We start from the raw sequence: 57671 nt of genomic DNA, 5'->3' as shown, positions 1-57671 counted from the left end.
TACCACTAAAGATACGCGAGTTGATACCGATGACTTCGCCGCGCTGGTTAAATAGTGGGCCACCTGAGTTTCCTGGGTTGAGTGCCACGTCGGTTTGGATAAACGGCACACTGGTATCGCGTGAAAAATTGCGCGATTTGGCGCTGACGATACCAGCCGAGGCCGAATAATCAAAACCAAAGGGCGAGCCAATCGCCAGTACAGGCTCCCCAACTTTTAAACCATTTGAATCACCGATCGGTAACGCGGGAAACTGCTTACCACTGACCTTTAGTACCGCCACATCCGAGCGCTCATCGCTACCGACCAAGGTGGCATCCAGCTCTGTCCTATCGTTAAGCGTGACGGTGATTTTGTCCGCGCCTTCGACCACATGATGGTTGGTCAACATATAGCCATTTGTAGTGACAAAAAACGCGGTGCCGTAGGCATGCTCAATCGCTGGGGTCGCGGCTTGATCCGGAATACGCAGACGATCGCCAAAAAACTGCCTGAGCAGCTCTGCCGTTTGGGCCTTAGCAAGCTCTGCCTCACTGACGGTTTTGGTGACATTGACACGCGCCACCGCTGGGGTGACCTGCTGTACCAAATCCGAAAAATCCGCCGTGGTGACGGCAGCGTGTGCGCTTGGTATCGCCGTGGTATATACCCCTGCCAGCATCGCTGTGCTCATGGCAAGCGCTAAAGTGCTGCGATGTAGCCAATGGCGCATACGAGGTTTGGCTGGCGCTGTAGACATATTGATAGGCATCGTGTCCTCCATATGAGTGATCATTATTATTGTCAGTGGCCGTTCTGCATCTCAAAGACGATGCTATGTACAGTTAGGTAAGTGCTGCTGGAATACGTTTTGCACAGTCTGTATGACACCTGATAGCACGCAATAAAACCTATTCGGACAGGACGAGACAAACAATGTAGCAGCACAGCCGCGTGATGCAAAGGTGGCCATGGCCATGTCTTATCGTTTTATCCGTACTGTTGTCCCTGATTTCAATCCCTTTTTGTTATGCAATAGGTTACTGGTTTTTTTGCTGCAATACCATTGGCCGTCAGTATTTTTGTATCAGTATCTTTATATCAATATCTTTATAGTAGCGACAGGCCATCGGTACGACAAAGATGGCGACAAAAAGACAGCTACTGTATGATAAATCAAAGCGCTGGCCTATATTATCTGAATGAGACCAGTATCTTTTAGCGTCACATCATGATCTGCTGCGGCGCTAACGTTGCCAAATATGGCCGGTTATCACGCAATAGTCAGTCACACGGCAACTAGCAGCGATGAAATAAAATCATGTTATGATAGCAAGCCAAATAACTTTATAAACAAACAAAAGTCAATCAAAAAAAACCGATTGGATTGACCTTGCGTTTATCAACTTGGCTCGTATTAGTATCGCCCTTATTTTCCATCTTTTGCATGACTAGAGGCGTTTATACCTTATCTCAACCTTGTCAATAACTCAAAACTGCCTATCAGCTACTAAGTAGGCCATACGGGTCATATAAACCCGCCAACCGAGTCCATGATTGGCGTAGGTTTGATGACACGGATTGACTGTTGGATTTGGTGTTTTTATCTAGGCATGCTTTTGTCTTTATTACTTTATAGTATATATCACATCTGGCTCATGTTTGGATGCATGATGGCTATCTGCTGATGGCCTTGCTACTAAAAAGCTTGCGACCGTTTGCGACATCGATACACACTGCCGATAGCAGGCAGCGCGGTCGCCCAAGCAATGGATAGATATAACATATGACAAGATTACAAAAGGATTAATGTATGGATACCGCCCTATTACTATCTGGCGTGGTTGGGATTGGCATCGCCGCCCAATGGCTGGCTTGGTATTTAAAGCAACCGTCCATTTTATTTTTATTATTGATAGGTATCATCGTCGGGCCGGTTTTGGGTATTTTTGACCCTGATTTGGTGCTCGGTGAGCTGATGTTCCCCTTCATATCTTTGGGGGTGGCGATTATTCTATTTGAAGGCTCGCTGACGCTAGAGTTTGATGAAATCAAGCAACACGGCACTGTCGTACAAATGCTGGTCTCGGTCGGCGTACTGATCACCATTGCTATCGTGGCGTTATCGACGTATTTATTATTTGATGTCGATCCACTGATTGCCCTGTTATTCGGGGCCTTGGTCTGTGTGACAGGCCCGACAGTCATCATGCCGCTACTGCGTAGTGTACGCCCCAATAAGACCATCTCCAATATCCTCAAATGGGAAGGCATCATCATCGACCCGATCGGTGCCATCGCTGTGGTATTGGTCTATGAGTACATCATCTCAGGCGGCGAAGCCAGCAGTATCTTATTGTTTGCCAAAATTGTGGTACTAGCGACAGCGCTTGGGATGGCAGGCGCTTGGCTGCTTGCATTCCTCATGCGTCGTCATATGATTCCTGAGTTTTTGCGCAATGTCTTTACCCTAGCCTTTGTGCTGGTGCTGTTTTCGGTATCGAACCATTTAGAGCACGAGTCCGGTCTATTGACGGTGACGGTATTGGGCGTGGCGCTGGCCAACTGGCCAAAATTCCCGCGCGAGACGATTTTGGAGTTTAATGAATCCTTAACCATCTTGCTCATCTCTGTGCTCTTTATCATCCTTGCTGCCCGTGTTGAGCTGGCAAGCTTGCTAAGTGTTGGGTTTGCAGGATTGGTGCTGCTGGCTATCGTCATGTTTGTGGCGCGGCCTTTGTCTGTCTGGGCATCGGCCATCGGCTCAAACCTTAAGACCAATGAAAAGCTGATGATCAGCTGGATTGGGCCGCGTGGTATCGTCGCTGCTGCTATCTCATCTTTGTTTGCTATCCGCTTACAAGAGTATGATATCCAAGGCGTCGAGCTGCTAGTGCCACTGGTGTTTATGGTCATCATCGGTACGGTCTTGATCCAAGGCTTGGGTGCCAAAATGGTCGGCAACTTGCTGGGCGTGCGTGAGCCTGAAACCAATGGCATATTGGTGGTCGGCTCAAACCCTGTCGCGCTTCTTATCGCCACCTCACTCAAGGACCAAGGTTTTGATGTCATCGTCGCTCACAACAACTACACCAATATTGCTCGCGCCCGCATGAGTGGCCTACGTACTTATTTTGGCAACCCCATCTCAGACCATGCCGACCATCATCTGGATTTGATCGGTATCGGCCGTCTGTTTGCCATGAGTATGGATAAGGAGATGAACACCTTATCTGAGATACATTATCGTCACGAGTTCGGTGAGCGTAAGCTGTATCGTCTTAAGTTTAGTGACGAAAAAGTCAAAAGCGAGCGCGACGATAAGCAGTCAAACTTCCATTCACAATGGCTGTTTGGCAAAGACGTCACCTATACCAAGCTTGCCAGTATGCTGTCCAAAAAGGCACGTATCAAAATCACCAACATCACTGACAGCTATAGTTTTGAGCAGTATAAGGCCGATAATAAACAATTTGTGCCGCTCTATACCGTCGACAAAGAAGGCAAGCTCCACGTCATCACCGACAAGTTTGATGGGACGGTGCCGCGCGATCGCAAGCTTATCTCCTTGGTAGTGGACGATGAGGTGCAACCAAAGCCAGTCGATGTAACGCCAAAGCAAGAGCAAGCGCGTATGGCGGCGGATGCCAACTTTGAATCCAGCTCCAAAGCGCCTGAAAAACGTAAAGAAAAAGAGCTGAACGAAGAAAGTACTGACGCTACCGAGCCTGTGAGCGTAACGGGCGCAGACAAAGTCGCTGGCGATACAACTGCCGAGCAAAATCCTGAGCAAAATGCGCCAACGCACATGCCAAAAGACGCAAGCAGCAGCTTGGCTACAGCCGCAAACGCCGCCGCGACGTTGGATGCCGCGACGCCAGACCGCTCAGCAGCTCAAGTACAAAACGCTGATATTGCCAGCTCCGCTACAGTCGCCAAAACCAAGGCAGCTAATAGCAGCAATACCAATGGCAATGGTCATGCGCCTAAGACCAAAAAAGGCTCGCTGGATCCCAATCGCTTCCCTGATGCCGGTCAAGATACTGCAACCGACATGGACAGCCACAAAGACCCAGACGCATAACTGAGCCATAACTGACGCATCACCAGACAAGTAACCATAGAGAAACCCCCAACCGACGTTGGGGGTTTTTTCTACGCCGCCGCTTTTATATTAGCTCCAGCCTCTCTTGTACCGCCTGCCAGATGCGCGCACCAACCTCCTCGGCGCTGCCCGACGCCTCGATGCGCTGTATGCGCTCAGGATACTGGCGCGCAAGCGTGTCAAACCCCTCATACACCCGCGTAAAAAACGCATCCGCTTGCTGCTCAAAGCGATCGGCGGCGCTGCGCTTGCCAGCACGCCGCATCCCCTCAGCGACTGGTAAATCTAACCACAACGTCAGCTCAGGCAACTGCGGTACAAACTGGGCAATCAGCATATCAATCTTTGCGCGCACTGCCTCATCACCATGGGCGCGGCCAAACCCTTGATAAGCCACGGTTGAGTCGGTAAAACGATCACATATCACCCACCTGCCAGCTTGTAGCGCGGGCAAAATCACTTGCTGCATATGATCGCAGCGCGCAGCAAACATCAATAGTAGCTCAGTGTCGTCATTTATGTCGGTCGCAGGGTCTAGGAGTATCTGGCGCAGATGCTCAGCAAATGGGCTGCCACCAGGCTCGCGGGTACGCAGATAGTCGATACCACGGCTATCTAAACGTGTGCATAGCTGCTCGATCGCTGTGGTTTTACCCACGCCCTCAGTGCCTTCAAAACTGATAAAGCGACCTTGTATTATCTGATTATCAGTAGTGTCTTGCGCCAGATTGGTATCGGTATTGGCAGGTATAGATACAGACATGAGATGACCTTGTGTCATGATTAAGCGCTATGAGGTGACATAGCGCTTGATAAATAGGTGTATGGTTTCAAAAAGAGCATCACGTAACGGAAATTATCGCTAACGGGTATTACTGCGGCGGTGTTTGTGCTTTCTTTTCGCGCATGATGCTTAGGTAATCTTTTACCGCTTGATTGTGCTCAGCCAAGCTATTGGTAAATTTGTGCCCGCCATTGCCTGTTGCCACAAAATATAGCGCCTCGCTATCTGCTGGATGCAAGGTCGCCTCGATAGAAGCGGCCGACGGCAGGGCGATGGGCGTTGGCGGCAACCCATCGATTTGATAGGTGTTATATGACGTTTTTTCATCGATGTCTTTACGGCGAATATTACCATCATAACGGCTGCCCATACCATAGATGATGGTTGGGTCTGTTTGCAGGCGCATGCCCTTATCCAAACGGTTTTTAAACACTGCCGACACCAATGGACGCTCATCAGCGATGCTGGTTTCTTTTTCGATAATAGAGGCCATGACCAGTGCCTGATAAGGCGTCTGATACGGCAGGTTCGGCGCACGGCTTTCCCAAGCATCAAACAGCGCTTGCTGCTGACGCTTATACAGATCTGTTAGTACCTGCTTATCGGTTGAGCCTTCACCATAATAGTAAGTGTCTGGCGCAAACCAGCCCTCAAGGTTGTGATTGACGATGGGGTCGTTGCTACTGATTACCGCCTCTGGCAAGATACCGACCAAGTCAAGCCCCTGAGCGATGCTGGCATTACTCGCGGGAGTGGTGCTGTCGTCACTATCTTGCAATACTTCTTTTTTGATGCCTGGGTTGTCACGTAAAGTCTGATAAAGGTCGCTTGCAGTCTTGCCTTCGATGATCTGTATCTTGACCATGGCAGCTTTTGCGCCTTGCTCTAGTATCTGTAGTGCCTCAGCGATGGTTGGATTTTCAGGCAGCTGATAGATACCAGCGTGCAGCGGCGCATCGACTTGCGACTTGATATAGAGCTTGGCCACACTGGCAGAAAACAGCGGAATCTGCTGTTGCCACTGCGGCAATAGCCCATAGTAAGTCTGACCCTGCTCAATCGTCACCATCTGCGCTGGCTGCTCGATACGGCCAAACAGCGTCTGATAAACCATCACCAAAAAAAACGCGGCGATCAGCCCCAGTACCAGTAACACCTGATAGCCCCGCTGCATAAAAAACGACGGATTGTCGACTTTGTAAGTGCGCGGTTTACCCTCGCCGCTGATGAGCGATACATCTGTCGCAGGCGCTTCTGCTACGTTGGTGGCTGACGGCTCTACAGGCGTGTCATCCGTACGCGGCTTTTTAGCATTCGACGATGCAGCATGGTCTTGCTGGTTTTCTGGTGTATCATTGGGGCGTTCGGGCGGCGACTCAGGGGTTGGTGTGCTCATGACAACTCACGGGGCAGAAGTTTGCTAGAATTTAGCACTGAACCGTGTGATTTTCAATGGGATTTGTTTAGCTTGTTACTTTTACTGCAGCGCTTACACCTACTTACTGGGCACAAAAACGCATCATGAACTTATATTTTAATCAAAGTCTGGCCAAAAACTACAACTCCAAACCACAGATTATTCGTGTGCTTAGTGAAGCATGGGTAAAAGACAACGGTTACTGTCCCAACTGTGGCATTCAACCATTAGCTGAGTTTGGCAATAATAAACCTGTGGCTGATTTTTATTGTGCAACTTGTGCCGAGCAATACGAGCTAAAAAGCAAACAATCAAAATTAAGCAATATTATCAATGATGGCGCTTATGCCACTATGCTTGCGCGTATCAATAGCGACGACAATCCAAGCTTCTTCTTTTTGACCTACTCCCAAGAGTATCGCGTTAATAATTTTCTGATTATTCCCAAGCAGTTTTTTAAGCCCGATATTATTATCAAACGTAAACCATTGGCAGCCTCTGCCAGACGTGCAGGTTGGGTCGGCTGCAATATTGACCTGCGCCGAGTACCAGAAACGGGAAAGGTGTTTTTGGTCAAAGACCAGCAAGTGATACCGCGCGACAGTGTCACGCAGCAGTTTCAAAAGACGTTGTTTTTACGTAAGCAATCCATCACGTCACGAGGTTGGACGCTAGATGTTTGGCAGTGCATTGATAGATTGGGTGATAAATTTAGCCTGCAACAAGTTTATGCTTTTGCTGATGAATTACAACTCAAGCATCCTGACAACAACCATGTGAAAGATAAAATTCGCCAGCAACTACAAGTGCTACGAGATAAAGGCATTATTGAGTTTGTGGGCCGTGGTTATTATCAGAAACTGAGCTAAGCTTACTATAGGCGATCACTTCTCTAAAGTCTTTTTGCTAGGATCAGCAGCACCAACCCTAGCAACAGTGAGAATGATTATGAAAAATGACACAGGCTTAAAAACTTATCAAATAGAAATAGTTGAAACGATGAGCGCTATTATAGACATAAAGGCTGAAGACGATTCTTCAGCGATTATGCAAGCGCAAGAAAAGTATAGAAATGAAGATGTTGAGTTAAATTATGATGATTTAATCGAGACTAAATTTAATATCTTTGATGTGAAATAAGCGACTAGTTAAACTCAACTGCCTCACCTGATAGCAAAGTAAGCGAGCTCATCGGCATCACCCCGCGCAGCGCATTACAAAAGAATAGCCGCGTTAACCGTGGCAACTCCTCATCATGTAATGAACGCATGACTACTGGTCGTTCTGTATTCGCAAGCGCATCGATGATTACTTGTCGCATGACCCCAGCGACACCCGACTGCGCCATCGACGGCGTATACCATTGGCCAGTGGTCAGATAGTTGGCCTGAGTTTGGTCGTGATCGCTGCTGATTGACACAGGTGGCGGCGACTCTGCTAGTTGATAAAACACATTGCTCATCGTGCCCTCTACCCAGTGTCCGCTCATATCGCGTAGCAGACCTTCGGCGATCTCTGGCTGTGCAGGGTTTGGCACCGGCTGAGCATTTAACCACTGCGCTTTGTACCGTTGCAGCTCACCGCTCGCGAGGACATTGTCCAAGCGGTTGAGGCTTTTGAGTCCAGCCAATGGCGGCGGTAGGCAAGCAATCTTCGCCGATAGGCAAACGGCGGCACAATTAGGCTGCCTAGGTATCATGCGTCCATCAGGTAGCGTGATTTGCTCTGCTGTCTTGACAGGCATAGCGGCCACTTTTAGCCAGACATCACAGGCGCGACCAGCTGCATCAGGCGCATAGCCATAGCCGCGTACCGCCTGCGTACTACGCGTGACGATCAGCTTTAGCATGCCTTGTTGCAGCTGCTTGCCATAGACGGACAGTTGGCTCATGAGTGCTGGGCAGTCTATATCCAGCTGCAGTGCTTTTGCATGGCTAAGCAGTCGCTGTCGATGCTGCTGCTGCCACAGTATCTGCCCATCGACGACGCCCATGGTGGTAAAAAAACCATCAGCGTATGCCAGTCCGCGATTGTCTAGGGCGACTGCAGATGCCGCTGATTGTTGTTTTGCAGCATCTAAGTCTAGCGCCTCTAGGTGCTGGCCGGCCAATTGTAGACAGTGCCAAGCACTGCTCGGTAGGGAGGCAGCGTTAGCAAGTGGTAGTGCTATATCAGATGTCGGCATTGAATCGCTTAGCCGTCATCTGTTTGGGTGGCTGATTTATTGATGATCAGCATACAGCTATAAAACTCACACTTGGCCAGCTCGACTTTTTGACCACCGATGACTTTGTTTTTGACGACTTGGCCCGCCAGCATATCGGCGATGACTTTACCGCCATCGTCGCCCATTAGTTGCCGTGCCAGCTTGTAGGCTTTTTTGGCATGGTTTTGACTGTGCTCTTTTTCTTTATCTGAGTCGGTGGGATTGGCATAGTACCAGCCAAGCTCGAGATATTTTTCGGAGTCGATAATATCTAGATACGGCGCGTCGGTCTTCATAAAACGATATTTGGATGCTGGATTGCTGGCATAGTCGAGACTGTTTTCGTCTGTACTAAGCACCTTGCCAAATGTGGTTTTGATGCCGTCCAGCTCGGTGACCTTTAGGGGCTCTACTTTTTCATTGCTCCATGCCGAGACATCGTATTTGACAGGCGTGCCCTGCTCAGCCACCGCGCCGTCGAGGTCTGAGTTTGAAGCCGCATTGTCTTGGGTTTGCGGTTCAGTGACGGTCTGCGCACTGCTATCGGTGGCCGCATCTGAGGTTTCGGGATCGTTTTTGTTGCTATCACAGCCGCTCAATGACAGAGCCGTCGCCATTATTGTACCGACTAGAAGGGTCTGTAGGTTATTATTCCACATGGGCAATTTACTCACACTTTTAGATGGGTCTCAACGTAGTATTAACGAGCTGGCAGCGATGCCGCTGATAACGATGAATGATTGGGTAACAGCTTATGCTTTATTCACTTGTACTTTATATTCACTGGTACTTTATAAAATAGTGATGCTCTACTCTATATAGTCAGTTGAAAATAAAACTGTTATATAAATTTAAACGCGCTACTGGTATAAATTTTACTTGCGTGCTGCGTTCCCAGAGGCTGCGCAACCTACGTTTAAAAATAGCATCCCAGTAGCGCTATGCGCTTTTTAGAGGGCATCGACTATATAGCTCATACGTGCCTCATACGCTTGTTAGTTTACCCAACTGCATAACACTTGACTACCCTTTACGTTACGCATCCCCCTCCCAGAAAGTACAGATTTGTTAAAAACCTAACCCAGCAAAGCCTTTTTCAGCAAAACCGTTGTCAAAAAAACGCATAGTGTACTTCCGCTTCCGCATAGCCATGACCTATATCAATCTGCTCAAGCGTAGGGTTTGTCAATACCCGCGTTATCCCTTATGATGATTGGCCTCTAGCAGCGATTTATCGATTATCTTTTGCCCATTATTTATTCGTGGACTCTCTATGACCCAACACTTTATCGTCATCGGCAATCCCATTGCCCACAGTAAATCTCCTGAGATTCATGCCCAGTTTGCCGCTCAGACGGGGATGGATATCAGCTATCAGCGCCAATACTGTCCTGATGATGCTGCCAGCTTTACCGCGCTGCTCGAAGCATTTTTTCATGATGGCGGCGTGGGTGCCAATGTCACTGTGCCGTTTAAACAAGTCGCCTATGCATGCTGCGCGGCGCGTGGCGGCTTGTCTGAGCATGCCAAAGTAGCAGGCGCGGTCAATACTTTATGGTTAAATACAGCATTGTTAAAAAACGGTGCATCCATCTCTGAGGCCATTTATGGCGATAACACAGACGGTCAAGGTTTGGTCAATCATATACTGAGCTTGGGCTGGCCACTCGCAGGCGCGCGCGTGGCACTGATCGGCGCTGGCGGCGCAGCTCGTGGGGTGATTTTGCCACTGATTCAGGCAGGTATCGGTGATTTGAGCATTGCCAATCGCACAGTGAGCAAGGCGGAGGAGTTGGCTTGTGAGCTGAGCGCTGCAAGCGACGTGATTGACGCACATGCTATCTCGACCTGCGCGACAAGCGAGCTGACAGGAGCCTTTGACATTATTATCAATGCCACCTCTATTGGGCTATCTGGTGAGACGTTGCCACTGGCAGATACGCTAACGGCTCATTATGCCTATGACATGATGTACGGACGCACGCTGCCGTTTTTGCAGCATTTTGCCACTCGCGGCGCGCAGACATCAGACGGTTACGGCATGCTCATCGGCCAAGCGGCACTGAGCTTTGAGCGCTGGACGACGCAAAAGGTAGATGTCGCCATAGCGACTGCGGCGTTACATGATAAATAGCGCTTAACCAACACGCGCCAGCAGCCAGTTTTCTATACGCCTCAATGGGCGACGTAGGCGCATCGAATGCATGGCCAGCCCGCCACCTAGGCCAACCACGCAGCCGAGCGCTGTATCAAGCATCCGCGCGCGCATGACTTCCTCGGCTATCGGTGCCACCATCGAGGCACTGCCGTACTCTGCGATAAAGATAGTCAGCGGCGTGATAAAGATCACGGCTAGACCATAATGCCGATCGACCAATGACTCGATCAACAGCATCATCACGAGTATCGAGGCGGCCACGCCCCACTGCGACAGCCCCCACGACAGCATCCAGCCAGCGACCGCCATGCCAGCGATGGTGCCGAGTAGTCGGTGTAGCTGCTTGATCCACATCGTGCGTAGCTGCATGCCCTGAATGATGATAAAACAGCTCATCGCCGCCCAGTAAGGATAGGGCATCTCAAAAAACATGGCGAGCGCTAAGGTTAAGCTGACAAAGCCCGCCACAATCGCACTATCACCGACCGTATCTGCTTCATAATGATAGACAGGCGCAGGCGCGACCGTACGCGTCATCAACAAAAACAGCGTATACAGCGCCGCCAATAACATCGACGCCCCGCTGCCCAATACCACCAGCCCCATCGCCGCTGGCACCTGCGCCAGTGGTGTCGGCATAAACAGTGCTATCGCGCCTGCCATCATCACAAACAACCCTGCAGGTGGCGGCTGACGATAGTAACGCCCCAGCACCACGACCCCAAAGGCCATCAGCACAAACACCGGCAACCTAAGCCATGGCAACTGCTGGGCAATCAGCCCCAAAGCAAAGCTCATCGCCATCGCAAACCCCCATGCCATGACCGTCACCAACCGATACGGCAAAGTACCCACCAGCGGTAGGTTTAAGATAATCATCGCCCCCAGCGACGCCTTAATACCTGAAGGCAGCGCATCAAAATATGCCCCGACAAACACCGGAAAACTAATAGCAAGCGCGGCGATAATGGGCATGTGCCACGGTCTTTTGCTGCGATTGACCTTAAGCAGATGATCCAGCTCGCCATCGATGAGCGACTTGATACGAGTCCACAAGGCGGTGCGCCAAACGACATGCTGGTTGCGTAGTTTTTTGCCCATAATTGGCCTACTGTCTCCTAGATATAGGTGTATTTGCTCGGTGGCCTACCCTGCTCTTTAGGTAATGCTTGCTTAGGTAGTGCCTGTTGATTATTGTCACGCTGCTCTTGCTCCCAAACCGCTGTGATAACGGTGGCCACAAAAGCAGAGCACTGATATAAAAACACTGATATAAAGGTGTTGATATAAAAGTGCTAAGATAAAACTGCTAAAAGAAAAGTGATAAAAGTAACAGACTAAAAAAACCTCATCATTCGTATTTCAACGAAACTAAAAGTAATAAACTTCAATTAAAAACATGAATATTAGTTATCTATTGTATATTTGTATGCATAGAAGATTTATACTCATACAAACGCCATAGCAGCTAACTTTTACTAAGGACGTTTGTAGGGCTTTCATGGAAGACATCGACTGGCTGCTCTTATCACACTCCATGACCACTGACAGACGACCAACAGACCATTGGTTATCAAATAGATACAGTGTCTACCTCTATCCCAAATAAGTAAAGATCGCTTACATAAACACTGGCTCAACGACTGCGCCACAAGCCTATGAGAGCGAACCAACCAAAGAGAGCGATTATGTTAACTTACAAAGCACCCTTACGTGATATCAAATTTTTGATCAACGATGTGTTTGATTATCAGACGCATTACAAAAGCTTAGACAACGGCGAAAACGCTGATCCCGAAACCGTTGATATGATTTTGCAAGGCATGGCGGATTTTGCCGAAAACGTCCTATCACCACTTTACCAGCCTGCTGACGAAGAAGGCTGTCATTTTGAAAACGGTGAAGTCACTACCCCAAAAGGCTTTAAAGAAGCCTATCAGCAGTTCGTCGAGGGCGGCTGGCAAGGCATCTCATACCCTGAAGAGTACGGCGGTATGAACTTGCCAATGTCCATCAACCTCATCAAAGCTGAGATGATCGGCACGGCCAACTGGCCATGGGCGATGTATCCAGGCCTATCTACTGGCTGTATCAATACTTTATTACAGTACGGCTCAGATGAGCAAAAAGCCATCTATCTACCAAAGCTGGTCGAAGGCTCATGGTCAGGTACCATGTGTCTGACTGAGCCGCAGTGTGGTACCGATTTGGGTCAAGTAAAATCAAAAGCCATTCCGCAAGAAGACGGTACGTATAAAATCAGCGGCACCAAAATCTTTATCTCAAGCGGTGAGCACGACCTAACCGACAACATCATTCACATTACTTTAGCACGCCTACCCGATGCCCCAGAAGGCACGCGCGGTATCTCGCTGTTTATCGTACCGAAGTTTTTGCCAAATAGCGATGGCGAGTCGGGCGAGCGCAATGCGGTGGTTTGTGGCTCTATCGAACACAAAATGGGCATCAGCTCATCATCAACTTGTGTCCTTAACTACGATGGCGCGACAGGCTACCTAATCGGCGAGCCAAACAAAGGCCTAAAAGCGATGTTCACCTTTATGAACACCGCGCGTATCGGTACGGGTATCCAAGGTCTGGCGCACACTGAGCTGTCTTTCCAAAACGCCTTGCCATATGCCAAAGAGCGTCGCTCGATGCGCACCTTATCAGGCACCAAAGATCCTAAAAAAGTGGCAGATGCCATCATTCATCATGCTGATGTTCGTCGTATGCTCTTGACCCAAAAAGCCTTTGCTGAAGGTGGTCGTTCGATGATCTATCACTCAGCGCGCTATGCGGACAAAATGTCACAAGGCGTGGCCAATGGCGATGAAGCAGAGTTTGAAAAATGGGATGACAAGCTTGGTTTTTATACCCCTATCCTAAAAGGCTTTTTAACTGAGCTGGGTATCGAAGCGGCCAAACACGGTCAGCAAGTCTATGGCGGCCATGGCTATATCAAAGAATGGGGCATGGAGCTGATCGCTCGTGATGCTCGTATCGCGACCATGTACGAAGGAACCACGGGCGTACAGGCGCTAGATTTGCTCGGTCGTAAGGTCATCTTGCAATCTAAAGGCAAGATCATCCGTGACTATACCTCAAGCATCATGAAATGGTGCGGCGAGTATGCGCTGGATAAAGACATGCGCAAGTTCGTTTGGGCATTGACCAAGCTATGTGCTGAGTGGAACACCTTGACCGTTCGTCTGATGCTGATGGCACGTAAAGACCGCGAAATCATCTCTGCGGCCTCTGATGACTTCTTAATGTACTCAGGCTATGTGATGATGGGCTATCACTGGGCGCGTATGGCAGCGGTCGCGTATGACAAGCTCGAAAACGGCGGTACAGAAGCGCCAGAGTTCTACAAAGCCAAGATCCAAACCGCTGAGTTTTATTTTGATAAAATCTTACCGCGCACCTCAGGTCATGCTGAAAGTATGGTTGCCCCAAGCGAGAGCATGACAGCGATGGATATCGACAGCTTTGCTTTCTTAGACTAAGACTGCCCACGCACTCATTTATAACGATGAAAAAGCGCCTATGATTTAGGCGCTTTTTTTATGTGTTTTAGAACATCAAAAAGCGAGAAAAATATCTGTGACAAGATAAAAATGTGGTTGAGTTATATAGAGTGAGTTCAGTATAAAAACGATAGTCACAAATACCAACAGCCATCAGCCTATCGATACCATGTCGATACCATGCTGCTAGTCATCGGTGATCGCAGCAAAATGCGCATTTAGCGTCGTGGCCAATTGATGCGGCGGCAACTCTATCTCTAAGCCGCGACGGCCACCGCTGACGTAGATGGTAGACTGCGTTTGAGCCGAGCAATCTATCATCGTCGGTAAGCACTTTTTTTGTCCAAGCGGGCTGACGCCGCCCAGTACGTAGCCGGTTGTGCGCTCAACCAGTTTGCTATCTGCCATTTGTACTTTTTTGCAAGACAAGACTTTGGTAGCAGACAACGCTTTGGCCATCTTTTTGAAGTTTAAGGTCTTATCAACGGGCAATATGGCCACGGCAAGCGCGCCTGCATCGCTCGATACCACTAAGGTCTTAAAGACTTGAGCGGCATCCACGCTCAGCTTTTCTACCGCCTCCAGACCAAAAGAGGCTGCTTGTGCATCGTGAGTGTATTCGTGTAATTGATAATCCAGACGGTGTTTTTTGGCAAGATTGATAGCAGGCGTCATAGGGGGTTCACTTACCTTTTTTAATAGATGTATTTTAATAGATATCAGAACAGAGCGGCTTTCATCAGTCAATGCGTCCATTATTGCGCTAAACGGGTCAACTTTCAAACGATTGTACCGCCAGCTGCGCGCGCCTAGCCTTGTTTTTAAATACTGTCTCTCTCTGCTGTCCTTAAGCACTGTCTTGAAGCGCTGTTCTCTCTTACTGCCTGATGATTGATAGATAAGCGATGACCGCTGACATATGAATATTGGTAGTATATACAGACAGCATATATCGCTTTGCTGGCTTTTATGGCATCATAAGCGCACTATATTTGATGACTTTTGATACTGATTATGATACCGAAGTTCCTAAAAAAACGGATTTTTAAAGCGCCCGTCACCACGGACAATACCGCAACTGACGGCCAACCAATCACGCCTAAGCCTTATGCAAATGCTCCGATCAATCAGCTCTACCGCAAGCTATCGGGTCAAATGCTGGACGTCGCGGTCAAACCCAAATTACTAGGAGAGCTACCTGAATTTGACAGCGACGATCAGACGCTCAGGTTTTATGTGCTGCAAGATTACTCGCGCTCCAATAGTATTTTGATTGACCTACAGACCCAAGAGCACAACCTGCCGCCTGCGTTGGTCGGCGTCCAAGATAGCGCTCATAACATCAAAGAAAACGCCGCTATTATTTTTTTAAAGCACCCAAGTGCCAAAGACAGCCAACTCTCGCCGCGACTATCGCGTTTGGTCTCTGCGGTGTTGCAGTATCCGGAGCTGAAGGTTCGGTTGGTACCGGTGTCTATTTTGTGGGGACGTGCGCCAGAAAAAGAGGACTCGTTATTTAAGCTGTTGACCGCCGATAACTGGGAAGACCCTAGTATCACCAAGCAATTATTTAATATCGGAGTGATGGGGCGCGATACCTTTGTGCAGTTTCATCCGCCGCAGGACTTGCGCGCGCTGATCCACGAGCAGTTACATACCACGCCCGTAGAAGACGACCATACTCAACCTATCAGCGATGAGACGTCCGCTTATACCATGACCACTGGCGCGGATGGCAATCGCGAGCTGGTGCGGATGTTGCAGCAGCAGCTCACCATCTATCTGGACAAGCAGCGCGCCAGTATGCTGGGCCCTGATTTATCAGACCGCCGCAACCTTGTAGACAAGCTCGTGTACTCGCCTGCCATCAAGCACGCGATAGAAGCCGAGGCCAAAGCTACGGGTACCAGCGTACGCGAAGCGCGCAGTGTCGCCAAAGGCTATGCCAATGAGATGGTCAACGACTACTCGCACTCGATCATTCGTGGTTTTTACAAGTTTTTGACGTGGCTATGGACACAGCTATATGATGGCGTCGAGGTCCATCATTTCGAACGTGTGCGCGAGCTGGCGGCAGACTACGAGCTTGTCTATGTGCCGTGTCATCGTAGCCATGTCGACTATCTGCTATTGTCTTATGTCATCTACAAGCGCGGTCTGAGCATCCCTTATGTCGCCGCTGGTGACAATTTAGACGTACCAGTATTAGGGCCGCTACTACGCGGCGCGGTGGCGTTTTATATTCGCCGTAGTTTCCGTGGTAACGCGCTTTATACCGCGGTGTTGCGTGAGTATATGCATACTCTCATCACCCGCAACACGCCGATTGAGTACTTTATCGAAGGAGGCCGCTCTCGCTCAGGGCGATTGCTACCGCCGAAGATGGGCATGCTGGCGATGACGGTTCATAGCCAGCTGCGCCGTACCAACAAGCCTGTGGTGTTTATTCCGACCTATATCGGTTATGAGCGCATCATGGAGGGCGGCACCTACGTCGGCGAGCTAAAGGGCAAGCCAAAAGAGTCCGAATCCCTTATTGGCTTACTCAAAGTCGGGCGCAAGATCGAGCGTATCTTTGGTAATGTCCATTTGAGCTTTGGTACGCCGTTGCACCTAAGCGATTTTATGACCAAGTTTGATGTGCCAGCAGACAGCCTGCCTGCCGATCGCACCGATACCCCGCTTGACGAAAAAACCAGCGCCATGGTGGACAATATCGGCGTCAAAATCATGCAGCATATCAATAAAGCCGCTGTCATCACGCCAGTATCATTATTGTCACTGGTATTGCTATCAGCCCCAAAAGCGGCGCTTGATGAAGACATTTGCCGCGAGCAAATCGCCTTGTATCAGGGGCTCGCCCAGCAGCTGCCTTATGCCGATGATACTTTTATCACCGATATGAGCCCGCAGCAAATCATTGATTATGGTATCAAGCTCAAGCTCATCGAGCGCACGCCGCATATCTTAGGCGACATCATTCAGATTGCTGGCAAGCAGGCAGCGTTGCTCAGCTACTTCCGTAACAATATATTGCACGTCTTTATTTTGCTATCGTTCTTATCGGCCTTGGTCGCTCGTAATGGCCGCATCGAGCGCAGCCGTTTGGACAATATTGCCACACAGATGTATCCATTTTTACAAAGCGAGCTGTTTTTGTACTATCCGGCGCACAGCCTAAACGATACCCTCAACAAAAAAGTCGATAGCCTGCTCGCTCATAGTCTTATCGTCGAGCTTGGCGATGGTATCTTGAGCGTCCCTGAGTCCAATAGTAAAGGCTATCAGCAGCTACAAGTACTGGCCACGCCTGTCGGGCAGAGTCTCGAGCGTTACTTTATGACCCTTGCCCTACTCGCGCAGCAAGGCTCGGGCAATCTGACTGAAAAGGAGGTCGTGGATTTGTGTCACTTGCTCGGTCAGCGCTTGTCGGTGCTATATGCCGACGACATTCCGGATTTCTTTGATCGGGCGTTGTTTACCAGCTTTATCAGTGCCTTGACGCGCCTTGACTACTTACAAAAAGATGAAGAAACTGGGGTGCTGACCTTTGATCATCGTATCAATGACATCGCTCACCATGCCAAGTACGTCCTGACGCCTGATATGATGCAAATCTTGCAGCAAGTCGCAAGCTTAGACGAAGAAGAGATTACCCACGCGATTACTGAGATTAGCAATAAAAAGCAGCGTAAATTTGGTCGTAAGCGTTAATTGATACCGTTATATTAAGCTGCTCAAGATATTGAGCAGCATAAAAAAAGACCTCTAACTGATTAGAGGTCTTTTTTTATTGAGCACTATATTTTATTGAGTACCATAAGCACCGCTCTTAGGTAGAAATCTTTTTATACTTCATACGCTTAGGAGTAGCATCATCACCCATGGTCTTTTTGCGATAGGCTTCAAACTCAGAGTAGTTACCATCGAACCATACAGGGCCTTCTTCTTCGAACGCCAAGATGTGGGTGGCGATACGGTCAAGGAACCAGCGATCATGCGAGACCACCATGACGGTACCAGGGAATACTTGAATCGCATCCTCTAGCGCACGCAAAGTTTCGATATCCAAGTCGTTTGACGGCTCATCAAGTAGCAAGACGTTAGCGCCCTGCTTTAGTGTCTTAGCCAATTGCAAGCGGTTACGCTCACCACCTGATAGCTGGCCGACATGCTTTTGCTGGTCTGAGCCTTTGAAGTTAAAGCGGCCAATATAGGCGCGACTTGGGGTCTCATAGTCGCCTACCTTGATGATATCAAGGCCGTCTGATACTTCTTCCCAGACGGTTTTGTTATCGTCCAAGTTGTCACGTACCTGACCAACATAGGCAACCTTGACACTCTCACCCAACTCGACTGAGCCAGTATCTGGCGTATCACGCTCAGTAATCATGTTAAATAGCGTGGTTTTACCCGCACCGTTTGGCCCGATGATACCGACGATGGCGCCTGCTGGAACGTTAAAGCTGAGGTCTTCATAAAGCAAACGATCGCCAAAAGACTTGGAGATATTGTTGACTTCGATGACCTTGTTACCTAGACGTGGACCAGGTGGAATATAAATCTCAGCGGTTTCGTTACGTTTTTGGAACTCAGTTGAGTTTAGCTCCTCAAAACGCTGCACACGAGATTTGGACTTGGCTTGTTGGCCTTTTTGATTTTTACGAATCCACTCAAGCTCTTTTTTCAGTGCTTTGGCAAAAGACTCTTCTTGCTTTTGCTGCTGCTCAAGACGGTTGTTCTTTTGCTCGAGCCACTCAGTATAGTTACCCTCATAAGGATAGCCATGGCCACGGTCCAGCTCCAAAATCCACTGCGCGACATTGTCTAAGAAATAACGGTCGTGAGTAATAGCGACGATGGTACCACTGTAGTTTTGCAAGAACTGCTCAAGCCACGCGACCGATTCGGCATCCAAGTGGTTGGTCGGTTCGTCAAGTAGTAGCATATCAGGACGTGACAATAGCAGACGGCATAGCGCCACACGGCGTTTTTCACCACCAGATAATTTGCTGACATCTGCATCCCATGGCGGCAGACGTAGCGCATCAGCGGCTTTTTCCAGCTGGGTATTTAGGTTATGAGCGTCCCACGCTTGGATGATGTCTTCCATCTTGCCTTGCTCTTCGGCCAGCTTATCAAAGTCGGCATCGGGCTCTGCGTATTCGGCATAAATCTCATCCAGACGCGCGAGCGCATCTAACGCCTCACGCATACCGTCTTCGACGTTACCACGGACGTCTTTGCTGTCATCAAGCTGTGGCTCCTGCGGTAGGTAACCGACTTTGGTACCTGTTTGCGCGCGCGCCTCACCACTAAACTCAGTATCGACACCTGCCATGATACGTAGCAAGGTAGACTTACCCGCACCGTTGATACCTAGCACACCAATTTTGGCACCAGGGAAAAATGATAGGTTGATGTTTTTTAGAATCTCACGCTTAGGCGGAACAAGTTTTGACACGTTGTTCATCGTGTAAATATATTGAGCCATTAACACTCCGATAGACTGCATAGACAAGGCGTGACAGTCGCACTTTGCACGGATGCTCAGTGGGCTGCGCCTCAAAAATCAGGGTTGTAAATTGTCTGCCATTATCGCATTGTGGCGCATACCCTGCAAGCGAGTAGACGGCTTTCGTGCCTTTTCTGCTAAAGTATTGGATTAATTGGTGAAATATGCCAACCTTATCGAGTTTTTTGTCGGCCGCAACGAGCCTTAATGATTTTGATAAGGGTAGGCTATCGTAACATTTACCCTATCCACGATTACCCGAAAGGGCTATAAATCTCCTCGCAGGCAGCGCATAATAAGGCATAACGTATTTGGGCAGATAATAGATAGACAATGATGCCACCTATCATCGATCGAGAGCCTTTTTATAAGATTCATTGATCGAGAGTTTTCGTATAAAAGCTACTGTCTAAATACCCCCGACCTAAAACAATCTAATAAAACCAATAACGGAGCATATGATGAGTACACAGGATTTTACCGCAGATAACGCCCCAACCATCACCCACAACGAGTCCGCAAACCGCTTTGAGACCACCATCGACGGTCATACAGGCTATATCAGCTATCAGGAGCGCGGCGACAAACTGGTGTATGAACATACCATCGTACCAAAAGAGCTGGGCGGCCGTGGTCTTGGTACAGCGCTGGTCAAGCATGCTCTCGACTATGCCCGCGCTCATGATAAAAAGGTGGTTCCGCAATGCTCATTTGTCGCCTCATACATCAATAGACGACCTGAGTATCAAGATTTAGTATAAAAAATTGATATAAAACACTTGATATAAAAGACTGTTCGCCAGTCAGCTGACGTCATCGTTATTTTTAATAAACCAAACCACATAACAATAAAGGTTATTAATATGAGTAGTTTATCTGACAAACAAATCAACCTACAGTTAGAAGAGCTGGCAGGATGGCAACGTGACGGCAATAGTATCGTCAAGACCTATCACTTTAGCGACTTTGTCGAAGCCATGAGCTTTATGAATCAAGCCGCTTTTCATGCGGAGGCGCTCGAACATCATCCTGAATGGCGTAATATCTACAATGTGGTAGAAGTACGCTTGACCAACCACGATACAGGTGGCATCTCAAGCTTGGATATCCGTTTGGCCAGACGCATGGAGCACATCATTCAGCCCAAACGCTTATAAGCGCTATCTGACAGACAACAACAGCAGCCACAAAAAAGTCCTCGATTCAAATCGAGGACTTTTTTTACCAAGTATACTTAGGCATCTTGCCTGTATATTTAAACTTGCCTGCATATTCAAAATAGTTAAACCTCTTAGCTGCTCACCTCCCGACTACATACGGCGGCTCACAAATGCGACGATAAACAAAATCACCGCCAATGCCAATAAAATATACGCAAAGTTTGCTGATAAACCTGCGACACCGCCGAAGCCCAAGAAACTTGCTAACAATGCGATAACGGCAAAAATAATAGCCCAGCGAAACATAATCTTCTCCTTGAATGATAATCGAAACCAGATCGCAGATCTGTCTGCTATCCCTTATTTTCATACTCATTAATTGTTGTTTTTTTATACCTATTACAACGGCTTACGACCATAGATTAGCAACATTTGTCGCCAGACAACGTTCATTTTGGTAATAATATCGGTGGATTATGTAACCTTTGTAGCAAATCTTAATACTCGCCAAACCTTGTTTGTGTTTATAAAGATTGTGTGTAGCGACAGTTGGTGTTTTATAAGTCACGCTTTTTTTGTCCATTAAATCTGTTATAACCCCTCATAGTGACCCATTAAAAAAGTGACCCACTAAAAAGCAGCTAGGCACAGTATGGAGGACACGCCCTAATCATCAGCCTTGCTCTCACATTTTTATAGAGAACTGACTGTCGCAACCCAACCATAAAATGACTGTTAGTACTGCACTTGACCAGATGATCATTGAGCAAAAGTTGCTATGATGATGGTAGCTACGATAATGAACGAGCCGCTACAAACAACCATTCATATAAGGAAGAGAATTATGGATACCAATACGGATACGACCAATCACACCGCTACAAACAACACTGAAAAACGACCTTATGCGGTCGTGCTCTATGGGGCGACCAGTTTTGTCGGGCAAATCACCGCTCATTATTTGACCCATTTTTTGTCAAATGCCAAAAACAAAGACGGCTCTAATGTCACATGGGCCATCGCCGGCCGTGATGAAGCAAAGCTAAACGACTTGCAGTCCAAACTTGCCAGCAAAGTCGACACCATCATTGCCAATAGTAACGACGCCGCTAGCCTCGATGCGATGACCAAACAAACCCAAGTCATCATCTCAACCGTCGGCCCCTACCTCAAGTACGGCGAGCCATTGATCAAGTCTTGTGCAGAAAATGGCACCGATTACGTCGATTTGACCGGTGAGGCCATCTTTATCAAAGACATGATGGATAAATATCAGGAGACGGCAAAACAAAATGGCGCTCGTATTGTCAACTCCTGTGGGTTTGATTCCATTCCTTCAGATTTGGGGGTTTATTTTACCCAAAAGCAAGCCGAAGAGAGATTTGGTGAGACATGTGATGTCATTCATATGCGCGTCAAGGCGGCAAAGGGTGGACTGTCTGGCGGCACTATTGCCTCAATGGCAACGATATTTGAAGAAGTCGGAGAAGACAAATCGCGCCGCAAGCAGGTGGCCAACCCTTATTTGCTAAACGATGATAAAGACGCGCCAAGCGTACGCCAAGACAACATCAGCAAACCAAAATACGACAGCGAACACAAACGCTGGCTTGCGCCTTTTGTCATGGCCAGTATCAACACCCGTATCGTCCATCGCACCAACCAACTGCTCGGCTATGAGTATGGACGTCAGTTTAAATACGATGAAGCGATGTGGATGAAGGATGGCGTCAAAGGTCAACTATCGAGCTATGCGATGAGCGCAGGCTTATTTGGATTTGCCACAGCGATGATGATCAAACCCAGCCGTGAGCTACTATCTAAGCATGTGCTGCCCAAGTCAGGCTCTGGCCCTTCTAAAGAAGAGCAAGAAAACGGCTACTTCGATATTCGCCTGTTTGGTCAAACCACTGACAACCAGACCATCAATACCAAAGTCACCGGCGATAGAGACCCAGGTTATGGCAGCACTTCACGTATGTTGGCACAGGCCGCTCTTTGCTTGGCACAAGATATCAGCAAAGACGATGTGGCTGGCGGATTTTGGACGCCAGCGGCCGCGATGGGCGATACCTTACTGTCGCGCTTAGAGGAGCATGCCGGCCTTCATTTTGAAGTAGTCGATGCCTAACATTATTATCATGGGTAGATGAGGGGCTGCATCACATGCATCCCAGCCGTATTGTACTTATTTTATAGCAGATCGACTATAGTCTCTGACCGTGTCTTATTTATAAGGTGCGGTTTTTTTATGGCAAAAACTTTAGAAAATGTAGTGAAACATCAAATGACAAATCTGAGCGGCTGTTAATAAATACAACTCGTCAGTGAAGCCCCTGCCCCAGAGGCACAAATTGCGGTCACTGAAGCGCGCAGCGTAGAGCCTGTCGTCGTTGAGACAACGCGCGTGATACGTCCAGCCAAGTACAGCGTCAAAGAAGTCATTATCGCTCCAGACGATCAAATCAAACGCGTCAACACCACTAAAGGCACGGCAATCGCCATCGAAGATAGTGCCAATCGCGCTGTGATTGTGAGCGCAGAGGCCGATACCGGCGTCCTTGATAACACAGAAATCAACCAAACCTTCCCTGTGGTTCGCGTTCCTGCTGCTGACGAGATACCTCAGGTAACGAAAGAGGTAAATGAATAAAGGATTGGCATATAACCTGTTTTAAATACGCGCTCAAAGCGCCAAAAAACGAAGACAACCGAAGACAAGCTTGGATAGATATTGTCGCAAATGTATTACCAACGTTTCATAATGTCACAAGAAAACACCAAGCTGTTAGAACCTTAATGACTTTACTACTGAAATACTGGCCCTAGAGCTGGTATTTTGCGTTTGGGAATAATAACAAGATCGTATCAGCACATAAGGTAGTGACCCAAAGTTCACCATCTTATGCGCGGATTTGTGGTTTTGTACATAATCATCTTATTATATTTTGGAGTTTTATTATGAAAAACATGGCTTTATCACTACTTATGGGTGCGACGCTTATCTTACCAACCATGGCGATGGCAGCCCCAGTCAACACAGCAGAGGTGACCCCAGCGGATAAACTGGCCGAACCCGTAGACAATACCTTACAAGCTGAAGTCGAAGGCCCAGATGGTGAGTTACTGGCCACTCAACCTGGCGCTGTAGAAAGTGAAGAGGCAGTTGCTATCACAGATGCAGCAGCCATGGAGGTGGCGACTAACGAAGCTACTGAGGAAGAAAATGATGCAATGGCAGCGGCTGGCATGCAACCTGCGCAAACCGAGCAGCCTGCACCAGCACTCAACATGCAGCACAGTGATGCAAACTATCAGCCACTATTGGCAGGTGAAGGCGCAACCGACGACGAAGCTGCCAACACAGAAATCACATTACAAGAAAAGAAAAAAGACAAGCGTGGTGAGCTACTCGCAACGCAGCCTGCGGATGTCGAGTTTAAAGAAAATCGCCGTATCGCTATCGCACGCTAAGATTTGGGCGCAATAATAGCGTCTCGATAATAGCAGCGCCTCAATTATAGCGTCGCTAACAAACAGCATAAACACAGATAGTATTTTGCCTAGTACGGCACAATTGATACAAGCGTCTGACACAAAAAAGGCAGCCCAATGGCTGCCTTTTTTCTATTTTTTATAATACTGATTATTTTTTGCTTTTGGTCACGCCGGCTTCTTGTAGCAGTGCGCCCAAAGTCCCCATTTTTGCTGGTGCGTCGGCTTTTTGAGCCTTGCTGCGGTTAGAGGCACTGTCATTAGCTTGACGATGGTCACGCGGTTTTGTTGCACGCTTATCCGCTGGGCGCTTGTTGTTTGGACGATTGCTGCGCGGGCGGCTCGCTTTTTCATCACCACCAGTATTGCGGGTCGCAGGATTGGCGGCTGGCCGCGCTGATTTTTCTGCTTCAGGCTTCATGCTAAAGCCAATACGGCCACGTTTTTCATCAATGGAGATGACACGTACCGAGACGATATCGCCTGGTTTGACACGGTTCATCGGATCAGCGACAAAATCATTGGCCATCTGTGAGATATGTACCAGCCCGTCTTGATGCACACCGACATCCACAAAACACCCAAAGGCAGTGACGTTGGTCACCACGCCTTCTAGCTGCATGCCTTCGCTTAAGTCTTTAATGCTATTGACGTCTTCACGGAAGCTAGCGGTCTTAAACTCAGGGCGTGGATCGCGCGCAGGTTTTGCCAGCTCTTCAATGATGGCTTTTACACTGACATTGTCGTCATTGGCCGCCAGTGCTGTGGTATCAATGCTATTTAATACGCTGCCATTACCCAGCACCTCTGGCAATGCTTTACCAGTTTGCGCCAGCAAGCTATCAACCAGCGCGTAGCTCTCTGGATGAACGCCTGTCGCATCCAGCGGGTTGCTGCCACCGTGGATACGCAAAAATCCTGCCGCTTGCTCAAAGGTCTTGACCCCGAGGCGTGGCACGTTTTTGAGGGCTTCACGGCTATCAAAAGCGCCGTGCTCTTTGCGATAAGTCACGATTTGCTGAGCGACGTTTTTGTTTAGACCAGCGATATGCGCCAAAATAGCTGGGCTTGCAGTATTCACATCAACACCAACCGCGTTCACACTATCTTGCGTGACTTTATCAAGGCTGTCGGCCAATTGGTTTTGGTTGACATCGTGCTGATATTGACCCACGCCAATGGCTTTTGGATCGACTTTGACCAGCTCAGATAGCGGATCTTGCAAGCGACGGGCGATAGAAACCGCACCGCGTACCGAGACATCTAAATTAGCAAGCTCATCACTGGCAAGCTCACTGGCAGAATAAACAGACGCGCCTGATTCATTGACGATCACGGCTTTGGCTTTTAATTCAGCGTTGGCGGCCAAAATCTCTTTGATCATCGCATCGGTTTCGCGGCTGGCCGTACCATTACCGATAGCCACCAAATCAACCTTATAAGTGCTTAATAACTCATCGATGATTTTTTTGGCTTCATCCATCTTATTATCAGGAGCAAACGGATAGACAGTCGCCACCACAGGCTTGTCTTCATTATCTAACATGACATGACCTTGGGCATCGACAACTGCCATCTTGACGCCGTGACGAATACCTGGATCGACACCCAAAATTACCTTGCGGCCAGCAGGTGCAGCCATGAGTAGATGCTGTAAGTTACTGGCAAACACCTCAATTGCATCGGCCTCAGCGGTCAGACGTTTTTCGGTCAATAAACGATGCTCGATATGCGGGCGCCATTTATCCTTCCAGAGACTGGTCGCCGCCGCCTGCAAAAACTCACGACGGGCAGCAGGCGCTTTGGCATCGATATCAAAATGACTGATGATTTTTTCGATAAAGGGAGCGTCTTCGCCATCGACTTTTATACCTAAGACGTTCTCTTGACGACCGCGTAGCATGGCTAGTAGGCGATGATTGGGCAGGCGCGCTAGGCTCTCACTGTGCTCAAAGTAGTCTTTGAATTTTTCGCCCACTTCGCGTTTTTCGTCACTGGCGACAGTCGATACGATGCTCGCTGTCTTTGCAAAACCATTACGCAAGTTATCAAGCAAATCCAGCGCTTGCGTCCATTCATCAATGATGATGGCTTGTACGCCCGCCAGTTGTTTGTCTAGATCACCAAAGTCGACCTCTATCTCATTGCCCTTGTCATCAGAGATACTGGCTGGCGCCTTATAATCTGCCAATGCATCAGTTGGGGTAATCTCTTGGGTCAACAGCGCTTGTGCCGGTACATCCAAACCGGCGGCGCGGGCTTTGGCCGCAGGAGAGCGGCGGCGCGGACGGTATGGCAGATAGATGTCTTCTAGCTCAAGTTTCGATGTCGCATTGTCAATGCGCGCCTGCAGCTCATCTGTCAAGTTGCCTTGCGTGCTGAGCAGTTCAGTGATTTTGAGGCGGCGACTGGCCATGTCACGCTCATAGTTGAGCGATTTTTCTAGCGCTCGCAGTTGTGCATCGTCAAGATTTTGCGTCTTTTCTTTACGATAACGCGCAATAAAAGGAACTGTCGCGCCTTCATCATAAAGTTTGACAAACGCATTGACTTGAGCAGTCTTAATGCCAAGCGCGCGAGCAAGCTTGTCGTGAATATTCGCGTGTGTGGTTGCATCCAAAACCTGTGTATTTGTCTGGGTTTGAGATGGCGTTAAGGTATCAGTGCTACTCATATACGTATCAATCGTTGAGAAATGTAGTTTTGCATTATAGCAAAAGCTGCATGAATAAAAATCCTTTTTATCTTTTTGCGCTTTTGCCTATATTTTATGGCCGATATCGCCTTTTATCCTTTCTGTTTCGGCGTTGTTAAACAAACGCATACAGCATTTATCCTGATGGGTGATGCAATTGCTGGTGCAATCTTATACACTAAAGTATCAGCGGCGCTGTTTGGTGGTGTCTTGCAGCGTGAATCTCTAAGTCTGACTCTAGTTAGCTGAATGTAAAACTGTTATGGATTTAAACGCGCTACTGGTATAAATTTTACTTGCGTGCTGCGTTCCCAGAGGCTGCGCAAAATTCATCCCAGTAGCGCTATGACATTTTTAGAGTGTATCTACTATATTTTGTATCGCTTAACGCCGCTACATAACTTTGTGTGCTTCTATATTTAGAAAGCTATAGTCGAACCCAAATAAATCAGATACCTGGCTATCAAGTCGCTCAATGAAATGGTGTTTTTATATTGGATTGACTATAAGGCATATTAAGAGGGAACTTTGTTGTTAGATAGTGTTTTAGATAATTTTTTAGACAGTTTTTAATCACAGAGCAAATAATGATAAGGGTGTTGCTCAGCGCAATTTATGCGTGACACCGATAATGAATATTCATAATAATTTTTATAAGAGGATGCCTGTATGACAGATAATAATAGCCCAGATACTTTGACTCAGCGTATTTTGGTCGTCGATGACGATGCCCGCCTGCGCTCTTTGTTGCAGCGCTTTTTAGAAGACGATGGTTTTGTCGTGCGTACCGCCCATGATGGCAGTCAGATGGATAAGCTGATGCAGCGCGAGCTGTTTTCGTTGGTGGTGCTTGATTTGATGCTTCCTGGTGAGGACGGCATTAGTATCTGTAAGCGCTTGCGTGAAGACAATGCCGACATCCCTATCATCATGCTCACCGCCAAAGGTGGTGACGCTGATCGTATCGCTGGCCTCGAAGCAGGCGCTGATGACTACTTACCAAAACCCTTTAACCCAAAAGAGCTGCTGGCACGTATCAAAGCGGTACTACGTCGTCAAAACCGTGAACTGCCGGGTGCGCCAAGCCATCAGCTAGAAGTGGTAGAGTTTGGACCATGGACACTTGATTTATCAACGCGTACGCTCAAACGCGACGGCAATGTCGTGACTTTGACAACAGGCGAGTTTTCCGTCCTAAAAGCTTTGGTGCAACACCCGCGCGAGCCATTGACTCGTGATAAGCTTATGAATTTGGCGCGGGGCCGTGAATGGGGGGCGATGGAGCGCTCTATCGATGTACAGGTCTCACGCCTGCGCCGCTTGATTGAGGACAATCCGTCACAAGCGCGCTATATCCAGACGGTATGGGGCGTGGGTTATGTGTTTGTACCAGATGAGGCAGAAGCCGAAACCGCCAAGAGTGAATAGCTTTTGACTGATTTAATTTATTTTAATATAGGCCGTGTTTGGTTACTCACAAACATGTGCCAATATGATGAGCATATCTGTGAAAAACCCAATTATTTTTCAAAACATACCTTGCACCTTAGTGACAGGGTTTTTGGGTGCTGGCAAAACAACCCTCATCAATCACTTACTGACTACCAAACCGACCGAACAGCGCTGGGCGCTCTTAATCAATGAGTTTGGTCGTATCGGTATTGATGGTACGCTGCTAAAAGGTGCTGATTGGTGGCAGGCTGCGCAAGAGACGATCGCCGTACGAGAGGTCAGCGGCGGCTGTATTTGCTGTACCAGTCAGCTACCCTTACAAATCGCCATCAGCCGCCTACTCAGTGAGCACAAGCCGCAGCGTTTGCTCATCGAGCCGACCGGACTGGCTCACCCTCGCGAGCTCGTCCAGCAGCTGAGCGAGCCACATTGGCAAACTGCCCTACAGATGCAAGCGGTACTCACCGTCTTAAATGCCAAACAATGGCAGCAAGCCAAATATCGTGAGCATGAGGGCTTTGCGGTGCATGTGCAAGAGGCCGATGCACTGATTATCAATCGTTACGACCATCTAAGCGCCGACGAAATACAAGCGCTACAAGCATGGATAGCTACACTGAATCCGCACGCTATTATCATTTGGGCGGCACATGAGCCTGCTGCGGCCGTTAGTCATGATAGCGATCATAGCAATAATCCCGATAACAGCAGCAATGGTAGCAGTGACAAAAATGACGCGCTGCCAGCCTATATCGCCATGCTACGCGAGCAGTTGACCAAGCCCAGTCAGGTCTTGAACCGTCAGCACAAGGTTGCGCTTGGGCCATTGGCCAAATCAGCACTTCGCACGCCATTGCAAGGTAACATTCCTGCTGTCTCTGCGTTGGCCGGTACTACCTTGGCTGGCAGTAGCGCCCAGAATAATACCGATAACGAGCTGCCTTATCGTTATCACGAGACACAGCAAGACCTGCTCTTGGCCGGTTGGCGACTGCCAGCGCATTATGTGCTGCCCGCAGATACCTTACAAAGTTGGCTGCTGAAGCTACCAAACTGGCAACGCATCAAAGGCGTGGTGCACACCTTTGATGGCTGGTTGCAGCTGAACTTCACGCCTGATAGCCTAACTACCCGTACAGTCGGTGCGCAGAGCGATAGCCGCTTGGAGGTCATTTTGCAAGGTACTGACAATGGCAGCAATGATGGCGCTGACCATACGCCTGTCGCTATCGACTGGCAAATCTATGATCGTCAGCTTATGGCAATGGTCGTGGCATTAGGGTAGCGAGCCTCTATTTACTTATTGGTCGCTTCTGTATAGCTTCAATACAGGCTACACACACAAAAAGCCAATACTGTAGAAGTATCGGCTTTTTCAATTTACTCTTATCATGTGTGCCTGCTATCGAAGCTGACTGTCCTTACTACCACGCCGATTAAACAGCTCCGTTGCCCGTGCGGTTTTTTCAAGCTCGCTCTGACAGCCGACACAGTGCTGCACTCCGGGTACGGCCAGTCGCCGTGCTTGTGGGATCGCATTGCCACACTCATCACAAAACTCAGCGCTTTCACCTTTAGGCATAGCCCGTCGCGCCCGCTCTAATGCGTCGTTGACCGTTGCATCCATTTGCTCGTGCTCAGCACCATCTCTTGACCATCCACCTGCCATAACGTCATCCTATTTATTATTAATGCTATTTAGCTTTTAAAAAATAAAAGCCTTTAATAACAAATAGATGGGGACGTCTTTATAGATTACAATGCCAGTTAGTCGCGGTAGATGAGGACGCCATCATCAGATATAGGCTAATCATGATGAGACGTGCCTGAGCCATTTTTCTTATTGGCGATCGCTAGTCTTTTGGTTGCAACGCGACCACTTGCCCACGCACGCCGATACTGGCATCACTCATCAAGCAGACATAACCTGCCATGATATCCTCAGGGGGTTTTAGGCTCATGGGGTTTTCTCCTGGGTAGGCATGAGCACGCATGTTGGTACGCGTCCCACCCGGGTTGATACAATTAAAACGTAAATTGGTGGTGTTTTTTGTCTCTTGGGTAAAGATATCGCTCATACCTTCTACTGCCTGCTTGGAGAGCGCATAGGCACCCCAAAACGCGCGCGGATGCGTGCCCACACTACTAGAGGTAAAGACGATAGAACCATTGTCTGCGTCTTTGAGCAGCGGTAGCAGCGCCTGCGTCAGCATAAATGTCGCCGTACAGTTGACCTTCATCACTTGTGCAAAGGTATCGACGTCATACATCTCAAGCGGTGTCAGCTGCCCAAGCAGACCAGCATTATGCAAGATACCATCTAGCTGGCCGATTTCTTTATCGATCAGCCCCTCTAGCTGCTGCATCTCGGCATAAGTGGCACCCTCTAGGTTCATCGGTAGCATGGCAGGCTGCTTGCCGCCAAAGCTCTCAATCTCATCATAGACATACTCAAGCTTGCTGCTGGTACGTCCGAGCAACAATACAGTCGCGCCATAGCGCGCATAGGTCAAGGCGGCGACCCGCCCGATACCGTCACCTGCTCCTGTCACCAAAATAGTCTTGCCATCCAAGCAGTTGTCAGGGGGTACAAAGCTGCGGATTTCATCATGTGTCAATGGCTGGGTAAAACCAGCTGTGTCTGTACTGCTCTGCGGTTTGGTTGGCTGATTCGTAGTGTCACTCATGGCATTACTCACTGCTTATTATTAAATAGTTAGGATGCTTAATCGATATTTCGATAAATGGCTTTTAAGGCTTAGATTGTAGTGCTTATCTTGTAGAGGCTATAAATAATCGAACTGCCCCGAAGACAATAAAAGTTTATTTAACGCTTCAGGCGTCTCAGTAATATAGTCTGCGCCCCATTTTTTTAGGCTTTTTTGGTCTTCAGGCGGGATATAGCCATAAGCGGCCAAAATCGTCGGCATGCCAGCGGCGTTACCGGCTTCGATATCGCGTATATGATCGCCGACATAGAGTACGCAGCCTGCCGCACCGCGCGGAATACCGAGCTTCTCTAAGGCCACATACATTGGCTCGGGATCAGGTTTTGAGCGCGAGACATCATCGGGGCACACCAGCACCGCGCAGCGCTCATCTAATTGCATCACACTGAGCAGCTGCTCGGCCAAATAACGCGGCTTATTGGTGACGATACCCCATGGCACGCCTTTTGCTTCCAGTGTGCTCAGTACCTCGTCGAGCGCAGGAAACACGCAGCTATCGACGCAGATGTCTGCTTCATAATCGTCCAAAAACTGCTGACGAAAGCGCTGCAGCTCTTCATCACTCGCTTGCAGTTGATCATTATGACGCAGCATCAGCTGCACCATGGCCGAGGCTCCGGCAGAGACTTGCTCTCGAATTTGCCCCTCCGGCGGCGCTTGCCAATCGTTTTCACCGCTCATCTTTGCGATGATGCGGACAAAGTCAGCAGCAGTATCGATTAACGTCCCATCAAGGTCAAATAAAACCGCTTTTACAAATTGGCTCATAATAAATGCTCTTAGTCTAAAAGATAAATATAGGCAAAATCACTTGAGGACGGCGCTATCGTAGTGGTTTTTGTACCGCCATCATATAATTGACATCGACATTTTGTGCCAGCCAGTAGCGTTTGGTCAGCGGATTATAATGCAGGCCAATGATGTCTTGGCGTCTAAATCCAGCATAGCCAGCCATTTTGTCAAGCTCAGCGGGGGTGATGAACTTGGCATAATCGTGAGTGCCGCGATCAAGCAGACGCAGCACATACTCTGCGCCAATGATGGCAAACAAATAAGACTTGGGGTTGCGGTTGATCGTCGATAGCACGCACACCCCGCCTGGTGCCAGCAGCTCAAAACACGCCTGCACAATCGACTGAGGGTCCGGCACATGCTCCAGCATCTCCATGCAGGTCACCACATCGAACTGACCGGCGTGCGTTTTTGCCAGCGTCTCTACAGGGATATGCTGATAGCGCAGCGTGTGCCCAAGGCCACTTTGCTCGGCGTGGAGGGCGGCAGCTTTTAGGTTTTCGGTTCCCAAATCAATGCCTGTGACATCTGCGCCGCGGCGTGCCATTGACTCTGACAATATCCCGCCGCCGCAGCCCACATCCAGCACTTTTTTGCCCGCCAGACCCTGCTCGGCAGTCTTATTAGTGTGCTGTTCATCAACAGAGGACTGCGCGCTTTGATAGCCGCGTTTGATATTTTCTTCTATCCAGTTGAGGCGTAGTGGGTTGATTTCGTGCAATGTCGCAAAGGCGCCCGTGCTACTCCACCACTCCCCTGCCAGCTTATTAAATTTATCCACCTCGCTGGCATCCACATTGATGCTGTTAGTCTCGGCATCATTGACGCGGCTATCGGTTTGCTCATTGGCAGTTGACGAAGAGGCATGGACTGAGCTCATGATATTTCCTTTATTGTCATTATAAGTGTCGTATATGAAGGGATTGTCGTACAACGTCTACAACTTCTACAACGCGCACGACGATACCCTTAATATTAGCATGAGAGTAGCGGCTTTGTCGTGAGGTACATCGTCACGGATTGTGAGTCATGGCTATTGATTCGCTCACAGCTTTACAACCATTCGTTAAGAATCGGATTCACAAGCGCCTATGTTTTACGTTATCATAGGCGCTACTCTATGGTAGGTCGACCGTACTCGACACTATATCGTTTATACAGCTTTTAGCACTTTTGGCCTGTCTAAGCGGTAAAACCCATCATCACCCTAAGTTTATACATCTCAAGGATAAAGTATGAAACGTGTCATTACACTGACTGGTCTGGCTATGGCTATTGGACTTGCCACTATGGGCGCACAAGCTGCCGACTATGTCGCCGGAAAAGACTATCGCGTGCTCGACAATCCAGAAAAAATCAGCGGTGACGCCATCATTGTTCGTGAGTTTTTTTGGTATGGCTGCCCGCATTGTAACGTCCTCAATCCGCATATGGAAAAGTGGGCAAAAACCAAAGACAAAGATGTCGCGTTCTTTAAAACCCCAGCGGCGCTAAACCCTGTTTGGGAAGCCAACGCCCGCGGTTTTTATGCCGCCCAGCTATTAGGGTTTGAAAACAAAACCCACGACGCTTTGTTTGATGCCATTCATAAAGACGGCAAAAAACTCTTTGACCAAGCATCATTGAGCAAGTGGTATGCGTCAAAAGGCGTGGATGAAAAGAAATTTAACAGCCTATATAACTCGTTTGCCGTCGGTACAAAAATCGGCCGCTCACAAGCTGGCGCAAAGCGTTATCAGCTCTCAGGGGTGCCAGCAGTCGTGGTACAAGGCAAATACGTCGTCACCGGTGAAAGCGCCAAAGTACCCAAGGTCGTTGATTATTTGGTCGACAAAGCACGCGCCGAAAAGAAATAAACCCAGCCCTTTAACCGAGCGCTTCGATCTTATCGCAGCCTCGGGCATATCGTGATAGTAAGCTTATAAATAAAAGCCAATCATTTGATGATTGGCTTTTTTATTTATTTGCATTTGTATAGTCGATTCTAAATAAAACAGATACATTGTATGTCAACGTGGGACTGGTATAAATTTTTCTTGCGTGCTGTGCCTACGCCGACAGATGCTGCGTAAAATTCATCCCAGTCCCACTGTATCGTTTTTATACTGAAATCACTATAGCGACGCTGGGCAGTTATTTTTTGAGCTGCGACAAGATGGCCACTTCTCGTATATAACTGGCCAAATCGGCTTCTGATTCTGCTAGTAGCTCATCATCTTGCATGTGTTTGGCGTATTCAATCCATAACAACAGCTGATACATGCTGTTGCGCTCAGAAGCTTTGTATTGTTTGACAAACTGCTTTAGCGTGCCTTCGTCATTGATATTGAGGCGATCATACCAGCTCTCGATTTTGGAGACTTGCTCTTTTGGAAAATAGGCATCAAACAGCGCTTTGACAAGCTCGTGGCGGCTTTCTTCGCCGATAAGCTTACCCACACGCTTGGTCTGACGATTGCGCGCATTGGCACTGGTGATGTCCGCCAATGCCATCAGCTCAGCCATAAAATAATCACTGGCTGGCAGTTTTTTTAGCTGTTTTTTCGACAAGCTTGCAAGCGGTATGGATAACTGCTGCAAGCGCTCATGGGCTTTTTTGAGTTCTGTGCGCGAGACGCGCATATCCTGTTCTGACCAGTCAATCATAAAAGCGTTCCGAAGTGATGAATAGTAAAATAATAAGGTGCACGTCTGCTAGGAGTTTACCACCGGCTTTTTTCGCGGTGCTTGGCCAACACCTTGACCCCTGCTGGCATGTTCTGTGCCAAACGGCGCTGCAAAGCATCTATGATAAACACCGAGCGATGCTTGCCGCCTGTACAGCCAATCGCTACCGTCACGGTATGACGGTTGTTGTGCAAAAACTCAGGCAGCCAGCGCGTCAAAAACTGATCGATATCATCGGTCATTTCTGCCACTTCTGGATAGTCGGCAAAAAATGTGGCGACCTCTGCATTTAGACCAGTCGCCGCTCGCAGCTCAGGGTTCCAATGCGGGTTTGGCAACACCCTTACATCAAAGACAAAATCAGCATCGATAGGGCTGCCATACTTAAACCCAAAAGACAAAAGATTGATGACAATCTGATTGTCCATGCCGATATGCGCACGTAAGCTGTCTTTTAACTGATGGATATTTAAGCTGCTGGTATCGATTCTGATATCAGCGTGACCTGCTATCGGCTCTAGCAGCTCTATCTCTCTTTTGATAGCCGCTGGCAGGTTAAAGGCGATATGACCGGCATTATCACTATCCACATCTTGCGACATCAGCGGATGGACACGGCGAGTGGCATTGAACCGCGCGATTAAAGTATACTCTTGCGCGGTGACATAAACGACTTTGACCGCCTGCTTGCCATACGTTGCCTTTAGCGCCTCATAAGTCTCTGCAAAGTTAGACAAATCAGCGCGCGGTGTGCGAATATCGACTCCAAAGGCGATACGGCGTATACTGCTTTCCATCACCAGCTTATGAGCTGCCTGTGGCACCAAAGACAAAGGCAAATTATCGATAGAATAATACCCAAGATCTTCTAAGATATTGAGCACTGATGTTTTGCCAGAGCCTGAGCGGCCTGAGACGACAAGGATGCTAAGTGCATCTGCAGCGGCTGGTCGTCGCACTTGCTCCAAAGCCTGTTCAGACGGCTGATTGCTATTGTGTTGATCCATGTCCATCATCCACCTGTCCTAGGTTATCCAAGCCATACATACCAAACCACGCTACTCAGCCATCACAAAAGCGGCCTTGCCTTTGCCACAGAGCGGCTATGGCAATTGTTGTCGGTAGTTGACGCTATTGCTTCCTGCACATTGCGATATTACGATGTCTAATGATATGACGGCGAATTGCATAATGACTACTTAAGCGTCACTAGCTGATTGTCCAATAAACGCGCGCGCCCAAGCCATGCCGCTACCAAAATAACCATATCTTGCTTATCTTTATCAAAATCCTCTGTAATAGCATCCAGCTCAGCGGTTTTTATCTGTAAATAGTCAACAGTAAACCCTGCATTTGTGAGGTGCTCACGCGTCTGTGCAAGTAGCGCCGTTATGTGCGGCAATATCGAGCCTTGCGGCGCTATCTTTATATCTTGCAATTGCTGCGCCAAACCTTGCAGCGCTTGATGGAGCACAGGAGCCACCTGCCGCTCGCTGGCCGTTAAGTACTGATTGCGTGATGATAGCGCCAAGCCATCAGCAGCACGGACAATGGGCGCGGCGATAATCTCTAGCGGATAATTAAGATCTCGCACCAACTGCTTGATAATCGCCAACTGCTGGTAATCTTTTTGTCCAAACACTGCCGCATCAGGCTGGATGATATTGAACAGTTTTGACACCACGATACCCACCCCATCAAAGTGTCCAGGACGTGACTGCCCGCATAGCTGCGCGCTAATCGTCCCTGCCAGCACTGCTGTCGCGGGCGGCAAGACTGGATACATCTCCTCGATACTGGGCGCAAAGACATAGTCCGCTGCCACTGTGGCAAGTTTTGCCACATCGTCGTCCAGTGTGCGCGGGTAGCTATCAAAATCTTCACCTTCACCAAACTGCGTGGGATTGACAAAAATACTCACCACAACGATATCAGCGTGTTGCTTGGCGATGTTTACCAGCTCAAGGTGGCCATCATGCAGATTGCCCATCGTCGGCACCAGAGCGATAGATTGCTGAGTGCGATGCGGCTGCAGCGCTGCACGCAAGTCTGATATCTGCTGATAAATGATTGGCATGATAAAGCCTTCTGTTCTTAATAATCGTAATTGCCCAAAAACAAAGTCAAACTCACTAGAATTGTCAAACTATCATCAATCCAGCTTAAAACTAGCTAAATTGATGCTGGGTGGTAGGAAAGCTGCCCTCACGTACCGACTGCTGATACAGGGCAAATGCGCCTTCAATACTACCAGCACGATTGCGCTCATCGGTCAAAAAATCATGGACAAAACGCGGCACGCGGCCGTGCGCCATACCAAGCATGTCATGCATGACCAGCACCTGACCATCGGTATCTGCGCCTGCGCCGATTCCGATCACTGGTACCGCGACTGCTTGCGTCACCGCTTTGGCCAGCTCAGCGGGCACACACTCTAATACCAGCAGCGCTGCGCCTGCATCGACGACGGCTTTGGCATCAGCCAGTAGCTTGTCTGCTGCTGCCTCACCGCGGCCTTGGATTTTATAGCCACCAAAGACATTGACCGACTGCGGCATCAGCCCCAGATGCACACACGTTGGGGTGCCTGCCCGCGCTAAGGTTGTGACCAGCTCGCACAGCTCACGACCGCCTTCTATCTTTACCACGTGCGCGCCCGCCTGCATCAGCTTGCGGCTATTGGCCACCGCTTCTGGCAACGTGACGTAGCTCATAAACGGCAGATCTGCCAAAATCAAAGCGCTGCTATTACTCCGAGCGATATTGGCGGTATGATAAACCATATCGTCAACCGTGACTGGCAGCGTTGAGTCATGGCCTTGAACGACCATCCCCAAGCTATCACCGATTAAGATCGTGTCAATCTGCGCCTTGTCCATCATCCGCGCAAACATCGCATCATAGCAGGTTAGGCACGTAAACTTGGTGCCTTCTTTTTTAAATTTATTTAGCGTAGATAACGTCGTCATATAGCCCTCAATCTCTTTGATTATCAGCTGAATATCTGGCGAGCGCACCGCTCATGAGTTACTTTTTAATAACTTGAGACCCGTCCAATCGCAGCTTGGTGGATAGTCCGCAATCGGCTTGCCCAATACCTGTAGCTCTGGCGCTATCTCACGTAGCGGCAGCAAGACAAAGTTACGCTCACACAATCCAGCATGCGGTATAGTCAGCTTAGCGTCCGTCATTTGCAGCTGATCATATAACAAAATATCGACATCCAAACTGCGCTCGCCCCAACGGCGCAATCGCGTCCGTTTTGCTTGCGCCTCTAGCTGCTGACAAAACGCCAATAGCTCAAACGGCAATAACGTCGTCTCAAACCCCGCGACCGCATTGACAAAATCAGGCTGGTCTTGTGGCCCCATCGGCGCTGACGCATAAAACGATGATACCCGTAGATGACGTATCTGCGCATGCGCTTGTATCGCGTTGAGGGCGGTCTGTAGATGTTCGGTCGGCGAGCCCAGCTCATTGGCCAAATTACTACCCAACCCCACATAGGCGCATGCCCACTCTGCCGCGTCCTGATTACTGCCGTGATCAGTTGTGCTATTGACGTCTACAGCACCATCGGCACTTTGACTGTTATGAAGGCGATTATTCATACCATTGGCTCTCACAGTCACCGATCAAGCGCCTTCAGCACTAGGCTGACGACGGCGACGCTTTGCGGGTATCGAGCCTTTATCCGTCTCTATCAGACTGATGAGCGGCTGAGGCATTGCAGTTTGTGTTTTTTTGCTTGTGCTGGGCGCGGACGTTTTTTTAGCGGTAGCGGCTTCTTTATGGTCTGTGCCGCGCTTAGCTGGCGGCTCAGCTTCGGTAGTAGACTGAGCAGCAGGTTTTGGCGCTTGTTTTGCATAAGTCTTAGCCGGTTTTACGGGCGTCTGCTCGCTGGCATCGGTCGCTTGCGGTTTGGTCGTAGTAGCAGTACTGCTGGGCTGACGGCGGCGACGCTGATAAGGTATCGGCGCATTATTGAGACTCACCAGTGCTGGCGACTGGGCAACCGTGAGCGCAGGCTTATCTGACACCGATGCGACGGCTGTGTGCTTATCCTCGCGGCTAACGGCTTGAGCCGATAGCATCGGCTGTGTTGTGGGTGAGCTTTCTGCTTGCGCCTTTGATTGTTTTTGTGGTCGTTTTTGCGACTGTTTAGGCGCGGCTTGCTGTTTGTCTTGAGCGGCGCTCTGAGCCTCTTTATCTTGCGGCAGCTGTTTTTTTAGCGGCGGTACGACTTTTTCGTGCTCGATGACAAACAATGGCTTTGGCGCGGCAGGCTTTTTGTGCGACTGCTTGATAGCTGCCAGTGACAATTGCTGCAATTGTGCCAGCTCCGCCTCGTCCTGCGACAATGACTGATTGTCATCATGACGACCAGCGCTTGACTTGCTGTTTGGCTGACTCTTTGATTTGCTAGTCGCTGGCTGTGATTTGGCACGGCGACGACGCGCAGGAATACCGCCTGTATCAGCACTGTCTTTTTGATGTACATTTGATGGCTTGGACGACGCGGCATATGTCACGCTATCGATACTACTATCTGACTTTTGGTTTTGGCGATTGCGCCCACGGCCGCGCTGGCCTTTTTTGTAAGCGCCGCGGCGGATATTTTCATCAAAATCAGCGATGGCTTGCTGCTTGTCTCTCTCGGACAAGGTTTGATACGTCTGCCACCATTCGCCCATACCATTGGTCGACTCAGACAAGGGATGCTCGGCATCGCCGCACTGCTCACGCAGCAATAAAAAATCAAAACCTGCGCGAAAACGTGGATGCTCAGAGAGTTGGACGATTTGCTTGTTACGCGGTGCGGACAGCTTGGGCTGCAAAATCCAGATATCACGGATAAATTGCTCAGCAAACTTTGGGATGGCGGTTTTGATACGCTGACGGTCGATGACTTTGCCAGCGGCGTGCAGTTGCGCATCGGCAAAAGGCATGTTGCGTTTTTTGGCTTTTTCTAGCTGATGCAGGTAGTTTTCCCACAATAGCGCCGCATAAAAGAACGCCGGATTGATGCTTTTGCCAGCAGCGATGCGCTTATCGGTATTGATCGCCACTTGCTTGACCAGTGCGCTTGGCTCAGCAGGTGGATAAATGACCAAACTATCCATCGCCCCTGACTCAAACAATAACGGCAATAGCGGCACCAAATAGCCACCGGTAAACATCTTTTGCGTCTCGTCATAGAGACGGTGCGGCGATATTTGCTCAAGTAGCGCCCAGTTGTCCTCGTGGAACTGCTCCGCCAATGCCTCATCAAACTCAAAGCCAAGCTTGGCCTTAAAACGCAGCGCCCGTAGCAGACGTACAGGGTCTTCTTCGATACGAGTAGGCGCGTGGCCAAGCAGACGAATGATGCGATTGTCGATATCGTCAAGCGCCCCACAAAAATCATGGACCACGCCTTTGAGTGGTTGATAATAGAGCGCATTGATAGAAAAATCACGACGGGCAAAGTCTTGTTTGATATCGCCCCAGACATTGTCGCGCAAAATCATACCATCTTGGTTGGTATTGGCGTTGTTGGTCGGTGGTCCGCGAAACGTCGCCACTTCAATCAGCTCACGGCCGGAATACACATGCGCCAATTGAAAGCGGCGACCGATGATGCGGCAGCGCTTTCCAAAGACGTCTTTGATCTCATGCGGCTTGGCATCCGTCACTGCGTCAAAGTCTTTTGGACGCAGACCCAATAATGTGTCACGCACCCCGCCCCCGACGATATAGGCATCAAACCCAGCTCGGGTCAATGTGGCAATGACTTCAGTAATGGAATTGGGTAATTCAGATTTATTCAGTTCTAACTGCTTGGCGGCACGCTCGGCCATGCATCTACTCCTCGCCGGTATTCTTTGATCACCCCTAACAGACACAGTGTTTATCAGGCGGATGTAACGACTAGTTTAACAAATTTTGCGCCTGCTGGGTGTGTTATGACCGTTACTTACGTGCTATTTTGTCAATATTCGCCTTGATTATTGCCAAACGCCTTTATTCATCTTGTACGCTGATGCGCGCTCGGTTTTTCTCAACGGTCTTCTGACCGATGCCTTTGACCTTTGCCAAGTCATCGACCGTCTGAAAACCGCCAAACATCTCGCGGTATAAAATAATCGCCTGCGCCTTGCTACTACCGATACCGTGCAGCGAGACCAGCTCGCCCTCACCAGCACGATTGATATTGACCACCGTTTGCGTGCGTGCTTGCAACTGTGCGGCCTCTTGCGCCAATAAAGACGCGTATGCTTGCTGCGGACTGGCAAAACAAGTCGCTGCCAAAGCCTCGCTTAGCATGAGCGTCATGATAAGCACTGCCCCAGCGGCAGCCGCACCGATCAAGCCAGGTTTATGATGAGCGTTCATGTCGTTTTGCCGCCTCCCACAAGGCATCCATCTCCTCAATATCGCTATCCTCTAGGCGCTTGCCTGCCGCCGCCAGCTGCGCTTCGATATAGCCAAAGCGGGATTTGAATTTATGCACACAGGTCAGCGTTGCCGCTTCGGCGTTAAGGCTGAGCTTGCGCGCCACATTGACCAGCGCAAACATACAATCGCCTAGCTCTTTTTCGATATCGCTAATATTGGCTTTTATCTCCGCCTTGGATTTATCCCTAATCTCCGTCTTTAATTCTTCGACCTCTTCTTCTAACTTCTCAAAAGCGCCGCTGATGCCGTTCCAATCAAAGCCCAGTTTTGACGCTTGGCTTTGTACCGACTGCGCTTGCATCAGCGCACTACCTGCCTTCGTCGCATCCAAACGCCGATGCGGTTTGCCCCGCGCTTCGTCGACTCGCCGCTCCTCCGCTTTTATCTCATCCCAGCGCGCTTTGACCGCAGCCTCGTCTTTAAGACTCTCCGCTTCAAACACATGCGGATGACGACGAATGAGCTTCTGTTGCAAAGTGGTAATCACATCGCTCATATCAAAACGCCCTTGCTCAGCGTAGAGCTGGCAATGAAAAATCACTTGCAGCAGTACATCACCCAGCTCGCCCTTGATATCTTCATCGTCGTCCGCTTGTACTGCTTCGCCAAGCTCGTAGGCCTCCTCAATGGCATAAGGAATCAGGCTATGATTGGTCTGTTTTTTGTCCCACGGACAGTCAGCACGCAGCCGCGCCATCAAGGCAAGTAAGTCATCAATCTGGCCGGTGGCATCAGGGGTGCCTTGTACAGGCGTGGGTGGCAACGTGGTTTGCTCTAACGGTTTCATAAAAGATGCTCTTGTTTTTGCGGGTTGGTTCCTATGACAGCTAGTGTATCATTGAATAGCAACTGGCTTTTGACTTCCTCCCCTCCCTAAAGTGAGGGGATTCCTACTAAAGACGGTCAAGCCCGACCGCGAGAATGTTTTTTGCTCCATTAACATCTCTGTTATGGGTCGTTTTACAAGAACGACAAAACCATGCTCTTATACCAAGACCTGATCTACCTTTCGGACTGTCTTGGCGGGAGCCGCAACACGAGCAGGTTTGGGTGCTGTACGCTTCATTGACTTTGATATAATGGCAACCTGCGTTCGCGCATTTGTAATCCAGTTGCCGCTTAATTTCAAACCAACCAGCATCATAGACGGATTTGGCCAGTTTGGATGAAGTGAATGATGTTGATTTAATCTTTCCAACAACGATTAAGCTGTTGGCCTTAACAAGCTTTGATGTGAATTTATGGATCAGATCTTGGCGGGTGTTTTTAATCTTGGCGTGAATGGCACGGACCCGCTTTTTGTTTTTAGCACGTTGGGCGGTGGCCAGTTTTTCTGCGTATTGATGGGTGACTTTGATTTGTAACTGATCACCATCGCTACTGACTGCTGAATCTTTACAGCCTAAATCGATACCGACTTGGCCAGTGCCACATTTAATCTTTGGAAAGTCTTTGACGGTGATACAGGCGTACCATCTGCCTCGTGCATCTTGTACCAACTCACAGGTGTTGATGCTGTAGAGGGCTAGGTTATAGCTGTCCCACAGATCAATGATCAGCTTTTTACCCTTAGCAAGGCTTAGCTGAATGGTGGATTTAAGGCTTTTCTTGCCTGATTGACGAGTTGCTAGGTGTTTTATGGCTGTCTTTTTAAAAGGAATCCAGCCCAAACTTCTACGTTTGGCTTTAGAATTATTGGTACGCCAGTTGAGTTTGGCTTTTTTGAATTGTTTACGAGCCTTGGCATGGGTTTCAGAGATGGCTTGTAGGGTTTGGCTGTGCAGACTCAGGTATTCACCCGCCCCTTTAGTGTAAGCGGCCAAATCATAGGCTGAAAAGAATTTGCCAATGCGCTGTAAATGTTTAAAACTTAACTCATTGACGTAATTCCAGACAAAATTAACTGACCCAGCCAAGATATTGAGCTGAGTGGCATGTTTGTCTTTGATGCGTAGTTTGAGCGTTTTCATGGGATAATTATGATCTTAATGCAGTTGGTTATCAAGGCACTCGCCATATTGTACGACAATGACTGACGCCTGATATCCACGCCCTAGAAGGACGTGGTTTTACGGCGTTGGATGATAAATACCGCCATTCACTGTTTATTGTTTATTGTTTATTGTTTATTAAAGGAATATATCATTATGCCCACCTCTACCATCCCCAGCTATCGACCAGCGCCTGAGTTTCCACCGATGACGATTGGCTCATTTAAGGCCTATGATATTCGCGGTGAGCTCGGCGTTAGCCTCGATGAAGACATCGCTTATCGTATTGGTCGCGCCTTTGCACAGATATTGTTTCAGCGGTATCAGCAAGCAGCCGCTAATCAAGACAGTGAGCTGGCGACGCTAAAGCCCGCTATCGTCATCGGCAGCGACATTCGCCACTCAAGTGAGGAGCTGAAACAAGCAGCCATCAAAGGGATAGTCGATGCAGGCGTCGATGTCATTGACCTTGGCATGACCGGTACTGAGGAGGTGTATTTTGCCACCAGCCACTATGCGGCTTTAGGCGGTATCGAAGTCACCGCCAGTCACAATCCGATCAATTACAATGGCCTAAAGCTGGTCAAAGAGCAGTCAAAACCCATCAGCGCTGATGATGGACTGGCAGAGATTCAGGCATTGGCAGAGTCTGGGCAATTTACCAGCAGTGATAAATCAGGGGCATTGCAACTGCTGACGGATAAAAGCGCCTATATCAATCACTTGATGACCTTTATCGACACCGATAAGCTCAAACCGCTAAAGCTGGTCATCAACTCCGGTAATGGTAGCGCCGGCCCTGTCGTTGATTTATTAACTGACAAATTGACGCAAGCAGGCGCGCCGATCGAGGTAATCAAGCTGCATCATACCCCAGATGGCAGCTTCCCCAACGGCATCCCCAACCCGATGATTACCGCCAACCGAGCCGCGACGCAGCAAGCGGTTTTGACTCACAAAGCTGATCTGGGTATTGCCTTTGATGGCGATTTTGATCGGTGTTTTTTGTTCGACGAGACAGGCGAGTTTATCGATGGTAGCTATGTGGTGGGTATGCTGGCGCAGGCCTTTTTAAATAAATATCCAAACGAGTCCATCGTCTATGACCCACGAGTGATATACAACACCGAAGCGGTGATTGACGATCTCGGTGGCAAGGCAGTGATCAGTAAGTCAGGGCATTCCTTTATCAAGCAAGTCATGCGCGAGTCGGGCGCAGTCTATGGCGGCGAGATGTCCGCTCATCACTACTTCCGTGACTTCTTCTATTGCGACAGCGGCATGATTCCGTGGCTACTGACCATTGAACTGCTATCCATCACCGGTAAGACGCTGTCGGAGCTGGTCACCGGCTATATCAATGCTTACCCCAGCTCAGGGGAGATGAACTTTCACCTAACCACAAATGACGCGCCCGCTATTATTAGAGCCATTGAAGACAAGTATCGCAGCCAAAACCCCAGCAAAACCACCCTTGACGGCTTAAGCCTCGACTTTGGCGACTGGCGCTTTAATTTGCGCGCTTCTAATACCGAGCCGCTCATTCGGCTCAATATCGAAACGCGCGGCGATCAGCCACTTTTGGCGGATAAGATACAAGAGATCGAGCAGTGGCTGGCGGCACAAGGGGCGATGCCAGCATAAAGCCTTTGCCTTGGCACAAAGAGTGCTAATGGTCAGATAATAAAGGCTCGCTAGTGAATATGAGCGCGCCTTTATTTCGCACGGCCGATGCCCATATAGCTCCCCACCAAAGCTGCAATTTGTGAGCGGCTCATGGCATTTTGCGCATCAAATATTGGCATGGCGTACTGGTTGATTTTGCCAATATCTAACTGATCGCGCGGCGACCAACTGATGATAAAAATAGCCTGCGCCTCTGCAAGATGCTGATAAGGCTGGGCAACCAGCTCCAGTAACGGCTGCTGCCCATACAGCACAGTCAGCTCATGTTGCGCCTTATCGCTATAGACCAGTGTGCGGATATTGTACGACCATAGCAGTGCCAATAACGGATGAATGGCCGAGCCTGAGGTGCGTCCTGAGCCAGCCTTATAACTACCGCCCCAGATCATCACAGTTTTATTATCGATAAACCCATCAAAATACTGCCAAAACTTACGAAATATCAGCTCTTTTTGATCTTCATTGATATGTATGACCGACTCTAAGAGCGGCATATTTAAACGATGGGTTTGGCTAGATTGCTGCAGTTGCTGCAGCTCACTTGGCAGAGTGTTGCCACCAAAGCCCCACCCAGCTTGTAAGTAACTACTGCCCACCCGCTGATCTAAGCCCATGATACGGCTGACTTGCCCAATATCGACGTTTTGACTATCTGCCAAGCGCGACATCTCATTCATAAAGCTCACCCGCGTCGCCAACATCGCCATGATGCTACTACGAGCAAACTCAATGGTCGCAATATCGGCATGATGGGACGCGCTTGCATGCTGCATCAATGGTTTTAATACCGCCAAATGCTGACTACTCTCTGGCGTTTTTTCGCCTAGTAGCCACAATGAAGGGTTTAACATCGAGCTATAAGCATCGCCGTCTTTTAAAAACACAAAGGGCACATAATACACCCACGCCCGCTGCAGCCGCTGCGCCAGTGCAGCCACCTGCCCTAATGCCTGAATACCGCTCATGATCAGCGGTAGCGACTGCTGGTGACTGTGGTTAAAGGCGGTAATCCAGTCGTCCTCTAGCCATATCGCGTCAATACTGTCTAAAAATAGCCAATATAGCGCCACGCTGGCTGGTTTGGGCGGATTATCAGCGGCGTTATGAGTGCCACCGCCTGTTTTATCATAGCGCTGCAACAGCTGGTCTGCACTATTTGGTAACGCGTGGTGACTGATCAGCTGCTGCTGCTCATACATCTGCCACAGTGCCTGCAGATGATGCTCAAAACCATACTGCTCTAACTGCTGGGCCAGTAGGACTTTATCAGCATACAGATGCACGCACTGACCGAGGCTTGCCAGCACCACCGCACTGGTGATGGCCTCGATACTATGACCGACCAGCACACAGACATCAGGTTCCTTTACTGGATTTGCTTGCCAGCCCCGCGGGTCAGACAAACGCTTATCACTATTATCCGTGCTCATGATGTTACCTTGTAAACTGATGATTATAGGCTAGACAGCTGATTGATGTGGCGTAGCAGATGATCGGTGGAGCTATCAAACTGCCCGTCACGCTCGTCTTGCATGGCATGATATACGGACTCCGCCATCTGCTTACCCATCTCAACTCCCCATTGATCAAAAGGGTTGATATCCCAGATGCTGGCCATGACATAGACCTTGTGCTCATACAGCGCAATCAGCGCGCCTAGGCTATGCGGGGTCAGCTCATCGAGCAAGATAGTGGTTGACGGCTGGTTACCGCGGTAGTATTTGTATTTATCAGCAGCGCTATCGGCCGTGCTATCACTGCCAGCTGTCGCAACGGCGGCATTCCCAAAGGCCAGCACTCGGCTTTGAGCCAGACAGTTGGCGAGCGATAGCTCATGCTGCTGCTGCAGCGGCGCGTTTTTTTGCTTATCGTGATAACGGCGCACGCAGGCGATAAAATCACATGACACCTGCTGCGTGCCTTGATGCAGCAGCTGATAAAACGCATGCTGCGCATTGGAGCCGATCTCACCCCACAGTATCGGGCAAGTATCATAATCAAGACGCGCGCCGTGCTGGGTGACTGACTTGCCATTACTCTCCATCTCCAGCTGGGTTAAGTAGCTTGGCAGATAGCTCAAACGCCCATCATACGGCAGTACCGTGTGGGCATTGACGCGTAGAAAAGTACTGTTCCAAACAGCAATCAAACCCAATAAGACCGGTAAATTCTCTGCAAAGTCAGCCTGAGCAAAGTGCTCATCCATACTGTGCGCGCCTGCCAATAGCGCCTTAAACCCCGCCATACCAATCCGAATGGCCAGCGCAAGACCGATCGCCGACCACATCGAAAACCGGCCGCCGACCCACTCCCATAGCTGTAGCTGATGCTCAGGATGAATCCCCCAAGCGCACATCTTTTCGCTGTTGGCAGAGATACCGATGAAATGCCGACGCAGCACACTGTCCTCTGTACCCGCATGGCGTTTGGCGGTAGCGAGCAACCATGATAAGGCCGTCTTGGCATTGGACAAGGTGTCTACCGTCCCAAAGGATTTGGACGAGATAATAAATAAAGTGGTCTCAGGATTGAGGTGCTTGAGTAGGTTGTCTAGCTGGGTGCCGTCCATGTTGGAGACAAAATGCACGTCGATATCGGTATCGGCCCATTCATCAAGCGCCGTCGTCGCCATCAAAGGCCCAAGATCTGAGCCGCCGACGCCGATATTGACCACATCAGTAATGGCCTTGCCCGAAAACCCGCGCCACGTGCCATTGCGTACCCGCGCTGATAGGCGAGCCACCTGCGCCAGACTATGATGCACATCAGCCACCACGTCTTGCTCGCCGACCTGTAGCGCGGCGGTCGCTGGCAGACGTAGCGCTGTATGCAGTGCCGCTCGCTGCTCGCTGGTATTGACCATCGCGCCTTGTAGCAGCGCCTCGATACGAGCCGATAGATCGCAGCTATCAGCAAGTCTTAAAAGGTTAGATAATACCGTCTCATCGATACACTGCTTGCTATAATCCATGTATAGCGCCCCCGCCCGCGTACTAAAACGTGTGGCGCGCGTGGCATCTTGCGCAAACAAATCCGCCACCGACCAGCGCTGCGCTGCTACACTCTGTAGCTGCGACCAATATACCGAGTGGCGGGCGCTGCGATAAGCGCTATCTTGCTGTCTATCGTCCATTGGTTACTTATCATCCGCGAGTTGGCGCTCGGCAAAGTAGATAAACGCCTGCATATATGAGCGCATATCGCCAGCATCATAGCTATCGCCGCGCATCGTCGTCACATTGACCCCCGACTCACTAATCAGCGCATCGATAGCATCGGTCAGCTGAATCTCACCGCCGACCGAGGCGGTAGTCTGCGCCAGATAATCAAAGATTTGATTGCTAAACACATAGCGGCCGACCACAGCGAGATTGGACGGCGCGTCTGCTAAGCTGGGCTTTTCGACGAACCCTGCCACCTTAAAACTGCTATTGATATTTGTGTTGTCATCGATATCGCTCGCATCACTAAACGCTTGACTCAATTGCGCGATACCGTATTTATGCACATCCTCATCCGCCACGCTCTCGACCAATATCTGTGAATGACCATCGTTGGCAAAGGCATCGATCATAAAGGCTAAGTTGTCCACGCTCATATCGGTGGTGTATGGATCGAGCACCACGTCAGGCAATAACACGGCAAAGTCATGCTCACCGATGATGGGACGGGCGACCAATACCGCATGACCCAACCCCAATGCCTTGCCCTGACGGATCATCGACACCGTCACGTCCTCTGGTAGCCAGTTGAGGCTATCGGCCAGCTCGTCTTTGCCTTTATGACGCAGCTGCGTATCTAGCTCGGCATTGATATCGAAGTAGTTTTCGATTGCGCTCTTTTGCGCATGGCCGACGAGGACGATGTGCTTGATACCAGCAGCAATGGCTTCTGCCACTACATAATGAATGGCGGGGCGATTGCCCAGTGGCAATAGCTCCTTGGGCACGGATTTGGACAGTGGCAGCATACGAGTGCCAAAGCCTGCGACAGGGATAACGGCGTGGGTGATGTTTTTCATAGTGATTGGCTATATTAATAGGAAAAATGAATTAAGAATGATGGAGTACTATTAGAGACTATAAATCAATAAACTCAATAATGCGCTGCAGCCATTTATCATAATTGTAATTTTGCAATACATGGTCACTGGCATAACGCATCATCTCTATTTGCTTTTTGGTATAACCTCTAGATAACTGCGCAAATAGCTCATCTGCGTGTTCGCGACTGTCAATGACTTCGCACATCCCTTCAAAGCGGGTACTGACGGCCAAACTGGGGTTGGTCACTGCCAAGCGCCCGCAAGCCATAATCTCGATCAGACGGCGGGAAAACATACTTGGAGAGTCGGTCACGGTATTGACATTTAAGCAATGCGAATACTGCCTAAATAGCTCACCTGTCTGGTCATAAGGCACAGCAGGCTTGATGGTCATATTGGGCAAGTCAGGATAACGATAGACGTCAGACTTACGGTCAGAGTTACGGTCGACGATGGTCAGGCCATAAGGAGAAGCGGCGGTAAATGCCATATCCTGCCATTGCTTGCGTACACTATGAATATGATGACTGTAGCTACCGACAAACAGGCTCTCGTTATAACGCGGGGGTAAATCGCTGGGGTGATGAAACTTAGGCTGCACGGCAAAGGGTAGCACCCCTACTTTTACACTCTTACCTAATATGGATTGGTAACGCTCAATACAGTTTGAATCAACGGTCAGTACATACTTAAACAGACTGGCAGAATCGATAAAGCGGTTAAAGTGCGCGCTGTCTTCTTTATTCCAAAATACAGCAGGGATATTGTATTTATCTGCCAGCTCTAAGAGCTTGCGTAGCTCAACGTTATTACGTTCAGGGTAACCAGGGTAATTAGCAATCTTATAGCGCCATTTATCTTTGTGACCGCGCCAAGCGGACTCAACTAACAATATATCTGCAAGCTTAAAAGCAAGCTTATCAGGAAAAGTATGAGAGTAATTAATGGAAGATATATTTTCATATTTCAATGATTTGAAAGTTAGCGAATCTCCTATAAATATAACTCTTAATTTTCGTTTACTATTAGACATCTGCTAAATTATTCCCACTGTAATGAATAGCTTCCAAAGTTAAGACGGTAAATAGATTTTTAATATTACCCTATAAGTTAGTTATCTTTATTCAATTTCTTCGAGTAAGAGATTTGTCACTAAAAAATTCTGATCTGAATTTAATCGGATTTCTACAGTATTACATTCCTTCAAATCTTTGAAAGGAGTATTTACAACCCAGCCTCCATAGGGTACACCATCTTTTTCTTCACCGCTTATTATAGAAGCCACCCCTGTCTTATAAACTAACTTCAGTTTAAATTTTTTATTACTTATTAATATGTATCCTTCAAATAGCTCAATATCATGCTCAGAGGGAATTAAAAACCTTACAACCTTTTCTAGACGTTCATTAGGATCGTCATTAGTGAAATGATCTGATATTAATATATTATTAAGATGGGAGAACTTAACAATCCTTTTAATAAAATATTTTTTATCAATACAGACTTCCCCCTTAATTAGAGTTAGGTTATCTTCCAGTTTCTCAACGAAAATTTCCGATGAAACTCTGCTCTTATTAGAACCGTCTTGATACAATGTAATTGGATAAAAATCATCATATTTATCATAGAATGCACCAGAATGTCCTCGTTGAGACTTAACTAAAACGTTTGAAGCATCTCTCCAATCATAATTTAAAAAACCTGCATCTGTAATAATAGGTGTGCCATCATACCAATAAAAAATCGATGTATCATCTGAATGTTTATGTGTTGAAGATGAATACCCGCATTTCATAGAAAAGTATCTATCTCTAAGTTTTCTGTGTTTCAGTGAATAGAAGCCACTTTCTAATGAATAAAACTCAGCAAACTCTAATGGTTCTACTGGTTTTTGGGAACTTATATTACTATCACCGAAAGGTGGTAGCTCTCCATTCGGCAATGCTATTAAAGATAAAGTGTGCTCTGCTATTTTTAAAATCTTAGATAAATTGTCAGTTACTACAGAATATTGGCTATCATATTCTGCAAAAAACCTTAACTCATCAATTTGCTGCCTTAGAAATCTAATATAGAAATGCTGATATGCAGGTGTGTTCTCATTGCATAAACCATAGCTATCAAATGCACTTTCTACAATCTCAATTAATCTGTTTGATGCTAGCTCAATAATCGTACTTTCTCTGAGTTCAGGTGCTTTTATAAATAATGGAATGTGCAACAGTGCTGATGCCAGCATCATCCCATGATTATTATTGACGATATTACCTGGTAATATAGCCCACTTAACTAAGCTTAAAATTATTTTAGTTGCCTCTGGTTTATTATTGAACTTTGTCTCATCTTGAGCTAGAAGATAAGTTAAGTTTTTTATTTGTTCAGCAACTAAATGATCTCGTGAAGTCAGCGTACTAAATATATCTTCACTATCCTGACTTTTAATAAAGTTGTAATAAGCCTGAATAAACTCATTAACAAATGTATCATCATTATGATCTCTATGAATAACTCTAAGCCAAGCTAGAGAGTGATACCATAGCATTGTACTTTGATATTGCGGCGTTTCGTTTATGTTAAATTTTTTATTAACTTCATTTGTTAATAAAATTGAAAACCTATTAGGTGTAACCGCATCATATTTATTTTCACCAATTGAGTTAATCTCCCAGCTAGGAGTAATATCTGAGTCCCTCAGTTTAATATAATCCAAGTACTTATCTTTAGGTAGAAGCATTGTACATCCTTAAAAACCATATAGTAACTATCAATTAGCAAGAGAAATAAGACTGTATGAAAAATTTAGCCCAAAAAATATGTACTTCTAGATAAGAATCATATTTAACAGTTTAAGTTTCATTTGCATTTTAATACTTTAAATAATATTAGGCTAACAAGTGCTCTTTAACGAAGTGTAGATACTTTTCTTCTGACCAACTCCGTGCTGGAAGAAACTTCGACTTATATCTCAGAGCATTATTAATAGTAACTTTCCCTATCTCTTTTCCAGGTGCTCCTGCAATAATGGTACCGGCAGGTACAGACTTTGTTACAATAGTATTTGGAGCAATTATTGATAAGGGTCCTATCTCAATACCTCCTGTTATATTTGCCCCAGCCCCAATAACTGTTAAGGCACCAATTTTAGGTACTGTAGTTAATTTATTAATTCTCTTATCCATACGAGTTTTACTGCCATTACCACCTATAGTAACGTTCGCTCCTATTGTTACTCCTGGAGCAATCTCTGCGTCTTTATGTAGTATCACCCCAATACCACCGTAAGCAAAGATAACTTCACCTTCTAATTCTAGAGCAGCAGGCACATAACTATTATGAAAAAGGTAGTTCAGCCTTTCACATCTATCAGCTCTATCGAGCATTCCAGCTTTAAGATACCTATTAGAAGACTGCCAAATACGATATGCACTGGGGATCTTATCACCTATAGTAGGTATAGACTCAATCCACGTATCAACTATCTGATCCCATCCATGGCTTACCTTTCTCTCAGGAGACAAATTCCACTTACCATCTCTTAAATTCATTCTAATATACTCTAGATTAGAAATTCTATTTTGAGATGTAAAAGAAACCTCAGCGTTAACTACATTTTCGATATGTTCCATTCTACCTTTTAACTCTTCGATAGCTTCTAATAAAGAGTTTTCTGAAATAGAATTATTCTGATTCATTGGGCTACCTTTAAATAGTTTTAATAGTTGATAAGAAAGATTCCAAGACCCCATATGTAATTAAAATTATAGTCGATATACTATAAAAATGTCATAGCGCTACTGGGATGAATTTTGTGCAGCCTCTGGGAACGCAGCACGCAAGTAAAATTTATACCAGTAGCGCGTTTAAATCCATAACAGTTTTACATTCAGCTAACTATAGCTCGAGTTCTACATAATTTATCTAAAAGACTGTTATCGTAATCTTAGATTATGAAAGACTTTATCCTAATCAGATTGAGAAGATAGTCTGTAATCTCTCAGAAGTTTTATTAAGAGGCTCAATGCTTATATCAATAAAATGAGTGAGCCTCAAAAAGTCTATATAAATAATTATATGCTAGAGCTTGAGAAATATTATAGGTCTAATGCATTAGTTAAATATTAAGCATATATAGGAGCTCAAGTTAATTAATATTATAAGCTAATACTATTCCTACAATCAGAGGAATCTATAAATTATATAGAACATTTAGCGCTTTACTTGAATAATCACTAGAGATTATAGAGTGATTTTTTCAAGATTTATAATTTATAAGTAATGTAGATATAAACTTTAAATTAAGCTGTAATCTGCAAAAGCCCTTAGCTTTGAAGCTAAAGTAGCTCTATTTCTTGGGCTGTATTCTTTAGCCCAAGAAATCAAACTAGTTAAGTCATCATTTATTAGCTCAGAAAACACTGTTTGACTTGACTTTAGTATTTCAATGGATTTTTCTATTTCTTCATCTAAGACTCTATCAAAATTCCATTCTAGTAAAGGTGGTCTTACAGCTCTTTGGAACCCTCTTAGATCCTTAATACCTTGTACAATGTCTAGCGCAGGGGATACTTTAACTGAATCGTTGCTTTTACGAGGTAGATGGTAATTTGAATGAAAAATTCGATCATCTGTAGGTGTGTCAAATTCTAAATATGCAAGTTTATCATCAAAACAGCGAATCACATCAAAAAGCACACGGCCGGTTATCTGCTCACTTAGTGGGAGTGAGCGAGAAGCCTCTAATAAAGATGGTGTTGCAGCTACGTTCAGAGTATACATTGATTCAGGTACAGACTGCCTATGACCAAAATGAAAACGATTCCTAAAGTTTAAATAATGAGCATCAAATTTGTGCCCAATTTTTTGTCCCGGTAAAATTTGGAAAGTTTCTAACAAATAATCAATATAATTAGGGAAAAACTCATTTCCGAAACGTTTATCTTTAAATTTGTACAATAATTCTGATAAATACTCATCAGAGCTCACCTTCATCGACTCTGCTGTCTGAAACAACATTGGCTTCCAGTATTCACGATAAAGCTCACCTCCACCACCTAACATTCGTATCGAAGGTATTTTTGAAACAGAAAAAAGTGGCTTTAAATCTCCTGATGTAATCCAATGATGCGTACCAAAAACTTGAGAGCGTATTCTTTCCAAGTTCTGTCCAGGTGTAAATACAGAGTATCCTACAGGCACTGGTCTTTCTTGATAGCTACCTCCATACTTTTTCACTAATCCTGAAGCGATGTTCAAGTCAGTAGCAAGTCCAGGTGTGCTTGGATTTGATATTGTATTAAAGATAACATCCTTCACTCTACCTGAAGCAACTAATGCTCCAAAAACAACTCGACTATCTCTCCCACCAGTTAAATCAGAAAATACTGGCAGGCCGCTATCTAATATAGCTACCACATTATCTATAACCTCTTGAGCACCCTTTTTGATAAGTTGCCAGTACTCTGTTGGTGACCTTTCTTGAAACTCACTTTTCAAAAAAGTTTGTTCTATATGAACCTTTCCATTTAAAATTTTTGCTGTAGCTCCAGCTGGTAAAATTTTAACTCCGTCAACTGGGGTATCAAAAGTATTAAGACAATATGAGAATCCGCCATTATTATAAGTGGAGCTAAAAGATACAGGGATATTTATCTTCTTAATAACTAATCCTAATAAATGCAACCGATTAGAGATAAAGTTTTCAGAGGTGTAAACCATACTCATCCCAAAAGGGTCAGGTTGTACTAAGGCAGAATGGCTAGATAAATCAATAAACGTATAGTTTCCTGCACCATAATGAGATGGTATAGAACTCATACGCTTAGGTCCTAGATTAAAGCTCGAATCTAAAACACCTAGACCTGATAAAAATCGATCACCTAAACGGCTATCCCAAATGTAAGCAGTATATCCTGTCTTGATTATCTCATTAGCACCTAAGCTTATTAGTAAGTTTCGAATATAATCATCACTTCGAGTTGTAATTAAAAAGTCAACTCTAGTGTCCGAATAAGGAATAAAGTTTAATCTACTCATAAAGCTCTCAGCTATTTAATTTTTTAAAAAGTATACTTAATGTTCACATGCTATGATCTGGTATTAAATTTAAGATATCAATGTCTCATAAATTAATATTCAAAAGTCATTTATAATATTTGACAAAGTTACGTGTGCTTGACCACTGTCAATCTTAGTGAAATATTGCCCAACCTCTAACTTGCTAAGCTCACTGCCTTCTTCATAAAAAGACCATATAGCACTATCACTTCCTATGTAATCGCTTATTTTTGATGGCAGATATGGATTAAAACCAAATACATCCCTTGCTTTAGCGTCATTTACTATCAGAACATCCATTTTTTTACTAATTGATAGAAACTCAAAGTAGTTAACATAGGGATTAATTACGAAGTAGTCTTTCAAACCTTCTTCTTCGATCATTTCATAAGCAGAATCAGTCTGTTCAGTAAAGATATGGATCATAGGTTGTTTAAAATTCTTAGATTTTAAATTATTTTTATCATAGAAACGTATGGCCTCAATTAGATCATCTAACCTACGCGTTTTATAGAAAGCACCAAAGTAAGCTAAATTGACCTTACTACTATCTAACCTGTAATTGGTGTCATAGCTTTCATAAAACTCACTCGGCAATGTCGGGTGCACTGCTATATTAGCTGACTTATCTTTATCTACTATATATTCACTGTAAGGAAATCTATCCAACATTAAGTTCTTTTGATTTTCACAGGTAAATATGATTTCGTCTGCAAACAGATAGACTATCAGTTCACACCAAACGTAAAGATTAAATTCTTTCAATAAAGCAGATTTAAGATTGAATTGACTTACTACCTCTTCAACCCAACTTTGCGAAATCTTAGAATCTCTTATACCACCTTCGATATTAAAAATTACTGGATCAGAAAACTCTGCTATCCACCTAACATTTGGGTTTCTTCTTTTGTATTCAAATGCTGCAAAATGTGAGGCAGGCCAGAAAGAACGACTATATACCGTATCATAACTTTTCCCTTCCACCGCTCTCATAGCAGAAGTACTAAAATCATAAACGCTATTCCAGCTACTAAACGAAGTCATTGTAGAAATCATGTAAGAATCTCTAATTAAATGCTGATCTATTTTATAAAGGTCAGGGTTAATATCTCTGACTGAAGACATATCAGCGCAAACAACATCACATAACTCATCAAACTCAAAGACCCTTTTAGCTGTGACAACGGCACTTGTATCAACAAATGGAGGGTGACAATAACTAATAACCAGTAGCTTCGGATCAACTAGGCCTAACCTACCTTGTAAAAACATATAAGGGAAATTATCGATTTTCCTCTTTATTACTTCTAAATGCACGTTTTTATAATCGTCTGGATTCTCTTTAAGATAGCTAACGATAAAACCACACTGAGCCCTTATTTTAGACTCAATAAAGTGACTCCCTTCCTGATTACTAGCTTTAGTCTTGAGCGAACTTAAGCTTTTAATAACGTCTAAGCGCTGAGATACATTAAAATCAAAGCTCATTTCTTGTCTTGATAATGAGTTACCTCTAACCCTTCGTATATAGTAGGCTTTCTCATTATCTGACATGATTAGCTTTGGGCTGTAAGTAATAAAGTAGTCCGTGAAATAACTGACGTCTTCTCCGCTCTTTAACCTTTCATCAAACATGAGGTTTTTTATTTTCGCCGTAGGAATGATTTTACTAGCTATCATAGTAATTGCACTCGAGAAATGCTTTATATCACTACTCTTATGACTCAAGGATTGTAACAGTTGGTTATTAATTACATTGACTTTTTGCAATTCATTATCTTCAGTTAAGTCATATATCCTACAAAAACCTATAGAGTTTGGACCTTTAACTTTATATAACGCAGCTAAATACTCTTCAGATAATAAATCATCATCATCACAGAAAACCAGATAATCCTTTGTAGCCTTGAGAACAGCAAGATTCCTTGCATGCGAAGCACTAGCTACTTCTGAGTAGCTACAATCTATCTTTAAAAAAGGATTTTTTCTAGAAAAAGCTTGGACCTTTTCAATAGTTCCATCTTCTTCACCATTAACAACTATTACTACTTCTATTAAGCTAAAGTCTATATTTCTTTGATTAGTAATCGATGTAAGAGTATCAATAATAGTATTTCTACCTTTATAACTAGGTAAAATTATAGAAATACCCTCATCAAGCTGTTCAACATCTATCTTTTTAGCTTCAGGTTTCAGAAGTTCTATTTTTATATCTCTGAAATCAATCGCACCATCACCTGTTATCTTAAGACCTAGATTAAAGAAATCAGCATTGTCTGGCACACTGACTTTCAAATTTCTATTTATAGGCAGCATATTATAGGAAACTCTTTTCTTCGAGTTGCCTTCAAAAAAAGATATGATCACAACAACTTCAAGACTTGTAGAAATGTCAAAACTGAATCTTAAACCTATTTCAGGGGTTAAACTTGAATTTATACTGCATAACTTACTAGAAAACTTATAAGTAGGCTTGTCGTTTAATGACTCAAAAAAGTATCTAGTATCTTTAAGTAAAAAAGTTCTATTATCAACTTTAACTCCAAATACTTCCAACAGATTATCTGAACTAAAGGCTTCTGATTTACTCTTCTTTTCTAAGAACTCTTGGATAGTTTGATACTTTTCATTGAAAGTAGTATTACTCTCATTGTGTACTATTTCATTTCGAGACATCGTCTCTAAACATAGCCTGTGAATAACAACTTGCTCACCCACCTTAGGCAAAAAGTGGCTAAATCCAAAGTGAATAGTAGCAACTCCTTCGGGAACC

Annotated in this window: 48 protein-coding genes (1 of these 48 running past the window's edge); 16 read left to right on the top strand and 32 right to left on the bottom strand. The window is 47.0% G+C overall.

The window, feature by feature from the left end; all coding sequences use genetic code 11:
- Positions 1-712 carry the 5' portion of a Do family serine endopeptidase gene (locus BTV99_RS09850; protein WP_075102244.1) on the bottom strand. Its footprint begins 704 nt before the window's first position, so 712 of the gene's 1416 nt are visible here — the first part of the coding sequence; it begins with the start codon at positions 710-712; its stop codon lies beyond the left edge, outside the window.
- Between the two features lie 1080 nt (positions 713-1792).
- Between BTV99_RS09850 and BTV99_RS09840 the strand changes: the two genes are divergently transcribed.
- The gene (locus BTV99_RS09840; RefSeq protein WP_075102197.1) at positions 1793-4063 is read left to right on the top strand and encodes a sodium:proton antiporter; all 2271 of its coding nucleotides are present in this window, start codon (positions 1793-1795) and stop codon (positions 4061-4063) included.
- Positions 4064-4148: 85 nt separating this feature from the next.
- Here BTV99_RS09840 and tmk read toward each other — a convergent pair whose 3' ends face one another.
- Positions 4149-4781: a dTMP kinase gene (gene tmk / locus BTV99_RS09835; RefSeq protein WP_241900618.1), complete on the bottom strand. Its 633-nt coding sequence runs from the start codon at positions 4779-4781 to the stop codon at positions 4149-4151.
- Between the two features lie 175 nt (positions 4782-4956).
- Positions 4957-6264: an endolytic transglycosylase MltG gene (gene mltG / locus BTV99_RS09830; RefSeq protein WP_075102196.1), complete on the bottom strand. Its 1308-nt coding sequence runs from the start codon at positions 6262-6264 to the stop codon at positions 4957-4959.
- 125 nt (positions 6265-6389) lie between these two features.
- Between mltG and BTV99_RS09825 the strand changes: the two genes are divergently transcribed.
- Both BTV99_RS09825 and BTV99_RS09820 read left to right on the top strand, forming a co-directional pair.
- Complete coding sequence (locus tag BTV99_RS09825; RefSeq protein WP_075102195.1) at positions 6390-7154, top strand: DpnI domain-containing protein; 765 nt, start codon at positions 6390-6392, stop codon at positions 7152-7154.
- Between the two features lie 79 nt (positions 7155-7233).
- Positions 7234-7425, top strand: a complete 192-nt coding sequence (locus BTV99_RS09820) for a DpnD/PcfM family protein (RefSeq protein ID WP_075102242.1) — start codon at positions 7234-7236, stop codon at positions 7423-7425.
- A 4-nt stretch (positions 7426-7429) separates the two neighbouring features.
- Here BTV99_RS09820 and BTV99_RS09815 read toward each other — a convergent pair whose 3' ends face one another.
- Both BTV99_RS09815 and BTV99_RS09810 read right to left on the bottom strand, forming a co-directional pair.
- Positions 7430-8470, bottom strand: coding sequence for an aminotransferase class IV (locus BTV99_RS09815; RefSeq protein ID WP_083608613.1), 1041 nt, complete (start codon positions 8468-8470; stop codon positions 7430-7432).
- 8 nt (positions 8471-8478) lie between these two features.
- Positions 8479-9150, bottom strand: a complete 672-nt coding sequence (locus tag BTV99_RS09810; RefSeq protein ID WP_075102194.1) for a hypothetical protein — start codon at positions 9148-9150, stop codon at positions 8479-8481.
- 614 nt (positions 9151-9764) lie between these two features.
- On the opposite strand from BTV99_RS09810, the gene aroE reads away from it, so the two are divergent.
- A complete protein-coding gene (aroE, locus tag BTV99_RS09805) occupies positions 9765-10625 on the top strand; it encodes a shikimate dehydrogenase (protein ID WP_075102193.1) in 861 nt (286 codons plus the stop codon).
- 3 nt (positions 10626-10628) lie between these two features.
- On the opposite strand, the gene BTV99_RS09800 is transcribed toward aroE, so the two are convergent.
- Entirely contained in the window at positions 10629-11750 is a 1122-nt protein-coding gene (locus BTV99_RS09800; RefSeq protein WP_075102192.1) for an FUSC family protein, read from the bottom strand.
- 17 nt (positions 11751-11767) lie between these two features.
- A complete protein-coding gene (locus BTV99_RS13785; RefSeq protein ID WP_256713775.1) occupies positions 11768-11890 on the bottom strand; it encodes a hypothetical protein in 123 nt (40 codons plus the stop codon).
- A gap of 447 nt (positions 11891-12337) precedes the next feature.
- On the opposite strand from BTV99_RS13785, the gene BTV99_RS09795 reads away from it, so the two are divergent.
- A complete protein-coding gene (locus BTV99_RS09795; protein WP_075102191.1) occupies positions 12338-14158 on the top strand; it encodes an acyl-CoA dehydrogenase C-terminal domain-containing protein in 1821 nt (606 codons plus the stop codon).
- A 207-nt stretch (positions 14159-14365) separates the two neighbouring features.
- Here BTV99_RS09795 and ybaK read toward each other — a convergent pair whose 3' ends face one another.
- A complete protein-coding gene (gene ybaK, locus BTV99_RS09790) occupies positions 14366-14854 on the bottom strand; it encodes a Cys-tRNA(Pro) deacylase (protein WP_075102190.1) in 489 nt (162 codons plus the stop codon).
- A 339-nt stretch (positions 14855-15193) separates the two neighbouring features.
- Here ybaK and plsB point away from each other — a divergent pair, with 339 nt between their 5' ends.
- A complete protein-coding gene (gene plsB / locus BTV99_RS09785) occupies positions 15194-17893 on the top strand; it encodes a glycerol-3-phosphate 1-O-acyltransferase PlsB (RefSeq protein ID WP_075102189.1) in 2700 nt (899 codons plus the stop codon).
- Between the two features lie 118 nt (positions 17894-18011).
- Here the strand turns inward: plsB and ettA are convergent, their stop codons facing one another.
- Positions 18012-19673 (bottom strand): energy-dependent translational throttle protein EttA, encoded by a 1662-nt coding sequence (gene ettA, locus BTV99_RS09780; protein ID WP_075102188.1) that lies wholly within the window; start codon positions 19671-19673, stop codon positions 18012-18014.
- A gap of 479 nt (positions 19674-20152) precedes the next feature.
- On the opposite strand from ettA, the gene BTV99_RS09775 reads away from it, so the two are divergent.
- Together BTV99_RS09775 and BTV99_RS09770 are read left to right on the top strand one after the other, a co-directional pair.
- Positions 20153-20455: a GNAT family N-acetyltransferase gene (locus BTV99_RS09775; protein ID WP_256713774.1), complete on the top strand. Its 303-nt coding sequence runs from the start codon at positions 20153-20155 to the stop codon at positions 20453-20455.
- Between the two features lie 102 nt (positions 20456-20557).
- A complete protein-coding gene (locus BTV99_RS09770; protein ID WP_075102186.1) occupies positions 20558-20851 on the top strand; it encodes a 4a-hydroxytetrahydrobiopterin dehydratase in 294 nt (97 codons plus the stop codon).
- A gap of 153 nt (positions 20852-21004) precedes the next feature.
- On the opposite strand, the gene BTV99_RS09765 is transcribed toward BTV99_RS09770, so the two are convergent.
- Positions 21005-21160: a DUF1328 domain-containing protein gene (locus BTV99_RS09765; RefSeq protein ID WP_011512513.1), complete on the bottom strand. Its 156-nt coding sequence runs from the start codon at positions 21158-21160 to the stop codon at positions 21005-21007.
- 538 nt (positions 21161-21698) lie between these two features.
- Here BTV99_RS09765 and BTV99_RS09760 point away from each other — a divergent pair.
- From BTV99_RS09760 to BTV99_RS09750, 3 genes are all read left to right on the top strand, one after another.
- Positions 21699-22985 carry a trans-acting enoyl reductase family protein gene (locus BTV99_RS09760; RefSeq protein WP_075102185.1) on the top strand — a complete coding sequence of 429 codons (1287 nt, stop codon included), beginning with the start codon at positions 21699-21701 and terminating at the stop codon, positions 22983-22985.
- Between the two features lie 276 nt (positions 22986-23261).
- Complete coding sequence (locus tag BTV99_RS09755; protein ID WP_178377950.1) at positions 23262-23507, top strand: hypothetical protein; 246 nt, start codon at positions 23262-23264, stop codon at positions 23505-23507.
- A gap of 308 nt (positions 23508-23815) precedes the next feature.
- Entirely contained in the window at positions 23816-24328 is a 513-nt protein-coding gene (locus BTV99_RS09750; protein WP_075102184.1) for a hypothetical protein, read from the top strand.
- 172 nt (positions 24329-24500) lie between these two features.
- Here the strand turns inward: BTV99_RS09750 and BTV99_RS09745 are convergent, their stop codons facing one another.
- Complete coding sequence (locus BTV99_RS09745; RefSeq protein WP_075102183.1) at positions 24501-27023, bottom strand: Tex family protein; 2523 nt, start codon at positions 27021-27023, stop codon at positions 24501-24503.
- Between the two features lie 96 nt (positions 27024-27119).
- Between BTV99_RS09745 and BTV99_RS13450 the strand changes: the two genes are divergently transcribed.
- The 3 genes from BTV99_RS13450 (at position 27120) to BTV99_RS09735 (ending at position 29781) form a co-directional block, all read left to right on the top strand.
- Positions 27120-27293 carry a hypothetical protein gene (locus tag BTV99_RS13450; protein ID WP_178377949.1) on the top strand — a complete coding sequence of 58 codons (174 nt, stop codon included), beginning with the start codon at positions 27120-27122 and terminating at the stop codon, positions 27291-27293.
- A 420-nt stretch (positions 27294-27713) separates the two neighbouring features.
- The gene (ompR, locus tag BTV99_RS09740) at positions 27714-28472 is read left to right on the top strand and encodes a two-component system response regulator OmpR (protein WP_075102182.1); all 759 of its coding nucleotides are present in this window, start codon (positions 27714-27716) and stop codon (positions 28470-28472) included.
- A gap of 79 nt (positions 28473-28551) precedes the next feature.
- Entirely contained in the window at positions 28552-29781 is a 1230-nt protein-coding gene (locus BTV99_RS09735) for a GTP-binding protein (protein WP_256713773.1), read from the top strand.
- 117 nt (positions 29782-29898) lie between these two features.
- Here the strand turns inward: BTV99_RS09735 and BTV99_RS09730 are convergent, their stop codons facing one another.
- The 4 genes from BTV99_RS09730 to ubiG form a co-directional block, all read right to left on the bottom strand.
- Positions 29899-30165 (bottom strand): DksA/TraR family C4-type zinc finger protein, encoded by a 267-nt coding sequence (locus BTV99_RS09730; RefSeq protein WP_075102180.1) that lies wholly within the window; start codon positions 30163-30165, stop codon positions 29899-29901.
- 184 nt (positions 30166-30349) lie between these two features.
- Complete coding sequence (locus tag BTV99_RS09725) at positions 30350-31183, bottom strand: YciK family oxidoreductase (RefSeq protein ID WP_075102179.1); 834 nt, start codon at positions 31181-31183, stop codon at positions 30350-30352.
- A 99-nt stretch (positions 31184-31282) separates the two neighbouring features.
- Positions 31283-31993, bottom strand: coding sequence for an HAD family hydrolase (locus BTV99_RS09720; RefSeq protein WP_075102178.1), 711 nt, complete (start codon positions 31991-31993; stop codon positions 31283-31285).
- A gap of 55 nt (positions 31994-32048) precedes the next feature.
- Positions 32049-32897 carry a bifunctional 2-polyprenyl-6-hydroxyphenol methylase/3-demethylubiquinol 3-O-methyltransferase UbiG gene (gene ubiG, locus BTV99_RS09715; RefSeq protein WP_075102177.1) on the bottom strand — a complete coding sequence of 283 codons (849 nt, stop codon included), beginning with the start codon at positions 32895-32897 and terminating at the stop codon, positions 32049-32051.
- A gap of 355 nt (positions 32898-33252) precedes the next feature.
- On the opposite strand from ubiG, the gene BTV99_RS09710 reads away from it, so the two are divergent.
- The gene (locus BTV99_RS09710; protein WP_075102176.1) at positions 33253-33873 is read left to right on the top strand and encodes a thiol:disulfide interchange protein DsbA/DsbL; all 621 of its coding nucleotides are present in this window, start codon (positions 33253-33255) and stop codon (positions 33871-33873) included.
- A gap of 277 nt (positions 33874-34150) precedes the next feature.
- Here the strand turns inward: BTV99_RS09710 and yjgA are convergent, their stop codons facing one another.
- The 9 genes from yjgA to BTV99_RS09665 all read right to left on the bottom strand — a co-directional run bounded on the left by yjgA (position 34151) and on the right by BTV99_RS09665 (position 43092).
- Positions 34151-34663: a ribosome biogenesis factor YjgA gene (yjgA, locus tag BTV99_RS09705; RefSeq protein WP_075102175.1), complete on the bottom strand. Its 513-nt coding sequence runs from the start codon at positions 34661-34663 to the stop codon at positions 34151-34153.
- A gap of 56 nt (positions 34664-34719) precedes the next feature.
- Positions 34720-35697, bottom strand: a complete 978-nt coding sequence (gene rapZ, locus BTV99_RS09700) for an RNase adapter RapZ (protein WP_372046632.1) — start codon at positions 35695-35697, stop codon at positions 34720-34722.
- Positions 35698-35879: 182 nt separating this feature from the next.
- A complete protein-coding gene (gene panC / locus BTV99_RS09695; protein WP_075102174.1) occupies positions 35880-36761 on the bottom strand; it encodes a pantoate--beta-alanine ligase in 882 nt (293 codons plus the stop codon).
- Positions 36762-36852: 91 nt separating this feature from the next.
- Positions 36853-37653, bottom strand: coding sequence for a 3-methyl-2-oxobutanoate hydroxymethyltransferase (gene panB / locus BTV99_RS09690; RefSeq protein ID WP_075102239.1), 801 nt, complete (start codon positions 37651-37653; stop codon positions 36853-36855).
- 51 nt (positions 37654-37704) lie between these two features.
- Positions 37705-38295 carry a 2-amino-4-hydroxy-6-hydroxymethyldihydropteridine diphosphokinase gene (gene folK / locus BTV99_RS09685; RefSeq protein WP_083608611.1) on the bottom strand — a complete coding sequence of 197 codons (591 nt, stop codon included), beginning with the start codon at positions 38293-38295 and terminating at the stop codon, positions 37705-37707.
- 24 nt (positions 38296-38319) lie between these two features.
- Positions 38320-40524, bottom strand: a complete 2205-nt coding sequence (gene pcnB, locus BTV99_RS09680) for a polynucleotide adenylyltransferase PcnB (protein ID WP_075102173.1) — start codon at positions 40522-40524, stop codon at positions 38320-38322.
- Positions 40525-40687: 163 nt separating this feature from the next.
- Positions 40688-41059 (bottom strand): ComEA family DNA-binding protein, encoded by a 372-nt coding sequence (locus tag BTV99_RS09675; protein WP_075102172.1) that lies wholly within the window; start codon positions 41057-41059, stop codon positions 40688-40690.
- Positions 41043-41909, bottom strand: coding sequence for a nucleoside triphosphate pyrophosphohydrolase (gene mazG, locus BTV99_RS09670; RefSeq protein ID WP_075102171.1), 867 nt, complete (start codon positions 41907-41909; stop codon positions 41043-41045). The genes BTV99_RS09675 and mazG overlap by 17 nt, the downstream gene beginning before the upstream one ends.
- Positions 41910-42015: 106 nt before the next feature.
- Positions 42016-43092, bottom strand: a complete 1077-nt coding sequence (locus BTV99_RS09665) for an RNA-guided endonuclease TnpB family protein (RefSeq protein ID WP_075102170.1) — start codon at positions 43090-43092, stop codon at positions 42016-42018.
- Between the two features lie 177 nt (positions 43093-43269).
- On the opposite strand from BTV99_RS09665, the gene BTV99_RS09660 reads away from it, so the two are divergent.
- Complete coding sequence (locus BTV99_RS09660) at positions 43270-44757, top strand: phosphomannomutase (RefSeq protein ID WP_075102169.1); 1488 nt, start codon at positions 43270-43272, stop codon at positions 44755-44757.
- A gap of 71 nt (positions 44758-44828) precedes the next feature.
- Here BTV99_RS09660 and BTV99_RS09655 read toward each other — a convergent pair whose 3' ends face one another.
- The 8 genes from BTV99_RS09655 to BTV99_RS09620 all read right to left on the bottom strand — a co-directional run.
- A complete protein-coding gene (locus BTV99_RS09655) occupies positions 44829-46229 on the bottom strand; it encodes a UDP-glucose 6-dehydrogenase (RefSeq protein WP_075102168.1) in 1401 nt (466 codons plus the stop codon).
- A gap of 23 nt (positions 46230-46252) precedes the next feature.
- Positions 46253-47932, bottom strand: a complete 1680-nt coding sequence (gene pgi, locus BTV99_RS09650) for a glucose-6-phosphate isomerase (protein ID WP_075102167.1) — start codon at positions 47930-47932, stop codon at positions 46253-46255.
- Positions 47933-47935: 3 nt separating this feature from the next.
- Positions 47936-48820 (bottom strand): UTP--glucose-1-phosphate uridylyltransferase, encoded by an 885-nt coding sequence (locus BTV99_RS09645; protein ID WP_075102166.1) that lies wholly within the window; start codon positions 48818-48820, stop codon positions 47936-47938.
- A gap of 58 nt (positions 48821-48878) precedes the next feature.
- Positions 48879-49736 carry a glycosyltransferase gene (locus BTV99_RS09640; RefSeq protein WP_178377948.1) on the bottom strand — a complete coding sequence of 286 codons (858 nt, stop codon included), beginning with the start codon at positions 49734-49736 and terminating at the stop codon, positions 48879-48881.
- 228 nt (positions 49737-49964) lie between these two features.
- On the bottom strand, positions 49965-51578 hold the full coding sequence (locus BTV99_RS09635) for a heparinase II/III family protein (protein ID WP_075102164.1): 1614 nt from the start codon (positions 51576-51578) through the stop codon (positions 49965-49967).
- 148 nt (positions 51579-51726) lie between these two features.
- Positions 51727-52536, bottom strand: coding sequence for a hypothetical protein (locus BTV99_RS09630; protein ID WP_075102163.1), 810 nt, complete (start codon positions 52534-52536; stop codon positions 51727-51729).
- A 598-nt stretch (positions 52537-53134) separates the two neighbouring features.
- Entirely contained in the window at positions 53135-54877 is a 1743-nt protein-coding gene (locus BTV99_RS09625; RefSeq protein WP_143507121.1) for a hypothetical protein, read from the bottom strand.
- Positions 54878-54976: 99 nt separating this feature from the next.
- The coding region (locus tag BTV99_RS09620) for a glycosyltransferase (RefSeq protein ID WP_143507119.1) at positions 54977-57671 on the bottom strand (2695 nt) is incomplete at its 5' end.

It is taken from the genome of Psychrobacter sp. Rd 27.2 (assembly GCF_001921755.1).
GTDB classification, from domain to species: Bacteria; Pseudomonadota; Gammaproteobacteria; order Pseudomonadales; family Moraxellaceae; genus Psychrobacter; species Psychrobacter celer.
Note: the sequence above shows the minus strand (reverse complement) of the source record. Positions and strands in the feature narration are given on the sequence as shown.

What these genes read in the sequence shown, in the direction of transcription:
- BTV99_RS09840 (WP_075102197.1), top strand. Translation starts at nt 1,793, where the DNA reads ATGGATACCGCCCTATTACTATCTGGCGTGGTTGGGATTGGCATCGCC.
- mltG (WP_075102196.1), bottom strand. Translation starts at nt 6,264, where the DNA reads ATGAGCACACCAACCCCTGAGTCGCCGCCCGAACGCCCCAATGATACA.
- BTV99_RS09825 (WP_075102195.1), top strand. Translation starts at nt 6,390, where the DNA reads ATGAACTTATATTTTAATCAAAGTCTGGCCAAAAACTACAACTCCAAA.
- BTV99_RS09820 (WP_075102242.1), top strand. Translation starts at nt 7,234, where the DNA reads ATGAAAAATGACACAGGCTTAAAAACTTATCAAATAGAAATAGTTGAA.
- BTV99_RS09815 (WP_083608613.1), bottom strand. Translation starts at nt 8,470, where the DNA reads ATGCCGACATCTGATATAGCACTACCACTTGCTAACGCTGCCTCCCTA.
- BTV99_RS09810 (WP_075102194.1), bottom strand. Translation starts at nt 9,150, where the DNA reads ATGTGGAATAATAACCTACAGACCCTTCTAGTCGGTACAATAATGGCG.
- aroE (WP_075102193.1), top strand. Translation starts at nt 9,765, where the DNA reads ATGACCCAACACTTTATCGTCATCGGCAATCCCATTGCCCACAGTAAA.
- BTV99_RS09800 (WP_075102192.1), bottom strand. Translation starts at nt 11,750, where the DNA reads ATGGGCAAAAAACTACGCAACCAGCATGTCGTTTGGCGCACCGCCTTG.
- BTV99_RS09795 (WP_075102191.1), top strand. Translation starts at nt 12,338, where the DNA reads ATGTTAACTTACAAAGCACCCTTACGTGATATCAAATTTTTGATCAAC.
- ybaK (WP_075102190.1), bottom strand. Translation starts at nt 14,854, where the DNA reads ATGACGCCTGCTATCAATCTTGCCAAAAAACACCGTCTGGATTATCAA.
- plsB (WP_075102189.1), top strand. Translation starts at nt 15,194, where the DNA reads ATGATACCGAAGTTCCTAAAAAAACGGATTTTTAAAGCGCCCGTCACC.
- ettA (WP_075102188.1), bottom strand. Translation starts at nt 19,673, where the DNA reads ATGGCTCAATATATTTACACGATGAACAACGTGTCAAAACTTGTTCCG.
- BTV99_RS09775 (WP_256713774.1), top strand. Translation starts at nt 20,153, where the DNA reads ATGATGAGTACACAGGATTTTACCGCAGATAACGCCCCAACCATCACC.
- BTV99_RS09770 (WP_075102186.1), top strand. Translation starts at nt 20,558, where the DNA reads ATGAGTAGTTTATCTGACAAACAAATCAACCTACAGTTAGAAGAGCTG.
- BTV99_RS09765 (WP_011512513.1), bottom strand. Translation starts at nt 21,160, where the DNA reads ATGTTTCGCTGGGCTATTATTTTTGCCGTTATCGCATTGTTAGCAAGT.
- BTV99_RS09760 (WP_075102185.1), top strand. Translation starts at nt 21,699, where the DNA reads ATGGATACCAATACGGATACGACCAATCACACCGCTACAAACAACACT.
- BTV99_RS09750 (WP_075102184.1), top strand. Translation starts at nt 23,816, where the DNA reads ATGAAAAACATGGCTTTATCACTACTTATGGGTGCGACGCTTATCTTA.
- BTV99_RS09745 (WP_075102183.1), bottom strand. Translation starts at nt 27,023, where the DNA reads ATGAGTAGCACTGATACCTTAACGCCATCTCAAACCCAGACAAATACA.
- BTV99_RS13450 (WP_178377949.1), top strand. Translation starts at nt 27,120, where the DNA reads ATGGCCGATATCGCCTTTTATCCTTTCTGTTTCGGCGTTGTTAAACAA.
- ompR (WP_075102182.1), top strand. Translation starts at nt 27,714, where the DNA reads ATGACAGATAATAATAGCCCAGATACTTTGACTCAGCGTATTTTGGTC.
- BTV99_RS09730 (WP_075102180.1), bottom strand. Translation starts at nt 30,165, where the DNA reads ATGGCAGGTGGATGGTCAAGAGATGGTGCTGAGCACGAGCAAATGGAT.
- BTV99_RS09725 (WP_075102179.1), bottom strand. Translation starts at nt 31,183, where the DNA reads ATGAGTGACACTACGAATCAGCCAACCAAACCGCAGAGCAGTACAGAC.
- BTV99_RS09720 (WP_075102178.1), bottom strand. Translation starts at nt 31,993, where the DNA reads ATGAGCCAATTTGTAAAAGCGGTTTTATTTGACCTTGATGGGACGTTA.
- ubiG (WP_075102177.1), bottom strand. Translation starts at nt 32,897, where the DNA reads ATGAGCTCAGTCCATGCCTCTTCGTCAACTGCCAATGAGCAAACCGAT.
- BTV99_RS09710 (WP_075102176.1), top strand. Translation starts at nt 33,253, where the DNA reads ATGAAACGTGTCATTACACTGACTGGTCTGGCTATGGCTATTGGACTT.
- yjgA (WP_075102175.1), bottom strand. Translation starts at nt 34,663, where the DNA reads ATGATTGACTGGTCAGAACAGGATATGCGCGTCTCGCGCACAGAACTC.
- rapZ (WP_372046632.1), bottom strand. Translation starts at nt 35,697, where the DNA reads ATGGACATGGATCAACACAATAGCAATCAGCCGTCTGAACAGGCTTTG.
- panC (WP_075102174.1), bottom strand. Translation starts at nt 36,761, where the DNA reads ATGCCAATCATTTATCAGCAGATATCAGACTTGCGTGCAGCGCTGCAG.
- panB (WP_075102239.1), bottom strand. Translation starts at nt 37,653, where the DNA reads ATGACGACGTTATCTACGCTAAATAAATTTAAAAAAGAAGGCACCAAG.
- folK (WP_083608611.1), bottom strand. Translation starts at nt 38,295, where the DNA reads ATGAATAATCGCCTTCATAACAGTCAAAGTGCCGATGGTGCTGTAGAC.
- pcnB (WP_075102173.1), bottom strand. Translation starts at nt 40,524, where the DNA reads ATGGCCGAGCGTGCCGCCAAGCAGTTAGAACTGAATAAATCTGAATTA.
- BTV99_RS09675 (WP_075102172.1), bottom strand. Translation starts at nt 41,059, where the DNA reads ATGAACGCTCATCATAAACCTGGCTTGATCGGTGCGGCTGCCGCTGGG.
- mazG (WP_075102171.1), bottom strand. Translation starts at nt 41,909, where the DNA reads ATGAAACCGTTAGAGCAAACCACGTTGCCACCCACGCCTGTACAAGGC.
- BTV99_RS09665 (WP_075102170.1), bottom strand. Translation starts at nt 43,092, where the DNA reads ATGAAAACGCTCAAACTACGCATCAAAGACAAACATGCCACTCAGCTC.
- BTV99_RS09660 (WP_075102169.1), top strand. Translation starts at nt 43,270, where the DNA reads ATGCCCACCTCTACCATCCCCAGCTATCGACCAGCGCCTGAGTTTCCA.
- BTV99_RS09655 (WP_075102168.1), bottom strand. Translation starts at nt 46,229, where the DNA reads ATGAGCACGGATAATAGTGATAAGCGTTTGTCTGACCCGCGGGGCTGG.
- pgi (WP_075102167.1), bottom strand. Translation starts at nt 47,932, where the DNA reads ATGGACGATAGACAGCAAGATAGCGCTTATCGCAGCGCCCGCCACTCG.
- BTV99_RS09645 (WP_075102166.1), bottom strand. Translation starts at nt 48,820, where the DNA reads ATGAAAAACATCACCCACGCCGTTATCCCTGTCGCAGGCTTTGGCACT.
- BTV99_RS09635 (WP_075102164.1), bottom strand. Translation starts at nt 51,578, where the DNA reads ATGCTTCTACCTAAAGATAAGTACTTGGATTATATTAAACTGAGGGAC.
- BTV99_RS09630 (WP_075102163.1), bottom strand. Translation starts at nt 52,536, where the DNA reads ATGAATCAGAATAATTCTATTTCAGAAAACTCTTTATTAGAAGCTATC.
- BTV99_RS09625 (WP_143507121.1), bottom strand. Translation starts at nt 54,877, where the DNA reads ATGAGTAGATTAAACTTTATTCCTTATTCGGACACTAGAGTTGACTTT.